This window comes from Streptomyces bauhiniae (genome assembly GCF_004784475.1).
In the GTDB taxonomy this organism is placed as follows: Bacteria; Actinomycetota; Actinomycetes; order Streptomycetales; family Streptomycetaceae; genus Streptomyces; species Streptomyces seoulensis.
Genome location: NZ_SRRT01000009.1, coordinates 1 through 54,972, shown reverse-complemented (window position 1 = coordinate 54,972; position 54,972 = coordinate 1). Strand labels below are relative to the sequence as shown.

58 protein-coding genes, 1 rRNA gene, 1 pseudogene and 1 riboswitch (1 of these 61 only partly in view) are annotated in these 54,972 nt (G+C 72.0%); of the genes and pseudogenes, 28 read left to right on the top strand and 32 right to left on the bottom strand.

Annotation, left to right across the window (positions count from 1 at the left end; all coding sequences use genetic code 11):
- The 3 genes from E5083_RS27425 to E5083_RS27415 form a co-directional block, all read left to right on the top strand.
- Nucleotides 1–603: the 3' portion of a TVP38/TMEM64 family protein gene (locus E5083_RS27425; protein WP_135788365.1), read on the top strand. It extends 168 nt beyond the left edge of the window; only the last 603 of its 771 coding nucleotides appear in the window; the start codon falls outside the window, past its left edge; it ends in the stop codon at nt 601–603.
- A gap of 160 nt (nt 604–763) precedes the next feature.
- A complete protein-coding gene (locus E5083_RS27420; RefSeq protein WP_135788364.1) occupies nt 764–1,642 on the top strand; it encodes an undecaprenyl-diphosphate phosphatase in 879 nt (292 codons plus the stop codon).
- Nucleotides 1,643–1,645: 3 nt separating this feature from the next.
- Entirely contained in the window at nt 1,646–1,933 is a 288-nt protein-coding gene (locus tag E5083_RS27415) for a hypothetical protein (protein ID WP_135788363.1), read from the top strand.
- Nucleotides 1,934–1,942: 9 nt separating this feature from the next.
- Here E5083_RS27415 and E5083_RS27410 read toward each other — a convergent pair whose 3' ends face one another.
- Both E5083_RS27410 and E5083_RS27405 read right to left on the bottom strand, forming a co-directional pair.
- Entirely contained in the window at nt 1,943–2,605 is a 663-nt protein-coding gene (locus E5083_RS27410; protein ID WP_135788362.1) for an HAD family hydrolase, read from the bottom strand.
- Nucleotides 2,606–2,642: 37 nt separating this feature from the next.
- Nucleotides 2,643–3,254 carry a DUF4291 domain-containing protein gene (locus tag E5083_RS27405; RefSeq protein WP_135788361.1) on the bottom strand — a complete coding sequence of 204 codons (612 nt, stop codon included), beginning with the start codon at nt 3,252–3,254 and terminating at the stop codon, nt 2,643–2,645.
- Between the two features lie 110 nt (nt 3,255–3,364).
- Here E5083_RS27405 and lnt point away from each other — a divergent pair, with 110 nt between their 5' ends.
- The gene (lnt, locus tag E5083_RS27400) at nt 3,365–4,936 is read left to right on the top strand and encodes an apolipoprotein N-acyltransferase (protein ID WP_135788360.1); all 1,572 of its coding nucleotides are present in this window, start codon (nt 3,365–3,367) and stop codon (nt 4,934–4,936) included.
- Here the strand turns inward: lnt and E5083_RS27395 are convergent.
- Nucleotides 4,854–5,765 (bottom strand): Gfo/Idh/MocA family protein, encoded by a 912-nt coding sequence (locus tag E5083_RS27395; protein WP_135788359.1) that lies wholly within the window; start codon nt 5,763–5,765, stop codon nt 4,854–4,856. The genes lnt and E5083_RS27395 overlap by 83 nt on opposite strands.
- Before the next feature lie 11 nt (nt 5,766–5,776).
- Entirely contained in the window at nt 5,777–6,952 is a 1,176-nt protein-coding gene (locus tag E5083_RS27390; RefSeq protein ID WP_135788358.1) for an FAD-dependent oxidoreductase, read from the bottom strand.
- Nucleotides 6,953–7,069: 117 nt separating this feature from the next.
- Here E5083_RS27390 and E5083_RS27385 point away from each other — a divergent pair, with 117 nt between their 5' ends.
- Together E5083_RS27385 and E5083_RS27380 are read left to right on the top strand one after the other, a co-directional pair.
- Complete coding sequence (locus E5083_RS27385; RefSeq protein ID WP_135788357.1) at nt 7,070–7,654, top strand: TetR/AcrR family transcriptional regulator; 585 nt, start codon at nt 7,070–7,072, stop codon at nt 7,652–7,654.
- Between the two features lie 178 nt (nt 7,655–7,832).
- A complete protein-coding gene (locus E5083_RS27380) occupies nt 7,833–8,210 on the top strand; it encodes a hypothetical protein (RefSeq protein WP_244317669.1) in 378 nt (125 codons plus the stop codon).
- Here the strand turns inward: E5083_RS27380 and E5083_RS27375 are convergent.
- The 7 genes from E5083_RS27375 to E5083_RS27345 all read right to left on the bottom strand — a co-directional run bounded on the left by E5083_RS27375 (nt 8,207) and on the right by E5083_RS27345 (nt 14,317).
- The gene (locus E5083_RS27375; RefSeq protein ID WP_135788356.1) at nt 8,207–8,728 is read right to left on the bottom strand and encodes a hypothetical protein; all 522 of its coding nucleotides are present in this window, start codon (nt 8,726–8,728) and stop codon (nt 8,207–8,209) included. The two genes, E5083_RS27380 and E5083_RS27375, sit on opposite strands and share 4 nt — an antisense overlap.
- A gap of 125 nt (nt 8,729–8,853) precedes the next feature.
- Entirely contained in the window at nt 8,854–9,537 is a 684-nt protein-coding gene (gene ung, locus E5083_RS27370) for a uracil-DNA glycosylase (protein ID WP_135788355.1), read from the bottom strand.
- An 82-nt stretch (nt 9,538–9,619) separates the two neighbouring features.
- Nucleotides 9,620–11,209 (bottom strand): ABC transporter substrate-binding protein, encoded by a 1,590-nt coding sequence (locus E5083_RS27365; RefSeq protein WP_135788354.1) that lies wholly within the window; start codon nt 11,207–11,209, stop codon nt 9,620–9,622.
- Between the two features lie 190 nt (nt 11,210–11,399).
- On the bottom strand, nt 11,400–12,161 hold the full coding sequence (locus tag E5083_RS27360) for an SDR family oxidoreductase (RefSeq protein ID WP_135788353.1): 762 nt from the start codon (nt 12,159–12,161) through the stop codon (nt 11,400–11,402).
- A gap of 39 nt (nt 12,162–12,200) precedes the next feature.
- On the bottom strand, nt 12,201–12,962 hold the full coding sequence (gene fabG, locus E5083_RS27355) for a 3-oxoacyl-ACP reductase FabG (protein WP_135788352.1): 762 nt from the start codon (nt 12,960–12,962) through the stop codon (nt 12,201–12,203).
- A 144-nt stretch (nt 12,963–13,106) separates the two neighbouring features.
- Nucleotides 13,107–13,556 (bottom strand): DUF3037 domain-containing protein, encoded by a 450-nt coding sequence (locus E5083_RS27350; protein ID WP_135788351.1) that lies wholly within the window; start codon nt 13,554–13,556, stop codon nt 13,107–13,109.
- Nucleotides 13,553–14,317, bottom strand: a complete 765-nt coding sequence (locus E5083_RS27345) for a HipA family kinase (RefSeq protein WP_135788350.1) — start codon at nt 14,315–14,317, stop codon at nt 13,553–13,555. Before E5083_RS27345 ends, E5083_RS27350 begins: the two co-directional genes overlap by 4 nt.
- Before the next feature lie 71 nt (nt 14,318–14,388).
- Here E5083_RS27345 and E5083_RS27340 point away from each other — a divergent pair, with 71 nt between their 5' ends.
- Both E5083_RS27340 and E5083_RS27335 read left to right on the top strand, forming a co-directional pair.
- Complete coding sequence (locus E5083_RS27340; RefSeq protein ID WP_135788349.1) at nt 14,389–14,778, top strand: VOC family protein; 390 nt, start codon at nt 14,389–14,391, stop codon at nt 14,776–14,778.
- A gap of 51 nt (nt 14,779–14,829) precedes the next feature.
- Nucleotides 14,830–16,092 (top strand): cytochrome P450 family protein, encoded by a 1,263-nt coding sequence (locus E5083_RS27335; protein WP_135788348.1) that lies wholly within the window; start codon nt 14,830–14,832, stop codon nt 16,090–16,092.
- Here the strand turns inward: E5083_RS27335 and E5083_RS27330 are convergent.
- Complete coding sequence (locus tag E5083_RS27330) at nt 16,055–16,657, bottom strand: ScbR family autoregulator-binding transcription factor (protein ID WP_208754168.1); 603 nt, start codon at nt 16,655–16,657, stop codon at nt 16,055–16,057. The genes E5083_RS27335 and E5083_RS27330 overlap by 38 nt on opposite strands.
- Before the next feature lie 413 nt (nt 16,658–17,070).
- On the opposite strand from E5083_RS27330, the gene E5083_RS27325 reads away from it, so the two are divergent.
- The 3 genes from E5083_RS27325 (at nt 17,071) to E5083_RS27315 (ending at nt 18,839) form a co-directional block, all read left to right on the top strand.
- Nucleotides 17,071–17,787, top strand: coding sequence for an HAD family hydrolase (locus E5083_RS27325; RefSeq protein WP_135788347.1), 717 nt, complete (start codon nt 17,071–17,073; stop codon nt 17,785–17,787).
- Nucleotides 17,788–17,919: 132 nt separating this feature from the next.
- Nucleotides 17,920–18,351, top strand: a complete 432-nt coding sequence (locus E5083_RS27320) for a Rieske (2Fe-2S) protein (RefSeq protein WP_135788346.1) — start codon at nt 17,920–17,922, stop codon at nt 18,349–18,351.
- A gap of 17 nt (nt 18,352–18,368) precedes the next feature.
- On the top strand, nt 18,369–18,839 hold the full coding sequence (locus tag E5083_RS27315; protein WP_031181965.1) for a pyridoxamine 5'-phosphate oxidase family protein: 471 nt from the start codon (nt 18,369–18,371) through the stop codon (nt 18,837–18,839).
- Here the strand turns inward: E5083_RS27315 and E5083_RS27310 are convergent.
- Nucleotides 18,826–19,746, bottom strand: a complete 921-nt coding sequence (locus E5083_RS27310; RefSeq protein WP_135788345.1) for a LysR family transcriptional regulator — start codon at nt 19,744–19,746, stop codon at nt 18,826–18,828. The genes E5083_RS27315 and E5083_RS27310 overlap by 14 nt on opposite strands.
- A gap of 74 nt (nt 19,747–19,820) precedes the next feature.
- On the opposite strand from E5083_RS27310, the gene E5083_RS27305 reads away from it, so the two are divergent.
- Nucleotides 19,821–20,777 carry a DMT family transporter gene (locus E5083_RS27305; RefSeq protein ID WP_208754167.1) on the top strand — a complete coding sequence of 319 codons (957 nt, stop codon included), beginning with the start codon at nt 19,821–19,823 and terminating at the stop codon, nt 20,775–20,777.
- Between the two features lie 331 nt (nt 20,778–21,108).
- Here the strand turns inward: E5083_RS27305 and E5083_RS27300 are convergent, their stop codons facing one another.
- Complete coding sequence (locus E5083_RS27300; RefSeq protein ID WP_135788343.1) at nt 21,109–22,437, bottom strand: aminotransferase class I/II-fold pyridoxal phosphate-dependent enzyme; 1,329 nt, start codon at nt 22,435–22,437, stop codon at nt 21,109–21,111.
- A gap of 48 nt (nt 22,438–22,485) precedes the next feature.
- Here E5083_RS27300 and E5083_RS27295 point away from each other — a divergent pair, with 48 nt between their 5' ends.
- Nucleotides 22,486–23,172, top strand: coding sequence for a pyridoxamine 5'-phosphate oxidase family protein (locus tag E5083_RS27295; RefSeq protein ID WP_135788342.1), 687 nt, complete (start codon nt 22,486–22,488; stop codon nt 23,170–23,172).
- A gap of 4 nt (nt 23,173–23,176) precedes the next feature.
- On the opposite strand, the gene E5083_RS27290 is transcribed toward E5083_RS27295, so the two are convergent.
- Nucleotides 23,177–24,175 (bottom strand): EamA family transporter, encoded by a 999-nt coding sequence (locus E5083_RS27290; protein ID WP_425276757.1) that lies wholly within the window; start codon nt 24,173–24,175, stop codon nt 23,177–23,179.
- Nucleotides 24,176–24,241: 66 nt separating this feature from the next.
- A complete protein-coding gene (locus E5083_RS27285; RefSeq protein ID WP_135788340.1) occupies nt 24,242–24,790 on the bottom strand; it encodes a Clp protease N-terminal domain-containing protein in 549 nt (182 codons plus the stop codon).
- 221 nt (nt 24,791–25,011) lie between these two features.
- On the opposite strand from E5083_RS27285, the gene E5083_RS27280 reads away from it, so the two are divergent.
- Nucleotides 25,012–25,185 carry a hypothetical protein gene (locus tag E5083_RS27280; RefSeq protein WP_107030798.1) on the top strand — a complete coding sequence of 58 codons (174 nt, stop codon included), beginning with the start codon at nt 25,012–25,014 and terminating at the stop codon, nt 25,183–25,185.
- Nucleotides 25,186–25,236: 51 nt separating this feature from the next.
- On the opposite strand, the gene E5083_RS27275 is transcribed toward E5083_RS27280, so the two are convergent.
- Nucleotides 25,237–25,863 (bottom strand): PadR family transcriptional regulator, encoded by a 627-nt coding sequence (locus tag E5083_RS27275; RefSeq protein WP_135788526.1) that lies wholly within the window; start codon nt 25,861–25,863, stop codon nt 25,237–25,239.
- Nucleotides 25,864–26,015: 152 nt separating this feature from the next.
- Between E5083_RS27275 and E5083_RS27270 the strand changes: the two genes are divergently transcribed.
- From E5083_RS27270 to E5083_RS27255, 4 genes are all read left to right on the top strand, one after another.
- Nucleotides 26,016–26,753, top strand: coding sequence for a VOC family protein (locus E5083_RS27270; RefSeq protein WP_135788339.1), 738 nt, complete (start codon nt 26,016–26,018; stop codon nt 26,751–26,753).
- 10 nt (nt 26,754–26,763) lie between these two features.
- Entirely contained in the window at nt 26,764–27,345 is a 582-nt protein-coding gene (locus E5083_RS27265) for a DinB family protein (RefSeq protein ID WP_135788338.1), read from the top strand.
- A gap of 88 nt (nt 27,346–27,433) precedes the next feature.
- Nucleotides 27,434–28,264: an ammonia-dependent NAD(+) synthetase gene (gene nadE, locus E5083_RS27260; RefSeq protein WP_135788337.1), complete on the top strand. Its 831-nt coding sequence runs from the start codon at nt 27,434–27,436 to the stop codon at nt 28,262–28,264.
- A gap of 75 nt (nt 28,265–28,339) precedes the next feature.
- Nucleotides 28,340–29,152, top strand: a complete 813-nt coding sequence (locus tag E5083_RS27255; protein WP_135788336.1) for a PhzF family phenazine biosynthesis protein — start codon at nt 28,340–28,342, stop codon at nt 29,150–29,152.
- 1 nt (nt 29,153) lies between these two features.
- Here E5083_RS27255 and E5083_RS27250 read toward each other — a convergent pair whose 3' ends face one another.
- The gene (locus E5083_RS27250) at nt 29,154–29,921 is read right to left on the bottom strand and encodes a CPBP family intramembrane glutamic endopeptidase (RefSeq protein WP_135788525.1); all 768 of its coding nucleotides are present in this window, start codon (nt 29,919–29,921) and stop codon (nt 29,154–29,156) included.
- A 182-nt stretch (nt 29,922–30,103) separates the two neighbouring features.
- The gene (locus E5083_RS27245; RefSeq protein ID WP_135788335.1) at nt 30,104–31,621 is read right to left on the bottom strand and encodes a glutamate-cysteine ligase family protein; all 1,518 of its coding nucleotides are present in this window, start codon (nt 31,619–31,621) and stop codon (nt 30,104–30,106) included.
- Between the two features lie 579 nt (nt 31,622–32,200).
- Between E5083_RS27245 and E5083_RS27240 the strand changes: the two genes are divergently transcribed.
- The 5 genes from E5083_RS27240 (at nt 32,201) to E5083_RS27220 (ending at nt 36,838) form a co-directional block, all read left to right on the top strand.
- The gene (locus E5083_RS27240; RefSeq protein ID WP_135788334.1) at nt 32,201–32,785 is read left to right on the top strand and encodes a hypothetical protein; all 585 of its coding nucleotides are present in this window, start codon (nt 32,201–32,203) and stop codon (nt 32,783–32,785) included.
- Between the two features lie 373 nt (nt 32,786–33,158).
- Nucleotides 33,159–33,359, top strand: coding sequence for a DUF5999 family protein (locus E5083_RS27235; RefSeq protein WP_030808771.1), 201 nt, complete (start codon nt 33,159–33,161; stop codon nt 33,357–33,359).
- 176 nt (nt 33,360–33,535) lie between these two features.
- A complete protein-coding gene (locus E5083_RS27230; protein WP_135788524.1) occupies nt 33,536–34,066 on the top strand; it encodes a universal stress protein in 531 nt (176 codons plus the stop codon).
- A 341-nt stretch (nt 34,067–34,407) separates the two neighbouring features.
- Complete coding sequence (locus E5083_RS27225) at nt 34,408–36,360, top strand: APC family permease (RefSeq protein WP_135788333.1); 1,953 nt, start codon at nt 34,408–34,410, stop codon at nt 36,358–36,360.
- Between the two features lie 79 nt (nt 36,361–36,439).
- Nucleotides 36,440–36,838, top strand: coding sequence for a TOBE domain-containing protein (locus tag E5083_RS27220; protein WP_135788332.1), 399 nt, complete (start codon nt 36,440–36,442; stop codon nt 36,836–36,838).
- 23 nt (nt 36,839–36,861) lie between these two features.
- Here E5083_RS27220 and E5083_RS27215 read toward each other — a convergent pair whose 3' ends face one another.
- A complete protein-coding gene (locus tag E5083_RS27215) occupies nt 36,862–37,329 on the bottom strand; it encodes a molybdopterin-dependent oxidoreductase (protein WP_244317681.1) in 468 nt (155 codons plus the stop codon).
- A gap of 228 nt (nt 37,330–37,557) precedes the next feature.
- On the opposite strand from E5083_RS27215, the gene modA reads away from it, so the two are divergent.
- From modA to E5083_RS27195, 4 genes are read left to right on the top strand one after another with little or no spacing between them, the layout of a single operon-like run.
- Entirely contained in the window at nt 37,558–38,379 is an 822-nt protein-coding gene (gene modA / locus E5083_RS27210; protein WP_135788330.1) for a molybdate ABC transporter substrate-binding protein, read from the top strand.
- Nucleotides 38,376–39,230, top strand: coding sequence for a molybdate ABC transporter permease subunit (gene modB, locus E5083_RS27205; RefSeq protein WP_135788329.1), 855 nt, complete (start codon nt 38,376–38,378; stop codon nt 39,228–39,230). Before modA ends, modB begins: the two co-directional genes overlap by 4 nt.
- 59 nt (nt 39,231–39,289) lie before the next feature.
- The gene (locus E5083_RS27200; RefSeq protein WP_135788328.1) at nt 39,290–40,375 is read left to right on the top strand and encodes an ABC transporter ATP-binding protein; all 1,086 of its coding nucleotides are present in this window, start codon (nt 39,290–39,292) and stop codon (nt 40,373–40,375) included.
- A gap of 28 nt (nt 40,376–40,403) precedes the next feature.
- Entirely contained in the window at nt 40,404–40,823 is a 420-nt protein-coding gene (locus E5083_RS27195; RefSeq protein ID WP_135788327.1) for a TOBE domain-containing protein, read from the top strand.
- A gap of 76 nt (nt 40,824–40,899) precedes the next feature.
- On the opposite strand, the gene gcvP is transcribed toward E5083_RS27195, so the two are convergent.
- A complete protein-coding gene (gene gcvP, locus E5083_RS27190; protein ID WP_135788326.1) occupies nt 40,900–43,785 on the bottom strand; it encodes an aminomethyl-transferring glycine dehydrogenase in 2,886 nt (961 codons plus the stop codon).
- A gap of 174 nt (nt 43,786–43,959) precedes the next feature.
- Nucleotides 43,960–44,054, bottom strand: a riboswitch (glycine riboswitch).
- 119 nt (nt 44,055–44,173) lie between these two features.
- Between gcvP and E5083_RS27185 the strand changes: the two genes are divergently transcribed.
- Entirely contained in the window at nt 44,174–44,548 is a 375-nt protein-coding gene (locus E5083_RS27185; protein WP_135788325.1) for a PRC-barrel domain-containing protein, read from the top strand.
- Here the strand turns inward: E5083_RS27185 and E5083_RS27180 are convergent.
- The 11 genes and pseudogenes from E5083_RS27180 to rrf all read right to left on the bottom strand — a co-directional run bounded on the left by E5083_RS27180 (nt 44,467) and on the right by rrf (nt 54,963).
- Nucleotides 44,467–45,946: pseudogene (locus tag E5083_RS27180) on the bottom strand (DNA polymerase IV). The gene E5083_RS27185 and the pseudogene E5083_RS27180 overlap by 82 nt on opposite strands.
- A gap of 76 nt (nt 45,947–46,022) precedes the next feature.
- Entirely contained in the window at nt 46,023–46,706 is a 684-nt protein-coding gene (locus E5083_RS27175) for a MerR family transcriptional regulator (RefSeq protein WP_086695648.1), read from the bottom strand.
- 264 nt (nt 46,707–46,970) lie between these two features.
- Complete coding sequence (locus E5083_RS27170; protein WP_004002801.1) at nt 46,971–47,444, bottom strand: bifunctional nuclease family protein; 474 nt, start codon at nt 47,442–47,444, stop codon at nt 46,971–46,973.
- A gap of 97 nt (nt 47,445–47,541) precedes the next feature.
- On the bottom strand, nt 47,542–48,285 hold the full coding sequence (ftsR, locus tag E5083_RS27165; protein ID WP_135788323.1) for a transcriptional regulator FtsR: 744 nt from the start codon (nt 48,283–48,285) through the stop codon (nt 47,542–47,544).
- 43 nt (nt 48,286–48,328) lie between these two features.
- A complete protein-coding gene (locus E5083_RS27160) occupies nt 48,329–49,201 on the bottom strand; it encodes an FHA domain-containing protein (protein WP_078858438.1) in 873 nt (290 codons plus the stop codon).
- An 82-nt stretch (nt 49,202–49,283) separates the two neighbouring features.
- Entirely contained in the window at nt 49,284–50,159 is an 876-nt protein-coding gene (locus tag E5083_RS27155) for a DUF881 domain-containing protein (RefSeq protein ID WP_135788322.1), read from the bottom strand.
- Between the two features lie 5 nt (nt 50,160–50,164).
- Nucleotides 50,165–50,497 carry a small basic family protein gene (locus E5083_RS27150; RefSeq protein ID WP_030808725.1) on the bottom strand — a complete coding sequence of 111 codons (333 nt, stop codon included), beginning with the start codon at nt 50,495–50,497 and terminating at the stop codon, nt 50,165–50,167.
- A complete protein-coding gene (locus tag E5083_RS27145) occupies nt 50,494–51,417 on the bottom strand; it encodes a DUF881 domain-containing protein (RefSeq protein WP_135788321.1) in 924 nt (307 codons plus the stop codon). The genes E5083_RS27150 and E5083_RS27145 overlap by 4 nt, the downstream gene beginning before the upstream one ends.
- Nucleotides 51,418–51,518: 101 nt before the next feature.
- Complete coding sequence (locus tag E5083_RS27140; RefSeq protein WP_135788320.1) at nt 51,519–54,014, bottom strand: mannose-1-phosphate guanyltransferase; 2,496 nt, start codon at nt 54,012–54,014, stop codon at nt 51,519–51,521.
- 91 nt (nt 54,015–54,105) lie between these two features.
- Nucleotides 54,106–54,738 carry a cardiolipin synthase ClsA gene (clsA, locus tag E5083_RS27135; RefSeq protein WP_031181999.1) on the bottom strand — a complete coding sequence of 211 codons (633 nt, stop codon included), beginning with the start codon at nt 54,736–54,738 and terminating at the stop codon, nt 54,106–54,108.
- A gap of 108 nt (nt 54,739–54,846) precedes the next feature.
- Nucleotides 54,847–54,963, bottom strand: a 5S ribosomal RNA gene (gene rrf, locus E5083_RS27130).
- Between the last annotated feature and the right edge of the window lie 9 nt (nt 54,964–54,972).

The following is a 54,972-nucleotide window of genomic DNA, read 5'->3' as shown; positions in this document are numbered from 1 at the left end:
GCGGCCGCCGCCACCGCCGTCCTGGTCTTCGACCCGCAGCGCCTTCTCACCGAGGGCTGGCCGCCGCAGCTCGGCGGGTTCGCGGCGGCCGGGGTCTTCGCGCTGGCGTACGGGCTGTGCACGGTGGCGTTCGTCCCGCGCCCCCTGCTCAACCTGGCGGCGGGCGCGCTGTTCGGCTCCACCCTGGGGCTGACCTCGGCGCTGGCGGGCACGGTGCTGGGCGCCGGACTGGCGTTCGGGCTCGGGCGGGCGCTCGGGCAGGACGCGCTCCGTCCGCTGCTGCGCGGGCGCTGGCTGAAGGCGGCCGACGGGCAGCTCAGCCGGCACGGGTTCCGCTCGATGCTGGCGGCCCGGCTGTTCCCCGGGGTCCCGTTCTGGGCGGCCAACTACTGCGCGGCCGTCTCCCGGATGCGTACGCTGCCGTTCCTGCTCGCCACCGCGCTGGGCTCGATCCCGAACACGGCCGCGTACGCCGTCGCCGGTGCCCGCGCCTCCGCGCCCACCTCCCCCGCCTTCCTGATCGCGCTGGCCGTGATCGGGCTGCCCGCGCTGGCCGGTACGGTGCTGGCCTGGCGCAAGCGGCACCACCTGCGCGCACGTTGACGCCACCGTCCGGTCCGCCCTGGTACCCGCCCCGGCCTCCCGGCGTTCATGACCATCGCATGACCAACCCCCTGTGAAGGCTTTGCCTTCGGCGCCCGCTACGCTGCCCTGCGTCGCATGATCACCCCTACGCTCCCCAGCGCTTGGACGCCACACCTCCATGTCTTGGTTCGAATCCCTCGTCCTCGGACTCGTCCAGGGACTCACCGAGTTCCTGCCCGTCTCCTCCAGCGCGCATCTGCGGCTGACCGCAGCCTTCTCCGGCTGGCAGGACCCCGGCGCGGCCTTCACCGCGATCACGCAGATCGGTACGGAGGCGGCGGTCCTCATCTACTTCCGCAAGGACATCGGGCGGATCATCTCGTCCTGGTTCCGCTCGCTGTTCGACAAGTCGATGCGGGGTGACCACGACGCGCAGATGGGCTGGCTGGTGATCGTCGGCTCGATCCCGATCGGCGTGCTCGGCGTGACGCTGAAGGACCAGATCGAGGGGCCGTTCCGCGACCTCCGGATCACCGCGACCATGCTGATCGTGGTCGGCGTGATCATAGGAATCGCCGACCGGATGGCGGCCCGCGACGAGTCCGGCGGCCGGCACCGCAGCCCTCAGCAGCGCAAGACCCTGAAAGACCTCGGCATCCGCGACGGCCTGATCTTCGGCCTCTGCCAGGCGTGCGCCCTCATCCCGGGCGTCTCCCGCTCCGGCGCCACCATCAGCGGCGGCCTCTTCATGGGCTACAAGCGCGAAGCCGCCGCCCGCTACTCCTTCCTCCTCGCCATCCCGGCCGTCCTCGCCTCCGGCGTCTTCGAGGTGAAGCACTCCCTGGGCGAGAACAGCGAGGTGGCGTGGGGCCCGACCCTCTTCGCCACGGTGATTGCTTTTGCGTCCGGATATGCGGTAATCGCGTGGTTCATGAAGTGGATCTCCAACAAGAGCTTCATGCCTTTTGTCTACTACCGAGTCGCCCTGGGCATCATCATCATCGCCCTGGTCACCGCGGGCGTCCTGAGCCCGCACGCGGCGGAGTCGGCGGGCTGAGCCATGCCTCCGCTGCCCGGGTTCGCCATCGTGCAGAAGACCGTCTCGGAAGGCCGCTTCCCCGCCCTCGTCGTGATCCATGACGACGAGGGCGACTGGCTCATCGGTGACGACCCCCATGACCCGAACGAAACGGGCGCTTCGCATCTCGTCCACCTGGCGCACGTCCTGGCCCATGACCCGTCCCTGGCGGCCCTGGCCGATCTCCCGCTGGGCCATGTCGCCACGCGGCGCTCCGCCGACGATCCCTGGATCATCGGGGCGTGGTCCTACGAGGAGGAGCACGCATGACGACGGGGTTCAGCGACTGCCGCTGTTGAACTCCCTGATCAAGCCCGACAGTTCCAGCAGGCTTTCGATGCGGAACAAGGGGAGGCGGTGGGCTTCCTTTGTGGGCCAGGTGAGTCGGGACCAGGGGCCGCGGTGGAGGAGGGCTGTGTGGAGGCCGGCCGCTGCCGCGGGGCGGATGTCGTTGTCGAGGCGGTCGCCGACGTAGAGGATCTCGTCCGGTTCCGCGGGGACCAGGGAGGTCAGGCGGGAGAAGAAGGCGGGGTCGGGCTTGGCGGTGCCCCAGTCGGCCGAGGTGCCGATCAGGTCGACGTCCGTGGCGAAGAGTTCGCGCAGGAGGCGGGCGGCGTGGGCGTCCTGGTTGCCGGCGATGCCGAGCCAGAGGCCGTCCGCGCGGAGGGTGGCCAGGGTGTCGCGGACGTCGTCGTACACGTCGGACTCGCCGAACACCTCCGGCATCCCGGCGTCGGCCCGCAGCTCCCGCTCCGCCGCCAGGTCGAAGCCGGGCCGGAACGCCTCGAAGACCTCGCGGTGATCCCGCCCCTGGGCCACCACCGCCCCGAACACCGCCGAGAACGTGTGCCGGGGTACGCCCAGCCAGTCGGCCCAGGTCCCGTACTCCGTCGTCTCGTCCACCAGACACTCACCGACATCGAAGACCGCAGCGCGAATCATGGTCGCCAGCGTAGTGCGGGCACCGCGCCCCGCTGATCTACGCGCCGAGGTGAGTCAGCAGCCCCTCCGGGACGGGGTACGGCGACTCCGCCGGCAGCAGCGTGCCCGCCTCTTGCAGCCGCCCGGCCCGTACCGCGCCGTGGATCTCCCGCGCCAGCGGGGTCACGTCCCGGATGCCCACGATCCACTCGTCCGCATAGCGCGCGGCCGCCTCTCCGGTGAGGCCGAGCTGGAGGGAGCGGTGGGGCAGGGGGTTGAGGTGCAGGTCCCGCTCCGGGTCCCACTGCACGCGCGCCGGCGCCTCGCGGAGGGTCCGCCTGAAGTCGGCCGGGGTGCCGTGCAGGGCGGGGACGTGGTGGGAGAGGCAGGCGTTCCGCAGCGCCCACTCGAAGCCGGTGCGCGTGATCTCCACGGCGAGGACGGTCTCCTGACCCTCCTTGGCCCCCCAGCCGCAGCGGTACATCATCCAGAGGAACGACGGCTTGATCCACGTCATCCGGGACCGGCTCCACGCGGCCGGGAAGCGTCCGGCGCGGGCGGCGGGCACGCCGATCTCGGGCCGGTACGCCTGGTACATCGTGATCGTGGTGGGCGTATGGGCCGCGCGGATGCGGAACTTCGGTTCGGGGGCGGTGGGTTGGTCGATCATGGGACCAGATTCGGCCACCCGGAGCCCCTTCTGCCACCCAATATCCCCTGTCGTAGATCGCAGGAGGCGCGCACACTGGGAGGTGAGGGCCCTGGGGAGGGAGACTCCGGATGAGGAGCACGAGGTCGTTCGGCCGGCTGCTGGACTCCCCCTGGCCTCGTTCCGGCGCCGCTGCCCTCGCGGGCGCGCTGCCCGTGCTCGCGTTCCCGGCGCCCGCGCTGTGGTGGTTCGCGTACGTGGCCCTCGTCCCGTGGATCGCGCTGGCCCGTACCGCGCCGACCGCACGCCGGGCCGCGCTCGACGGCTGGTGCGGCGGGCTCGGGTTCATGCTGGCCGTGCACCATTGGCTGCTGCCGAGCCTGCATGTGTTCATCTTCCTGATAGCCGCCCTGCTGGGCGCGCTGTGGGCCCCGTGGGGCTGGCTGGTGCGCCGCTTCCTGGGCGGCACCCCCTCCCCCGCCCGCGCCTTCGCCGCCCTGCTCGTCCTCCCCTCGGCCTGGCTGGCGGTGGAACTGGTCCGCTCCTGGCAGGGTCTCGGCGGCCCCTGGGGCATGCTCGGCTCCACCCAGTGGCAGGTCGGCCCGGCGCTGCGCCTCGCCTCGGTGGGCGGGGTCTGGCTGCTCAGCTTCCTGGTGGTAGCCGTCAACGTCGCGCTGGCGGTGCTGATTTCGGTCCCCGCCTCTCGCGTCCCCGCCGTGGCCTCTCTGATCGCCACGGCCGCCGCGACGAGCGCCGCGTACGCCTGGGCCCCGCGCGCGGACGTGGACGGACGGGCACGGATCGCGGTCGTCCAGCCGGGCGTGTACGACGGCCCGGACCAGCGGTTCGCCCGGGAGGAGGCGCTGACCCGGCAGTTGGCAGGGCGGGACGTCGACCTGATCGTCTGGGGCGAGAGCAGCGTCGGCCACGACCTCGGCGACCGACCCGACCTGGCCCGCAGGATCGCCGCCCTCTCCCGGCAGACCGGCGCCGAGATCCTGGTGAACGTCGACGCCCGCCGCTCCGACCGCCCCGGCATCTACAAGAGTTCGGTCCTGATCGGCCCCGACGGCCCCACCGGCGACCGGTACGACAAGATGCGCCTGGTCCCCTTCGGTGAGTACATACCGGCCCGCGCCCTGCTCGGCTGGGCCACCTCGGTCGGCAAGGCGGCGGGCGAGGACCGGCACCGGGGCACGGAGCAGGTCGTGATGGACGCCGGGCGCCTGCGTATCGGCCCGCTGGTCTGCTTCGAGACCGCGTTCCCCGACATGGGCCGCCACCTCACCGAGGACGGCGCCGACCTGCTCCTCGGCCAGTCCGCCACCTCCTCCTTCCAGCAAAGCTGGGCCCCCGACCAGCACGCCTCGCTGGCCGCGCTGCGGGCCGCCGAGACCGGCCGCCCGATGGTCCACGCCACCCTGACCGGCGTCTCGGCGGTCTACGGCCCGGACGGCGAACGCGTCGGCCCCCGCCTCGGCACCGGCGCGAGCGCCGCCCGCGTGTACGACGTACCGCTGGCCCACGGCGTCACCCCGTACGTCCGGCACGGCGACTGGCCGGTGGACGGCGCGCTGCTGGTGCTGGCGGTGCTCGGCGTGACGGAGGGCGTACGGACGCTCAGGCCGCGCCGGACCGGCCCTGAGCCGCTCGTACCACGCGCTCGCACAGCTCGTGAGTCGCCAGCGCGTCCCGTGCGCTGAGCGGTTCGCCCGCGCGGACCGCGTCGAGGAAGGTGAGGACGGCGCCCTCGATGCCACGCTGCCGGGACACCGGGACCCAGTCGCCCCGGCGGCGCACGGTGGGCTGGCCCTTGTGGTCGATCACCTCGGCGAGGTTGATCACCTGGCGCTTGGTGTCCTGCCCGGAGACCTCCAGGATCTCCTCGGCCGAGCCGCTGAGCCGGTTCATCACGCCGAGCGCGGTGAAGCCGTCGCCGGAGAGCTGGAGCACGACGTGATGGAGCAGCCCGTCCTCGGTACGCACCCGCACCGTGACATCGTCCACCGGGCCGGGGACCAGGAAGCGCAGGGTGTCCACGACGTGGATGAAGTCGTCCAGGACCATCAAGCGCGGTTCCTCGGGGAGGCCGACCCGGTTCTTCTGGAGCAGGATCAGGTCGCGCGGGTGCTCCAGGACCTGCGCGTAGGCGGGGGCGTACCGCCGGTTGAAGCCGACGAAGAGCGGCACGCTCTGGCGCTCGGCCAGCTCCACCAGCTTCTGGGAATCGGTGAGTTCATAGGCGAGCGGCTTGTCGACGTACGTGGGGACACCCGCCTCCAGGAGCCTGGTGACGATCTCCGGGTGGACGGCGGTGGGCGCGTGCACGAAGGCCGCGTCGAGACCGGCGTCCAGCAGCGAGTCCAGCGTCTCGTGCCGCTGCCCGGCGGGCAGGTGCAGCGAGTCGCCCACGGCGGCGAGGGTGGCGGGGGTGCGGGTCTGGAGGTGGAGGTCGAGTCCGGGCTGTGTGCCGAGGACCGGCAGATACGCCTTCCGCGCGATGTCGCCGAGTCCGATGCAGCCGACCTTCACCTGTGTTCTCCCTACCGCTGTCCCGCGTTGACGTCCCCGGAAGCATACGGCGGGCGCCAGTCGGCGATGCCGTCGAAGGAGCGCAGCAGCAGCGTGGGCGCGGCCTTGGCGAGGGCGGCCACGGCGGTGTCACGGACGGCGACGGCCGCGCGGCCGCCCGCCATGTTGAGGCGGGCCGCCCGGACGGCCTGGCGGGCGATGCCGGTGGTGCGCGGGAGCCGCGCCTCGGTGTACGCCGCGAGGCCGGCGCCGTGGTGGGCGAGCACGACGGCGTCCTCGACGGCCTGGTTGCCGCCCTGGCCGAGGGTCGGCGGCATGGCGTGCGCGGCGTCCCCGAGGAGGGCGACGCGGCCGGAGTGGAAGGCGGGCAGCGGGTCGGCGATGTGGTGGACGTCGTGGCGGAGCACGTCCTCGGGGCGGGCGGCGGCGAGCACGGCGGGGACCGGGTCGTGCCAGTCGCCGTACCGGCGCAGCAGCTCGGCCTTCTCGTCGTCCGGGGCACGGTGTCCGGCGGGGGCGGTGGCGGCCGCGTAGGCGTAGACCCGGCCGTCCTTGAGCGGGTGGGTGCCCCAGATGTGGCCCCGGCCCCAGGTCTCGTGCGAGGCGAACCGCGCGCCGGGAACCGGGATCAGGAGGCGCCAGGTGGTGAAGCCGGCGTACACCGCGCCGGGGTGGGCGGGGAACAGGGCTGCGCGGACACGGGAGTTGACGCCGTCGGCGCCGATCACCAGGTCGGCCTCCAACACCTCGTTGTCTACGGCCACTTGGGCGGGCCGGTGCGTGCCGCCGGGGTCGGCGAGGGTGGCGGGGGACGCCGTGCGGACGGTGCCGGGCGGGAGGAGGGCGGCGAGGCGGCCGACCAGCGTGGTGCGGGGCAGCAGCACGAGGGGACCGCCGAAGCGCGCGGCCAGTGCCTCGGGGTCGGACCTGGCCAGCCAGCGGCCGCCGGGGGTACGGAGTCCGCCCTCGCCCTGCCAGGCGGCCAGGTCGCGGATCTCGTCGCCGATGCCGAGGGTGTCCAGCGCGCGCAGGGCGTTGGGCGCGAGCGAGATGGCGGCGCCGACCGGCTCCAGCGAGGGCGCCCGCTCCAGCACGGTGACCTCCCAGCCGCGCCGGTGCAGGGCCGCCGCCGCGGTGAGACCCCCGATGCCGCCGCCGATGACCAGCGCCCGCGCCGCCTTCGTCATGACTCCTCCGTGGGTCTCCTGGGGGACTACTCCTGTAGTGGACTTTCACCGTACTACGCCCGTAGTGCTCACCACCAGCCCCGCTCGGGCCCCACCGCTCCCGGATAGGGTCGCCCCATGTCCGCACCCAGCCCGTCCCGCGCCGACCTCGTCGCCGACGCCGCCCTCGCCCTGCTCGCCGAGCGGGGTATGCGCGGCCTGACGCACCGGGCCGTGGACGAGGCGGCCGGGCTGCCCCCGGGCTCCACCTCCAACGTGGCCCGCACCCGCCAGGCCCTCCTCGAACTGGCCGTCCGCCGGCACGCCGAGCGCGAGGCCCACCTGCTGGTCCCGGCCGGGATGCCCGACCCGGCGGGCGGGCCGGACGCCCTGGCCGACGGCCTCGCCACGGCGGTCCACCGCTCCCTCACCGAGGGCCGCCCCCTCCTGATCGCCCGCTACGAACTCGCCCTGGAGGCCACCCGCCGCCCCGAGCTGCGCGCCTACTACGACGCCACCGGCGCCGTCTTCCGGGACCACCTGACCACCCTGCTCCGCGCGGCGGGCTCCCCCGCCCCCGAGCGCCATGTCCTCTCCCTCATCGCCTGGGCGGACGGCCTGATGTTCAGCTGCGCGGTCGGCACCTTCAGCAGCCGGCCGCCGGGCCTTACGGAAGTGCGGACCGGGCTGCGGGAGTTGCTGCGGGGCATGCTCGGGCACTGAGCGCGCGTCACCCTGCGTCCGCGCCACGCCCTCCCCGTGGGGCGAGAGATCACCCGTGTGGGGCATCGCGGGCACGTCGGTGGTGGATGGCGGGCGCGGGGCTGCGCAGAGTGGGCGGGTGGATCGAACTTCGTCTGCCGCGGCACTGCTGGTGGCCGTCACGACTCTGACCGGGTGTATGACCGTGCACGGGCCGGCGGTGCCCGCTTCGGGGCCGGGCGGCCCGCCCTCGCGGGCGGCGGCGGCCCGGCCGGACGGGAGCGCGCTGCCCCGCATGGACCAGGAGCCCGGCCAGGAGTCGCTGGAGCGGACCGGCCCCTCCCCCAGCGCCGGCAAGCCGCACCGCTCGGCGCCCGCCGCCGTGCCCGAGCCCCGGCGCACCCCCGTCGTCCCCGCTCCGCGCCGGGCGTACCCGGACCGCCCGCGCGCCGACACCCCGCACGCGCCCCGCGCGGTGCCGCAGATCCCGAACGTGTGCGCGCTGGGCAAGAAGTACGGCGGCTGGCCCAAGAACAGCCCGCAGTCGACGATCTGCGAGCGGGCGTACGGGCGTTAGCGGGTCGGGCGCTGTCTCGGCGGGCCCCATCCGTCGCCCTCGGCGGGGCCGGTGTCGGGGAGGCGGAGTTCCATGCGGGTGATCGCGGCCCGGACGCCGGTGCCGTAGCCGTCGTCGGGGAGGGTGTCGGCCGCGCGGCGGGCGCGGCGCAGGTGGCTGCGGGCGGCGTCGGCGCGGTCCAGCTTGAGGTAGTCGGCCGCGAGGCTGAGGTGCAGCGAGGGGTAGAAGCCGCGCACGCTCGCGGGGTCGGCGCCGGGACGGCCGTCGGTCAGCTCGTCGGCCGCCGACAACGCCCTGAGGTCCCAGGCGAGTTCGTCCGCCGGGTCGTCCTGGGTGTCGGCCAGGTAGTGGGCGAGGGTGCAGCGGTGCAGCGCCTCGCCGGACTCCGCCGTCTCGGCCCACAGCTCCAGCAGCCGGCGCCGGGCCTCCTCGCGGTCACCGCCCCGGTGCAGCATGACGATCTGCCCGATCCGGGTGAGCAGGGCATCGGGCGCCGTCTGCTCCTGTCGCTCCGCCATCGCGCCCTCCGGACCCGTCATCCGGCCGCTCGTCGGCCGTCCGCCCATGACGCTAACCGCAGCCGGCGGCGATACCGGGCAGGCGGCCCCGAACGGAACGGTGAGACCGCCTGGCCGGTCCCCGGTCAGCCCAGGTCGGGGATGCGCCAGTCGATCGGCTCGTGGCCCTGCGCGGCGACGGCCTCGTCGATCTGGGTGAAGGGCCGCGAGCCGAAGAACTTCTTCGCGGACAGCGGCGAGGGATGCGCGCCTTTGACCACCACGTGCCGCGTCTCGTCGATCAGCGGCAGCTTCTTCTGGGCGTAGTTGCCCCACAGCACGAACACCGCCGGGTCGGGACGGGAGGCCACCGCGCGGATCACCGCGTCCGTGAACTTCTCCCAGCCCTTGCCCTTGTGCGAGTTGGCCTCGCCGGCGCGCACGGTGAGCACCGCGTTGAGCAGCAGGACGCCCTGTTCGGCCCACGGCATCAGATAGCCGTTGTCCGGGACGGGCAGGTCCAGCTCCTCGCGCATCTCCTTGTAGATGTTCCGCAGCGACGGCGGGGTCTTCACACCGGGCCGCACCGAGAAGCACAGCCCGTGCCCCTGGCCCTCGCCGTGGTACGGGTCCTGGCCGAGCACGAGCACCTTGACCTTGTCGTACGGCGTCGCGTCGAGCGCCGCGAAGACCTCCTCGCGCGGCGGGTAGACGGGACCCTTCGCCCGCTCCTCCTCGACGAACTCCGTCAGCTCCTTGAAGTAGGGCTGCTGGAGTTCGTCGCCCAGAACGCCCTGCCAGGACTCGGGCAGCATGGCGATGTCGGTCACGTCGGTGTCCCTAACGATCGGCGGTCACTTCCAAGGCTTCAGAACCTACAGGCGACCACTGACAACGCCGACGGCAGGCCGCTCACCAGCTCGTCTTCCGGTTCAGCTCCCACATCATCATGATCGTCGACGGGTCGAGGGCACGCTCGCCCCCGGAGATGTCCTGGCTCGCGGCGATGTACTGGCGCCCCTGCCAGAGCGGGATCAGCCGGGCGTCGTCCACCATGATCCGCTGGGCGGCGGTCAGGTCCTTCACCACCTCGGCCCGGTTCCCCTGCGCCCGCGACCGGGGCAGCAGCTCACCGGTGATCTTCTTGCTCGCGTACGGGGTGCCGAGCGCGTTGTGCTCGCCGACGAAGGGCGCGATGAAGTTGTCCGCGTCGGGGAAGTCCGGGAACCAGCCCCGCCCGAACACCGGGTACTCCCCCTTCTGGTAGCCGGTGACATAGGTCTTCCAGGGGCGGGCGCGCAGGGTGATGGTGAACAGCCCGGAGTCCTCCAGCTGCCGCTTCAGCTCCCGGAACATCACGCCGGTCTCGGAGCCGTAGCGGTCGGAGGTGTACCAGAAGGTGAGCGGGACCCGCTGCTTGACGCCCGCCTCGGCGAGGATGGCGCGGGCCTTGCCGGCGCTGGGCTCGCCGAAGCGGTCGAAGTAGGAGGTGGCGTGGCCGGTGAGGCCCTTGGGGACCATCGAGTACAGCGGTTCGACGGTGTCCCGGTACACCTTGTGGGCGATGGCGCCGCGGTCCACGACCTGGGCTATGGCCTTGCGCACGGCGGCGTTCCCGGCCCAGCGGTCCTTGGGGTTGAACACCAGGTAGCTGATGTCGGTACCGGTGCCGTCGACCAGTTGCAGCCCGGCCGGGGACTGCTGCTGGAGGGTGAGGATGTCGTTGGCGGCGAGTCCCCGGTAGGTGACGTCGATGCTCTTGTCGCGCAGCGCCCCGACCATCGCGGCGGAGTCCTGGAAATACCGGATGGTCACCGCCTTGTTCTCCCGCTCGGCGAACCCTTCGTACCGGTCGTTGCGCACCAGCACGGCCTGCTTGCCCTCGTCGTAGGACTCCAGGCGGTACGGGCCCGAGCCGTGCACATTGCCGTCCTTGCGCAGCGAGTTGGCGGGGTACTCGCGCGGGTCGACGAGGGACATGGCGGGGGTGGCGAGCACGAACGGGAAGGTGGCGTCGGGCTTCTTGAGATGGAAGACGATCTCCCGCGTGCCGGTGGTCTCCACCCGGTCCAGCCCCTCCAGCAGTCCGGCGGGGCCGCTCGGGGCGTTGATGGTGCGGATGCGGTCGATGGAGTGTCGGACGGCCTCGGCGTCGAGCGGGTGGCCGTCGGCGAACTCCAGCCCGGCGCGCAGCCGGCAGCGGTAGGTGCGGCTGGTGGAGTCGGTGAAGGAGCAGCTCTCGGCGGCGTCCGGCTGCGGGGTGGTCGCGCCGTTCGGGTAGGCCAGGAGGGTCTGGTAGACGTTGCGGAACAGTTCCCAGGAGCCGTCCCAGGCGCCCGCCGGGTCCAGGGTGCTGGGCGCGCTGGTCGTCCCCACCACGATCGGGCTGCTGTCGTCCGGGCCGCCGTCGGAGAGCAGTCCGCAGCCGGGCAGCAGGGTGATGAGGGAGGTCAGGGACACGGCCGCCGCGACCCTGCGCCGGACTCTGTTCCGCTTGAACACGCGCTCGCTCCTCGATCCGCCGTACCAAGGTCGGCAGACCATACCGCAGCCCTGGACCTCCTGAACCTCCCCTGAAACATGGGTTGTTGATCGATTTCGGATGACTACGTTGTCATGGGGCGGACCCGCCTGAAACGCGTACGGGCGCCGCTCCCCTCTGGAGGAGAACGGCGCCCGTGGTCGCGCGGGGTCAGCCCACCCCGGCGTTGAGGAAGATGCCGCCGTCCACGACGAGCGTCTGACCGGTGACCCAGTCGGACTGCGCGGAGGTGAGGAAGGCCGCGGCCCCGCCGATGTCGGAGGGGACGCCGAGCCGGCCGAGCGGGTAGGCGGCGGCCGCCTCCGCCTCCCGGCCCTCGTACAGCGCCTCGGCGAACTTGGTCTTCACGACCGCCGGGGCGATCGCGTTGACCCGCACCTTGGGCGCGAACTCGTGCGCGAGCTGCTGGGTCAGGTTGATCATCGCGGCCTTGCTCACGCCGTACGCGCCGATGAACGGCGAGGGCGCGAGGCCGGCGACGGAGGCGATGTTGACGATCGCGCCGCCGTTCTCCCGCTGCCAGGCGTGCCAGGTCTTCTGGGCGAAGCCGAGCGCCGAGATCACGTTGGTCTCGAAGACCTTGCGGGCCACGTCCAGGTCGACGTCGGCGATGGGGCCGAAGACCGGGTTGGTGCCCGCGTTGTTGACCAGGTAGTCGACGCGGCCGAACGCCTCCATGGCGCGTTCGACGGCCTCGGTCTGGTGGGCGAGGTCGTGGGCCTTGCCGGCGACGCCGATGACGCGGTCGGCGCCGAGCCGCTCGACGGCCTCCTTCAGCGCCTCCTCGTTGCGGCCGGTGATGACCACGCGGTCACCGCGTGCCACCAGGGCCTCCGCGACGCCGTAGCCGATGCCCCGGCTGGCGCCCGTGACGAGCGCGGCCTTGCCGGAGAGTGCGGGGAGTTCAGTCATGTCCGTGTGCTCCAGGGTTCGTTCGTCGGATCGGACCGGCTAGTCGAGCGGTCCGCCCGCGACGTACAGCACCTGGCCGGAGACGAAGCCGGCCGCCTCGCCGGTGAAGAAGGCGATGGCGTTGGCGATGTCCTCGGGCTCGCCGACGCGCTGGACCGGGATCTGGGTGGCGGCGGCCTTCTTGAAGTCGTCGAAGCCCATGCCCACACGGTCGGCGGTGGCCTTGGTCATCTCGGTGGCGATGAAGCCCGGGGCGACGGCGTTGGCGGTGATGCCGAACTTGCCCAGCTCGATGGCGAGGGTCTTGGTGAAGCCCTGGAGACCCGCCTTGGCGGCCGAGTAGTTGGCCTGGCCGCGGTTGCCGAGCGCGGAGGACGAGGACAGGTTGACGACCCGGCCGAAGCCCGCGTCCACCATGTGCTTCTGCACGGCCTTGGTCATCAGGAACGAGCCGCGCAGGTGCACGCCGAGCACGGTGTCCCAGTCGGACACGCTCATCTTGAACAGCAGGTTGTCGCGGAGCACACCGGCGTTGTTGACCAGGATGACCGGCGCGCCCAGCTCCTCCGCGATCCGCGCGACGGCGGCCTCGACCTGCGCCTCGTCGGAGACGTCGGCGCCGACCGCGAGGGCCTTGCCGCCCGCCGCGGTGATCTTCTCGACGGTGTCCTTGCAGGCGGCCTCGTCCAGGTCGACGACGGCGACGGCGTGACCCTCGGCGGCCAGCCGGACGGCGGTGGCGGCGCCGATGCCGCGCGCCGCGCCGGTGACTACCGCGACCCGCTGTTCAGTGGTGGACATTGCTGCTTCTCCTCGCCCTTGAGAGAACCCGGCCGGTCCGGACCGGACCCGCCGTGCGGTGAGCGACCGCTTAGTACCTTCAGCACCCGTGACGCTAGAAGCCCTGGCACGCGGTGTCAACGGGACACCGGGCGGTGTGATCCATTACCTCACCAGGAGGTCCAGCAGCCGCTCCGTCTCGGCCACCGGGTCGGCGGTCAGCCCGGTGTGCACCGGTCCGGGCCGCACGATGGTGGAGCGGGGCGCGATCAGCCAGCGGAAACGCCGCCCGGCGTCGTCACCGGCCGCCTGCCCGGCCTCGTCCCCGCCCGCGCAGATCCGCTCCACCGCGCCGAGCGCGGCCCGCACCCCGGCGACATCCGCGTCCGGATCGAGCGCGAGCAGCCGGGTCTCGTCCAGGTGGGTGCGGGCGCCGACGTAGCCACGGGCACGGCAGTAGACGATCACACCCGCGTTGATCCGCTCGCCGCGCTCGACGCGGGGGACGACCCGCAGCAGGGCGTACTCGTAGACCTCGCGGTCGCCGCCCTGGCCGCCGCGGATGATGTGGCGCTCGACCACACTTCCGGCCATGTGAATGTGGTGCTCGCTCACTTGCTCTCCTTGAGACCCTCGATGCGTTCGTGGACGGTGCCCGCGCGGGCGAGCAGCGGACGCGCGTAGGCACGGCGCAGGTCGTCGGGGGTGTCGAAGCCGGGTTCGCCGGCCAGCCAGGCGTCGGGGATCTGGGCGGTGACCTCGGCGAGCAGTTCCTCGGTGACCAGGGGGGCCAGGTCGGCCGCGGCGGCGGTGACGTCGGGGGCGAAGCGGGCGAGGGCGTGGTCGGCCGCGTCGTAGGGCCGGGCGGCGGAGGCGTCCACAGAGGGCCAGTTGTGGTGCCAGATCATGGTGGCGCCGTGATCGATGAGCCACAGCCCGCCTCCCTGCACCAGGAGGTTGGGGTTGCGCCAGGAGCGGTCGACATTGTTGACCAGCGCGTCGAACCACACGATCCGGCCCGCCTCCCCGGGGTCGACGGGGAAGGCGAGCGGGTCGTAGCCGAGGGCACCGGAGAGGAAGTCCATGCCGAGGTTGGCGCCCCCGCTCGCCCGGAGCAGGTCCTGCACCTGCCGCTCGGGTTCGCCGAGGCCGAGCACGGGGTCCAGCCCGACGGTCACGAGTCCGGGCACCCGGAAGCCGAGGCGCCGGGCGAGTTCGCCGCAGACGACTTCGGCGACCAGGGTCTTGCGGCCCTGCCCGGCGCCGGTGAACTTCAGGACGTACAACCCGAGATCGTCGGCCTCGACGAGCCCCGGCAGCGAGCCGCCCTCACGCAGGGGCGTGACGAACCGGGTGGCGGTGACTTCGGTCAGCATTTGCCCAGGCTATCTCGCGTACGACGGCCCGCCCCGGCCCCTGTTCCGGCGCCTGCTGGCAGGATCGGCGCATGACGAACACTCCGCTGCGGATCAACGCCCTCATCGTCGACGCCGCCGATCCCGAGTCGCTCGCCGCGTTCTGGTCCGAGCTGCTCGGCAGACCGGTCGTGGGCCGCACGGGCCCCTACGTCTGGCTCCGGCGCGAGGACGGCCTGGGGATCGGGTTCCAGCGGGCGGACGGTCCCAAGTCGGGCAAGAACCGCGTCCACTTCGACGTCACCGCCGCCGACCCGGCCGCCGAGCAGCGGCGTATCGAGGCACTCGGCGGGCGCCGGCTGACGGAGTACGACGAGGGCGGGTTCCTGGTGATGGCGGACCCGGAGGGCAACGAGTTCTGCGTCATCCCCGACGGCCCCGTCGAGCTGGACGACGACGGCCGCGCCCACTACCTCGGCTGACCCGCCGCCCCTACGATCGGCGGCGCCCCCCTCCCGGTCGTAAGGAGCACCATGGAGACGTCGCCCTCCGCAGCCCCGCACCGGCTCGACCCCGCCGGGGGCTGCCCGCACGCCGACAACGCCCGGCTGCTGGCCCTCGGCGCGGTGGCACCCGTCGAACTGCCGGGCGGGATCGAGGGGGTGGCCGTGCTGGGCCACGACGCGCTGCGGGAGTTCCTCCCGCATCCCGAAGTCGCCAAGGACGTACGGCACTTCAAGGCGCTGCACGAGGGCCGGATCGCACCGGGCTGGCCACTGCTGACGTTCGCCACCGTGCGCGGCATGACCACGGCCGACGGCACGGACCACCGGCGGTTGCGCTCCCTGGTCAGCCGGGCCTTCACCCCGCGCCGGGTGGACGGACTCCGGCCGCGCGTCGAGGAGTTGACCGACGCACTGCTGGACGACCTCGCGGCGGCGGACGGTGTCGTCGACCTCCGGCAGCGCTTCGCGCTCCCGCTGCCGATGGGCGTCATCTGTGAACTCCTCGGCGTGCAGGAGCGGTTCCGCGACCGTCTGCACCGGCTCAGCAATCAGGTGGTGGCGACCGACATCGGGCCGGAGGCCGCGCTCGCCGCCAACCGCGAACTCGTCGCCGTACTGGGCGAGATGGCCGCGAGCAAGGCCGCGCACCCCGGCGACGACCTGACCAGTGCCCTCATCGCCGCGCGCGACGGGGGCGGCGACCGGCTCGGGCAGGAGGAGCTGATCGGCACGCTGGTGCTGCTGATCGTGGCCGGGCACGAGACCACCCTGAACCTGATCACCAACGCCGTGCGGGCCCTGTGCACCCACCGCGACCAGCTCGGCCTGGTCCGTTCCGGGGCCGCGAGCTGGGCCGACGTCGTGGAGGAGACCCTGCGCTGGGACTCCCCGGTGAGCTACTTCCCGTTCCGCTACCCGGTACGGGACCTCGGCATCGGCGGTACGACGATCCCGGCGGGCACCCCGGTCCTGGCCGGCTACTCCGCCGCCGGACGCGACAAGGCGGCGCACGGCCCGGATGCCGACCACTTCGACGTCACCCGCCCGGCCCGCGCCGACGCGGTGCGCCATCTGTCGCTGGGGCACGGCGCCCACTACTGCCTGGGCGCTCCGCTGGCCCGGCTGGAGGCGACGGTCGCGCTGGAGCGGCTGTTCGCCCGCTTCCCGGACCTCGAACTCGCCGCGCCGGAAGAGGACTTGCCGCGTCACGCGAGTTTCGTCGGGAACAGCGTGCGGGAACTGCCGGTCCGCCTCAGCGCTTCGGCGCCGCCTGGAGGGACGGCAGGGTGAGGTGCCACCACTCGGCCAGCCGGGCGGTGATGGTGGCGGTGCCCTCCAGTGCCTCGGTCAGCGAGCAGAGGCCGAAGAAGGCGCGCACCAGGGCGCGGGCGGTGGGGGCCGGGCGGATGTGCGGGGCCAGTTGGCCGGTGGCCCGCGCCTGGGCCAGCAGGCGGGTGGTGGCGGCGGTCCAGAGGGCGAAGGGGTCGGGCAGCGTGGCGTTGATGACCTCGCGCTCGGCCCAGAGCCTGGCGCCCCCGCGCGTCACGGGGTCCTCGGCGAGGGCCTTGGCGATGTCGTAGCTCAGCGCGACGAGCCGGTCCATCGGCGGGACCGCGTCGTTCGTATACCGGTCGGCGAGTTCGGGCCAGGTGGCGAAGCGGTCCCGGACGACCGCGAGGGCGATGCCCTCCTTGCTCGCGTAGTGGAAGTACACGGCCCCGCTCGTCCGCCCCGACCTGCTGCTTATGTCGTTGACGCTGGTGCCGGCGTACCCGCGCTCGGCGAAGAGGGAGGCAGCCGCCTCCAGGAGTGATCGGCGCGTTGCCCTGGCCCGTTCCTGCAACGTCCCGTCCACCCTCGCTCAACGTTCCCGACGCCGAAGAATGTAGTGCGCCCGCGTGCGCCGGGAGCAAGCGGCAACCACACTCGCGCGGTAATTGCGCATTTCTTTCGAGGATGAACGCCTGCGAGTGGTAAAGGGTGCGCAACCCCACCGTTTCGGTGCTTCGCCGGTGGAACGGCGGCCTTCGTGCATCGGGGCCGACCCTGTGGTGAACATGCCTCAACTGTGCTTTCGCACAATGCCGTTGGCGACCCCGGTGACCACTTCCGCATCTCGTCGCTCCGGGTGCGCATACACCCCGAAACCCCTCACCGTCGATAACTCTTTGTAGCCATTTCCTCACTCTGTGCGTGTAAATAACGTAGCGGCCACGATGTTTCCGTTTCCCGAGCTATGCCGGGAATGCCCGTTCCAGGGAGGTCATTGTGTCCACCACGGGCCATCATCTGCTGGGTTGGTCCCCCAAGGCCGTCGTCTTCGACTGCGACGGCACGCTGATGGACAGCGAACGCCACTGGCAGGAGGCCCGCGGCCGGGCCTTCCGGGGCTTCGGCCTCCAGGCGCCGCCGGGCTTCGCCGACCAGGCCAAGGGGGTGCACTACGCCGACTGCGGGCGGCTGATGGCCGAGGCGGTGCACAAGCCGGAGCTGACCACCGACCTGACGGCGGCCCTCCTCCACCACTTCCTCGACCTCGTCGCGGACGACCCGGTGACGATGCCGGGCGCCGTCGACCTCGTCCGGCTGCTCTCCGGCAGGCTCCCCCTCGCCGTGGCGAGCAACTGCCCCGCGGAGGTGGTGGAGGCGAGCCTCGAACGGGCCGGGCTGCGCGCCCACTTCGCGCACCTCGTCGTCCCCTCCGCGACCCCGGCCGGCGACACCGGCACGGTCCGCCCCAAGCCGTGGCCGGACGTGTACGAGACGGCGGCGAAGCTCTGCGGGGTGGGCCCGGAGGAGGCGCTGGCCGTCGAGGACTCGCTGACCGGCGTGGAGTCGGCCCGCCGCGCCCGGCTGCGCGTGCTGGGCGTCGGTCCCCGGCCGGACGGCGACGACGCGCACCGGGCCGACCTGTGGGTACCGGCGCTGCACACACCGGAGTTGCTGGCCTGGGTGCACACCTGGGCGCCGCTCGCGGAGAGTTGAGCCGGGCCCGGCGTTTACGCCCTCCTCATGCCCGGGCGGCGAGGATCGGGGCCGTCGGTGAACGTCAGGTGCCACGGGGCCGTACCCCTGGACGGATCAGGAACGCTCATCCCCGGCGGAAGGAAACGCCCCATGACCAGCGCAACGCCCCGACCCACTGCCGGACCGGACCGGCGTACCGTGATCGCGGCGGCGGGAGCGGCCGGCCTCACCGTGGCGCTGGCGGCGTGCGGTTCGGACGAGGGCGGTTCGGACGCGGCCGGCTCCGGTTCCGCCGGGGACGCTCTTGCCAAGAAGGCCGACATCCCCGAGGGCGGCGGCAAGATCTTCAAGGACCAGGGTGTGGTGGTCACCCAGCCCAGCGCGGGCACGTACAAGGCGTTCTCCGCCAAGTGCACGCACCAGGGCTGCGCGGTGGGCAGCGTCGCGGACGGGGTGATCGTCTGCCCGTGTCACAACAGCCACTTCTCGGTGGCGGACGGCAGCGTGAAACAGGGGCCGGCGACGGCTCCGCTGCCCGAGCAGAAGATCAGCGTGTCCGGCGACGAGATCAAGCTGGCCTGACCGGGAAGGGGGGCCGCATGACCGTCACGCAGCAGCGCCGGGGCCGGAAGATCATGATGACCCCGGGCGAGCTGGACGAGTTCCTTACCAGTCAGCGCACCTGCCGGGTGGCGACCGTCTCGGCGGACGGCACCCCGCACGTGAGCGCGCTGTGGTTCGTCTGGGACGGCACCTCGCTGTGGCTCTACTCCGTGGTGCGCAGCAGACGCTGGACCCAGCTCCGGCACGACGCGCGGGTGGCCGTCGTCGTCGACTCCGGTGAGGAGTACGACCAGTTGCGCGGGGCGGAGCTGTCCGGGCGGGTGGAGTTCGTGGGCGAGGTGCCCCGCACCGGGGAGCTGTGCGCCGAACTCGACACGGCGGAGACGCTGTTCGCGCGGAAGAACTTCGGCATGGACGAGATGCCGCACGACGGCCGGCACGCCTGGGCCCGGCTGACCCCGGAGAAGGTCGTGTCCTGGGACTTCCGCAAGCTCAGCGGGCGTTGAGGGGTCGGCCGAGCCGCGCGGCCGCCGCGCGCAGGGCGTCCACGGCGGCCCGGATCGAGGGCCGCCGGTCGGCGTCCGCGCGCCACAGCACGTAGACGTGCCGCCGTACCTGCTGTTTGAGCGGGACCAGGACGACGCCGGGCGGTACGGGGTCGCGGCCCAGCAGGGGTGCGATGCACACGCCGAGCCCGGCGGCGACCATGGCCAGTTGGGTGTGGGTCTCGCCCGCGCGGTGGCCGACGAGGGGTTCGACGCCCTTGGAGCGCAGGGTGAACAGCAGCCACTCGTGGCAGAACTCGCCCTCGCCCCAGGTGATCCACTCGTCCCCGGCGAACTCCGCGAGGTCGACCTCGTCCCGGCCGGCCAGCGGATGTCCGGCGGGCAGGGCGACCTCGGCGGGGTCGTCGAGCAGGGGTTCCTTGACCAGGCCGTCCGGCACCGGCATCGGCTTGTTGTACCAGTCGAGGACGACCGCGAGGTCCAGGTCGCCGCGCGCGACCCCGGCGACGCCGAGTTCCGGCTCCAGTTCACAGGAGCGGAGCCGCAGGGCGGGGTGCCGGCCGCGCAGGTCGGCGAGCGCGGCGGGGAAGAGGCCACGGGCGGCCGTGGGGAACGCCGACATCCTCAGCTCCCCTGCGACCTGGCCCCGGTGTGCCTCCAGGTCGGACTGGGCCAGCTCGACCTGGGAGAGGATGCGGGCCGCGTGCTCGGACAGCAGGCGTCCGGCGTCGGTGAGGCGTACTCCGCGCCCGTTCTTGGCGAGCAGTTGCTGTCCGGCCTCCCGCTCCAGCTTGCCGAGCTGCTGGGACACCGCAGACGTGGTCACGTGCAGCGCCTCGGCGGCGGCGCTGACCGAGCCGTGCCGGGCGAAGGCGTGCAGGGTGCGCAGGCGCTCCAGGTTCAACATGTAAGCAATCCTAAACGGTATCGCGCTCGCATTCTCGATTGTGCTACGAAGTTGGGTCCAGCATCTTTGACGGCATGAGCACGGTCATCCCTTCCCGGACCCAGTCCCCCGCCGCCCCGCCGTCCGTCCGCGCGCGCCCGCCCCGCCTGCTCGACTGGCGGCTGCGCTTCGGTCTGCTGTCCCTGATCTGGGGCTTCAGCTTCCTGCTGATCAAGGTGGGCACGGGAGCGTTCGCGCCCTTCCAAGTCACCCTGGGCCGCCTGCTGTTCGGCACGCTGGTGCTCGTGGCGGCCATGGCCGTGAAGCGGGAGCGGCTGCCGCGCGGGGGCCGTACCTGGGCGCACCTGACGGTGGCCGCGTTCTTCCTGAACGCCCTGCCCTTCTCCCTCTTCGCGTTCGCCGAGCTGACGGTCCCCTCCACGCTGGCCGGCATCTGCAACGCCACCTCGCCGCTGTGGGGCATGGCCTTCTCCCTGGTCGCCCTCTCCGAGGACCGCCCCACCCGCGTCCGCGTCGCCGGACTCGGCCTCGGCTTCCTCGGCGTCCTGACGGTCCTCGGCGCCTGGCAGGGCTTCCACGGCCTGGACGCCCGGGGCACCGCCCTGGCCCTCCTTGCCTCCCTGAGCTACCCGGTCGGCTGGATCTACGTCCGCCGCACCCTGGCCGGCACCGCCAACTCCCACCTTTCGATGACCGGCGCGCAGCTCCTCCTCGCCACGGCCCAACTCGCGCTGGTCACGCCGCTGTTCACCGCTGTCCCGGCGAGCTTCCCGGTGGTGCCCTTGCTGGCGATCGCCGCCCTGGGCGCCCTCGGCACGGGCCTCGCCATGCTCATCCAGTACGGCCTCGTCGCCGAGGTCGGCCCCACCACCGCCCAGATGGTCACCTACTTCGTCCCGGTCATCGCCACGGTCGCCGGAGTGACCATCCTCGGCGAGTCCCTCCACTGGACGACCCCGGTGGGCGCGGCGATCGTGATCGCGGGGGCGGCGCTGACGCAGGTCAGGCGGCGGTCGGTGTCGGCGAAGTAGCGCCGTGGGCCGGGATGGGAGGGCTCACCGTCGCCCCAGCCGGGCGCGCGGGGCAGCGTGAATCAGCGCGCCCCGCTCGCAGAAGCCGTGTCGACGCCGACCCGGGCCAGGCCCGACCCGCGCCGCGCCTTAGGCACGCGACCGGCGCGGCATGCTGGCCGTCGCCGCTCGAAGAACTCGGGCCACGGCCCACCGCCGACCCAGGTCAGGCGCGAGGCCCGTCTCAGCCTGACGCCTTGCTCGAAGAACTCCGTCGGGGTCCTGCGCCCGGGCGCCTCCTGCTCGAAGGCACGGCACGGACCCGCATGCCATGCCACCGCACCGCCCACCCTCACCCGTACGACCGCGCCGGAGACGGCCGTACCGCCGCGGCCACCGCCTTCGCCAGCGGCACGATGTCCGCCTCCGTCAGCGGCGAGACCGTGATCCGGATCGCGGGTGGGGAGTTCAGGCGGAAGCGGGCGCCGGGGGCCACTGCCCAGCCGGACTGGAGGAGGCGGGCGACGGCGCCGGTTTCGTCGGGGACCGGGACCCAGACGTTCATGCCGCTGCGGCCGTGGGCCGTGACGCCGCGCTCGGCGAGGGCGTCGAGCAGACGCCCGCGGCGCGTGCTGTAGGACGCGGCCACCGATGGGCCCACCGTGCCGTCGGCCCAGAGGTGGGCGACGGCCCGTTGGAGGAGGTGGCTCACCCAGCCGGGGCCGAGTCGCTGGCGTCCGCGTACCAGGTCGACGGTGCGGGTGTCCCCGGCGAGGACGGCGAGCCGGAGGTCGGGGCCGTAGGTCTTGGAGACGGAGCGGATGAAGGCCCAGTGCGGGGTGGCGCCCGCCAGGGGGTGGGCCGGGAGGTCGACGAAGCCGTGGCCGTGGTCGTCCTCGATCAGCACGGTGCCGGGGTGTTCGCGCAGCACGGCACGGAGTTCGCGGGCGCGGCCGGAACTCACCGAGGCGCCGGTGGGGTTCTGGGCGCGGGTGGTGACGAGCAGGGCACGGGCGCCGGAGCGCAGGGCGGCGTCCAGCTCGGCGGCCAGCGGACCCTCGTCGTCCACGCCGACGGGCACGGGCCGTAGCCCGAGCGCCGGGATCAGGTCCAGCACGCTCCCCCAGCCGGGGTCCTCCACAGCAACCGCGTCGCCGGGCCGCAGATGCGCGGCGAGGACGCGCTCGATGGCGTCGAGCGAGCCGGAGGTGAGGGTGAGCGGCCCGGCCGGAACCCCGTCCGCGTCCAGCGCCAAACGGGCGGCGCGGACGAGATCCGGGTCGGCCGGGTCGTCGCCGTACAGCGCCGGGGCGCGGTCCGCGCGGGCGGCCGCCTCCGCGAGCGCCGGACCGAGGGCGGGCAGCAGCGCCGGGTCGGGGTTGCCGGTGGACAGGTCCCGCGCGCCCTCGGGTACGTCGAGGCGCAGCTCGTCGCGGCCGGTGGTGGCGGGCTTGGGCCGGACCCTGCTGCCCCGGCGGCCGGCGGTCTCGATCACCCCGCGCTCGCGCAGGGTGCGATAGGCGGCCGCGACCGTATTGGGATTGACGTCGAGCCTGGCCGCCAACTCCCGCATGGGCGGCAGCGGTTGGCCCGGCAGCAGTTCCCCGGAGCCGACCGCGTGTTCGACGCTGGCCGCGATCTCCGCTGCGCCGCGCCCCTGAATCGGATACTCTCCTAGCACAAACCTAATTATGCACTAGTGCAATTCAGCAGTCCAGGGAGGGCCGCCATGCAGGGCACCGGACAGGCAGCACCGCAGGCCGACTACGCACCGACCGACCGCACCGTGCCCACCAGGGCTCCGCAGCGGGCGTCGTACGACCGGGAGTCGGTGCACGCGATACTCGACGAGGGCTACCTCTGCCACCTCGGCTTCGTCCGCGACGGCGCCCCGGTGGTGCTGCCCACGCTGTACGGCCGGGTCGGCGAGCGCCTGTACGTGCACGGGTCCACGGGTTCGCGCCCGCTGCGGATGACCGGCGCCGCCGATCCGGGACTCCCGGTGTGCCTGACGGTCACCCATGTCGACGGCCTGGTGCTGGCCCGCTCCGCCTTCCACCACTCGATCAACTACCGCTCGGTGGTGGTGCACGGCGTGGCGTACGAGGTCACCGACCCCGAGGAGCGCCGGATCGCGCTGGACGCCGTGGTGGACCAGGTGGTGCCGGGCCGCTCGGCCGACTCCCGCCCCGCCAACCGCAAGGAGCTGGCGGCGACGGCCGTGATCCGGCTGGACCTGCGGGAGGTCTCGGCCAAGGTCCGCACCGGCGGCGTCAACGACGAGCCGGAAGACCTCACCCTCCCGCACTGGGCCGGAGTCGTCCCCGTACAGAAGACCTACGCGACCCCGCTCGCCGACGCGGACCTGGCACCCGGCACCGAACTGCCGCACTACCTGACCGAGTTGACGAAGTAGCCCGCTAGGCCGCGGTCCCCCGCGCCGACAGCTCCCGTTCCGCGCCGCCCTCCGCGACCGGGTCGGGAGCCCCCTCGGCCGGTGCCGAGGACTGGGCGATGAACGCCCCGAGGAGGACGACCGCGCCCCCGGCCACCTGCGGCAGCGACAGGTGCTCGCCGAGCAGTACCCAGGCCAGCACGGTGGCGATGACCGCCTCCAGGCACGCGACGACCCCGGCCACCTGCGGCGACAGCCGCCGTACCGACAGCACGCCGGTGACGTAGGCGGCGACCGTGGCGACGAGCACGATCCAGGCGAGCAGCGCGAGCGCGGGCACCGGGGTGCCGTCGAGGTGCGCGGTGCCGGTGAGCACCGAGCGGTCCATCGTCCAGGGCCGCGCGACGAGGGTGAGCACGGCGGCGCCGACCAGCAGGCCGTACGCGATCACGCCGAGCGGGTCGGGCGCCCGCTCCCCCGCGTCGCCACCCTGGTCGGACAGCACGAAGTAGCCGACCTGGCAGCAGGCGGCGCCCAGCGCGAGCAGCAGCCCGAGCGCGTCGAAACACAGCCCGGACCACACCTCGACCACACAGGCGAGCCCGCCGGCCGCGAGGACCACGCCGAGCGCGGCCGCTCTGGTCACCGGCCGCCGCTGCACGAACCGCACCCAGCCGAGCACCAGCGCCGGGGCAAGATACTCGATGAGCAGCGCGACCCCGACCGGGATACGGGACAGCGCGGCGAAGTAGCACGCCTGCACTCCGGCGACCGCCAGCAGCCCGAACCCGGCGAGCAGCGCCGGGCGTTGGCGGAGCAGCGCGCGGTGCCGTACGGCGAGCGGCAGCATCACCAGGGCGGCGCCGGTGACCCGGAGCCAGACGACGTGCAGCGGGTCCAGGCCCGCCTCGATCAACGGCTTGGCCGCGACTCCCGACCCGCCGAAGGCCAGGGCCGAGACCAGCGCGAGGCTCAGCCCGGCGCCTCGGCCGCTCCCACTGTTCACGGACGTACGCACGCGCACATGATGGCAGGCGATGACATGAGCGTCACCCCTGTTGACACCTGTCTCAGCAGGTGGACGCGGGGCTCAGCCGCCCGTGGCGCGGGGTGCCTTCCTGGCCAGGGTGCCCGCCGGGATTCCGGCGTGCTCCAGCACCTCGACGGCGCGGCAGCGCGGGTCGGCGACCAGGGCGGCGAGCAGATCGAGGCCGGTGGCGTGGAGTCCGTCCCGGCGGGCGGCGCGGCGCCGGGCCTCCCGCATGGCCTCGGCCGCGAGGGGCGACCAGCGCTCGGGCCCCTCGAAGGTGCCGTCGCCCCGCACGGGTCTCGGTACCGCGCCCGGTGTGCCGCCGCCCTCCGCCACGCGCTGCCAGCCGAGCCCGTAACCGATGCTGCGCTGCACCAAGTAGCCGAGCAGCCGGACCAGTTGGGGGCCCATTGCGGCGCGGGCCTCGGGGTCCGCGTCGAGGAGGGAGTGCAGCAGATGGGCGGTGTCGATCTGCCGGTCGCCGTCCCGCACGGCGCGGCGGCGGGCACCGGCGACGACCGCGGCGAGCGTCGCGTCGAGTCCGGACTCGTCCGGTGCGCCGGCGCCGCCCTCGTCGGGCACGGTCCGACCGGCTGTACGGGGTTCCACGGTCCCACCCCATCAGTCACGGCGGTCCCTTCACATCCGCGAGGGGAACCATTCGCGCGTCCCACGCAGAGTGGAGACCGGCGTACGCCGCCTCCTCCTCACGGATGAGACCGCGGTCTTCTCTCTCGGGGGCGCGCCCGGCCCGTCGCGCACGCCGGGGCAACCACACGGCTCCCCCACACGTCTCACATGAAGTGGAGGAAGGATGTCCGTGCTGGCTGGTGGGCCTGCCGGCGGTCGACGGCAAGCAGTACGTCTACCGGGTGTACGCCCCGGGGGACGCACTGCCCGCCGACCTGTTCTGGGACGCCTGGCACTGCCACGACGAGGGCCCCTTCCCACGGGCCTGGGACCTGTTCGACGCGGCGGTGATACGCCGGGTGCCGGCGGCCTGAGCCCCGGCGCGCGCCGGCAAGGACGGCAAGGACGGCAAGGACGGCAAGGGCTCAGTCCTCGTCGGCGAGGATGAGGTACAGCTTCTTGCGGGCGTCGTTGAGGACGGCCAGCGCCTTGTCCCGCTGTTCCTTGGTGCCGGTCTTCCAGACCTGCCCGAAGGCTTCCATCAGACCGGACCCGGCCTGGCGGATCTCGCTCAGCGCCTCCCAGTCGACACCCCGCGAAGCCTCCTCCCAGGGCGCGTCCGGGCCTTCCTCGGCGGCGGTACGGCCGGCCTCGGTGAGCGCGAACAGCTTCTTCCCGCCCTCGCTCTCGCTGGCGATCAGGCCCTCGTCCTCCAGCAGTTGCAGCGTCGGGTACACCGAGCCGGGGCTCGGCTTCCACGCGCCGCCGCTGCGCTCGGCGATCTCCTGGATCATCTCGTAGCCGTGCATCGGGCGGTCCTTGAGCAGCGCCAGGATCGAGGCCCGCACATCACCGCGCCGCGCCCTCCCCCTCGGCCCGCCGCGCCCGGGACCACCCCTGAATCCGGGCCCGCCGAACATCGGCCCACCGAACCCGGGGCCGCCCGGCCCGAAGGGCCCGAACGCCCCGCGCTCCCCCTCGAACCCGGGCCGGCCGCCGTGGTGACCGGGCCCGGCGCTCCAGGGCCCTCGGTGAAATCCATGACCGTGCATGACGATCACTCCGTTCTGTCTTCGATCCATCACATCCGATCGCGTTCCTTACGCGACACGTCGACGATATATCGGTAGTGCGCTCGCCGACAAGCCCCTGCGCAAAGAAACCCGCTGGCCGCCCCTCACCGCACCGGCATACGATCCGCCGCATGACGACGCGCCTGGTGCAGATCTCGATGAAGGCCACGGACAAGTCCGCGCTCGGGCGGTTCTGGGCGGGGGCGCTCGGCTGGCAGGTCACCGGGGACACGCCCGACGAGACGAATGTCGAGCCGGAGGGCATCACGTACCCCTCCCCCGAGGCCGTCTGCATCGACATCCTCGACGTCCCGGTCCCCAAGACGGTGAAGAACCGCGTCCACCTCGACCTCGCCACCACCTCCGAGGCCCACCGGACGGAACTGCTGGCCCGGCTGGCGGAGTTGGGCGCCACCCCCGTCGACATCGGCCAGGGCGACGTCCCCTGGACCGTGCTCGCCGACCCCGAGGGCAACGAGTTCTGCGTACTGGAGCCCCGTGAGCTGTACCGGGACACCGGCCCCGTCGCCGCGGTGGTCGTGGACTGCGTGGACCCGCATGCCATGGCCCGCTTCTGGGGCGAGGCCATGGACTGGAACGTGCACGAGGTCACCGACGACCTCGCCCGCCTCCGCTCCGCCAAGTCCGTCGGCCCCTACCTGGAGTTCGTCCGCACCCCCGACGCCAAGTCCGGCCTGAACCGCGTCCATTTCGACCTCCGCCCCTACCCCGGCGACGACCAGTCCGCCGAGGCCGACCGCCTCCGCGCCCTGGGCGCCACCGACCTCGACTTCGGCCAGGGCGACGTCTCCTGGACCGTCCTCACCGACCCGGAGGGCAACGAGTTCTGCCTCCTGGTCCCGCTGTAGAGCGCACCCCATGACCACCCCCGACCCCAAGGCCGACCTCCTCCGCTATCTGAGGTCCGCCCGCGAGGCCCTGCTCTGGAAGCTCGACGGGCTCTCGGAGTACGACGCCCGCCGTCCCCTCACCCCGACCGGCACCAACCTGCTGGGCCTGGTCAAGCACGCGGCCGGGATCGAGCTGGGGTATCTCGGGGACACCTTCGGGCGGCCCTCGGGCGAGCCGCTGCCGTGGCTCACGGAGGGCGCCGAGGTCAACGCGGACATGTGGGCCACCGCCGAGGAGTCGCGCGCGGACCTCGTGGAGCTGTACCGCCGCGCCTGGGCGCACGCGGACGCGACGATCGAGGCGCTCCCGCTGGACACCGTCGGCCGGGTGCCCTGGTGGCCGAGCGGCCGGGACGAGGTGACCCTGCACCACGCCGTCGTACGCGTCCTCGCCGACACCCAGCGGCATGCCGGGCACGCGGACATCGTCCGGGAGCTGGTGGACGGCGCGACCGGGATGGACCGGGGCGATGCCGGCCTGCCGTCGGACGACCCCGTGTGGTGGGTGGTGCACCGGGCTCGGGTGGAGCGCGCGGCGCGGGAGGCGTGACCCGTCGCGCACCGGGCCGTCCGGCGTTTGCCAGAATGGCAGCGGCCCGCAGGTGAGGGCCGTCGCCGAAGTGTGAGGAACGAGCAGCATGACCGACCTGGCCCCCACGCCGCAGCAGAAGGAGATCGCCCGCGACCTCCAGGTGCCCGAGTCCTTCGACGCGGAGCGGGAGATCGAGCGCCGGACCGCCTTCCTCGCCGAGCGCCTGACCTCCACGGGCCTGCGCTCACTGGTGCTCGGTATCAGCGGCGGGGTGGACTCGACCACGACGGGCCGCCTGTGCCAGCTAGCCGTCGAACGGGCCCGCGCGGCCGGCCACGAGGCGACCTTCTACGCGATGCGGCTGCCGTACGGCGTCCAGGCCGACGAGGCCGACGCCCAGCGCGCGCTCGACTTCATCCGCCCCGACCGCACCCTCACCGTCGACATCCGCCCCGCGAGCGACGCCGCGCTGGACGCGGTCGTGGCCGGCGGCGTGGTCTTCCGGGACGCGTACCACCAGGACTTCGTGCAGGGCAACATCAAGGCCCGCCAGCGCATGATCGCCCAGTACGCGGTGGCCGGCGCCCAGGACGGCCTGGTCGTCGGCACCGACCACGCGGCGGAGGCGGTCTCCGGCTTCTTCACCAAGTACGGCGACGGCGCGGCCGACGTCGTCCCCCTGACCGGCCTCACCAAGCGCCGCGTCCGCGCGCTGGCCGACGCCCTCGGCGCCCCCGCCGAGCTGGTCTGGAAGACCCCCACCGCCGACCTCGAGACCCTCGACCCCGGCAAGTCCGACGAGACCGCCCTCGGCGTCACCTACGACGACATCGACGACCTCCTGGAAGGCAAGCCGGTCCCGGACCCCGCCTACACCACGATCATCGACCGCTACCACCGCACGGAACACAAGCGCCAGCTCCCTCTGGCTCCCTGAGACCCCTCACGACCAGGGCCACTTCTGCTGAACTGGCCTTGGCCGTGCGGTCGTGCGAGCCCCTAGGGTCTGCGCATGCGTATCCGAATTGCCGACGCCTTCGCCGACCGCCCCTTCACCGGGAACCCTGCCGGGGTCCTGATCCTGGACGACGTGTTCCCCGACGACGACTGGCTCCAGCAGGTGGCCGCCGAGGTCAACCTCTCCGAGACGGCCTTCGCGCACCGGCTGCCCGAGGGTGGCGAGGCGGACTGGGCGCTCAGGTGGTTCACGCCGGTCACGGAGGTGGCGATGTGCGGGCACGCCACGCTGGCCACCGCGCACGTGCTGTACGCCACCGGCGCCCACGAGGGCCTCGTACGGTTCGCCACCCGCAGCGGGGTGGTCGTCGCCACGCCGCACGAGGACGGGGAGATCACGCTGGACTTCCCGACCGCGCCGCTCACCGAGGTCGAGGCCCCCGAGGGGCTCGCCGACGCGCTGGGCGCGGAGCCGGTGGCCGTGTTCGACACCGGGCCGGACGTCGGGGACCTGCTGGTGGAACTGGCCGACGAGAAGACCGTGTTGGAGCTGACCCCGGACCACCGGGAACTCGGCGGCTGCTCCAGCCGGGGCGTGATCGTCACCGCCCGCGCCGAGGACCCCACGCTGGGCGCCGACTACGTCTCCCGCTGCTTCTTCCCGAACGTCGGCATCGACGAGGACCCGGTGACCGGCAGCGCCCACACGGCCCTCGCCCCCTACTGGTCCGCCCGCCTGGGCCGCGACGACCTCACCGGCCTCCAGGCGTCCCGCCGCACCGGCCTGATCCACACCGGCCTGCGCGGCGACCGCACCCTCCTCCGGGGCCGCGCGGTCACCGTGATCGACGGGGAACTGCTCGCCTAGTTCAGGGAGTCGGCAGCCAGCCCACCTTGCCCGCCAGCAGGGCGTAGCCGACGAAGGCGCCGATGTCGAGCAGGGAGTGGGCGACGACCAGCGGGCCGACCCGGCCCCAGCGGCGGTAGAGCCAGACGAACACCACGCCCATCACCAGGTTGCCGATGAAGCCGCCGATGCCCTGGTAGAGGTGGTACGAGCCCCGCAGGACCGCGCTGGCCACCAGCGCGGTCCCCGGACTCCAGCCCAACTGGCCCAGTCTGCGCAGCAGATAGCCGACGACGATGACCTCTTCGAGCACCGCGTTCTGCACCGCGGACAGCACCAGCACCGGGTACTTCCACCACACGTCGGGCAGCGCCTCGGGCACCACGGTCAGGTTGAAGCCGAGTCCGCGCGCCGCCAGATAGAAGGCGATCCCGGTACTGCCGATCACGGCGGCGACGGCGGCACCCCGCGCCAGGTCCGTCCAGGGCCGCCCCCGGTCGAAGCCGATCACGCGCAGGCTCTCGCCCTCCCGGCACAGCAGATACGCGACCAGCACCACCGGTACCAGCGCGGACGCGATCCCGAAGAGCTGCCAGGCCAGGTCGAGCCAGGGCCGGCCGGGCGCGGCGGAGGCGTTGAGGGTGGCGGCCTGGTCCTTGAGCCCGCCGGGCTTGGTGACCGAGCCGATGAAGCTGATGAGCGCGGACACCCCGCTCGCGCCGAGCGAGAGCGCCAGCACGATCAGCGTCTCGTCCCGCAGCATCCGCCGGGAGGGCTGCTGCCATGCCATGGACTCGGCCACCGGTTCCGCCTCCACCCGCGTTCCGGGCGCCGGGCGGCTCGACCTGCCCCCGCGCGCCTGCGTTCGGGCAAAGGATCGCAGAAGGACCCGGCCGGGCCGCACACCGGGTGGCCCCCGGCACGGCCGCACGCGGACGGAACACCCGCGTACGGCCGTGACTGCGAAAAACCTCAGCCCAGCGGCACCGGCTCCGGCAGCCCCACCGGCCAGGTGTGCACCGGTTCCCCGGCGTGCATCAGCTCGGCGTACCGGCGCGTCGTCGCGGCCAGCGCCTCCTCCCGGCCGTGACCCTTCTCCAGCGCGCGGTGGAAGGTGGCCGCCTGCCAGGAAGCGCCGTTGACCCGCTTGCGGCACCGCTCCTCGATGACCCCGAGATAGAAGTCCCGGTCGGCCGCCTCGATCCCCCACGCGTCCAGCCCCGCGGCGGCCATCGGCAGCAGCTCGTCGCGGACCAGGGTGACCGCGTCGACCTCGGCCGTACCGCCGTAGCGGCCGCGCCGGGGCCAGGTGAAGCGGGCGTCGATGCCGTACCGGCAGGCCGCGTCGAAGTTGGCCTCGGCGGCCTCGAAGGGCAGCCGGGACCACACCGGGCGGGACTCCTCGGCGAGCGCGCGCACCAGCCCGTAGTAGAAGGCCGCGTTGGCGATCACGTCGGTGATGGTGGGCCCGGCGGGCAGCACCCGGTTCTCCACCCGGAGGTGGGGAACGCCGTCGGCGATGTCGTAGACCGGGCGGTTCCAGCGGTACACCGTGCCGTTGTGCAGGACGAGTTCGGCCAGTTTGGGCACGCCGCCGGCGTCGAGGACCTCCAGCGGCTCCTCGTCGTCGCAGATCGGCAGCAGGGGCGGGAAGTAGCGCAGGTTCTCCTCGAACAGGTCGTGGGCGCCACTGATCCAGCGCTCGCCGAACCAGGTGCGCGGCCGTACGCCCTGGGCCTGGAGTTCGGGCGGGCGGGTGTCGGTGGCCTGGAGGAAGAGCGGCGGCCGGGACTCGCGCCACAGCTCGTGCCCGAACAGGAACGGCGAGTTGGCGCCGACCGCGATCTGCGCGGCCGAGGCCGCCTGCGCCGCGTTCCACACGTCGGCGAACCGGTCGGGCGTCACCTGGAGATGGAGCTGCACGGAGGTGCAGGCCGCCTCGGGGACGATGGAGCGTGAGGTGCAGCGCAGATGCTCCACGCCCTCGATGTCGAGCCGGAAGTCCTCACCGCGCGCGGCGACGATCTGGTCGTTGAGGAGGGCGTACCGGTCCACTTCGGAGAGGTTGGACGAGACCAGGTCGTCCCGGCCGAGCGTGGGCAGGATGCCGGTCATCACGATTCCGGCGTCCACCTCGCCCGCCTTGCGGTCGGCGTAGGCGAGGGAGGTGCGCAGCTCCTCCGCGAGCCGGTCGAATACCCGGTCGCCCAGCCGGTGCGGGGCTATGTTGACCTCCAGATTGAACATGGCGAGTTCGGTCTGGAAATCGCGGCTGGCGATCCGCTCCAGTACCTCGCCGTTCAGCATTTTCGGCATACCGTCGGGGCCGGCGAGATTCAATTCGATCTCCAGCCCCATCAGGTTCTTGGGACGGTCGAACCGTTTCTCGGCCAGCAGTCGCTCCAGTCCCGCCAGGCACTTCTGGAGCTTTTCGCGGTAGCGCTGGCGATCGGACAGGTCGAACGGGCCTGCCACGACCTTCTCCCCCATGGAAGTGTCCCTCCTCGGATGGGCGGCCCGAGGGTCCGGCCGCCGGGGCTCCCGGATCGGTTGGGATGATGCCCAGCGGAAGCGATCGATAACGCCGCATCCGGCCTCGCCGCCCATTATTCTGACGGAAGTGTCCTGCGGCACATTCACGAGGCATGCCGCATCACGCATCTTCGGGTGCCCTGATCGCCTCGTGAAAAACGCCGACGACAATCGGCCGACCGCGCGGACGGGGTCCGGCGAGGTCAGCGGGGCCCGGCGGCCAGGAAATCGGGATGTTCAGCGCGTATCCGCGACCGGATATCGCCTTGCCCGGACTATCGGAATCGGATAGCCGAAACAACGGGTGAACACCCGTCGTATAAACTTCGCGGACAGGGCCGAAGGATGGTGCCTCGGTACCGGTTTCTGACGCGTTTCCGCCGCATTCCGGCCGTCGGTCGACGACCGGCAGATCTCCGTCGCACTCGCGTCCGCTCCGGGCCCCCGCCGCCCCCGGCCCTCCACCTGTGAGCAGACAGTGCCGTCCGCCCCACCCTTCTCGCGCCGCCGCGCCTGTCGAACGAGAGGCGACCCACCATGCCGCTGCACGTGCCCCCCGCGCCCGCGCCCGCACTGCACTCCGTCCTCACGGCCCTCGGTTCCCCCACCGCGGTCCGTGAGGCGCGCACTCCTGCCCTGCGTGCCGCGCAGGGTCCGGTCACGCCCGAACTCCCGCTCGCCCTGCACGTGTTGGACCACATCACCCCCGAGGGCCTGTCCGCGACGCGGCTGACGGGCTGGCGGTTCGTCATCCGGGCCGGCGACCGCCCGGTGGCGGCGGCCGACACCGTGCTCACCCCGGACGGCTGGGCCTTCTCGCACTTCTTCGAGGGTCCCTACATCCCGTCCACCGAGCGGGCGCTCCAGCAGGCCGAGGCGCTGCTCCAGCCCTACCAGCCGCGCCTGCTGTCGGTGCCGGGCCTGTACATGCTCACCCTGTGGCTGCACGGTGATCCCAGCGCCGACCCGGCCGAGAGTCATCCCGCCGCCACCGACCTCCTGGTGCCACTCGCCCCGGCGCCGCCCGGCATCCGGGCCCACCGGCCGCACCGGGTCTCGGAGTTGCTGCCGGTGCTGACCCATCGTGCGACTCCCGTGCCCCTTCTCGGCTCACCCGCCTGACCGACCCCCCGCGTACCCCGCTTCCCGGCGCGGAAGCGGGGTACGGCCTTTTCTCCGGGTACGCCGGATTCCTGCCCGGGGTGCGCGCATTCCCGTGGGCCCCACACATTTCGCTCGTGCGAGTAATTGTCCGCTCCTGTGAGCGAATAGCCGCCACTCCCCCAAGTGGACTAGCCCTTTCCGGTCACACCGAACCACCCAAAGGGACAGTGCGGTTGGATTGAACCGTCCGCGAGAGTGATGCGTCATGAACGAGTAAGGAGCGGTGCTGCGAAATCCCTGCGGAACGACGCCCAGCGGGCAACACTGGATTCCGACCGATGTTTCACCACGGGGGACGGACATGACCACGACAAAGCGAGAGATCCCGCCCATGTGCCAGCATCAACCCACCTGCCCGCCGGCCGAGTCCGCCGACCGCGAGTCGGCCCGTCTCGTGGCGCACCACCCGGAACAGGGGTGGAGTCTGCTGTGCAACGGCGTTCTGCTCTTCGAGGACACCGGCGAGCTGCTGCCCGACGGCCGGGTCATCGCCCCCCACCGCCCGCTCGGCGCGCTCATGACCGCCGCCTGAGCAGCACCTGAGGCGGCCCGCCGAGGCCGCCCGACGATCCGAGGGGCCGGACGCACACACGGTGCGCACCGGCCCCGACTCGCGTCCGGGGACCGGCCGGCTGGTCGAATCGCCCGGACGGGAGTGGGATGGAAACAAGGATGCGCGAGCGGTCCCTCCCCGAGGAGCGTGAAGTGATGTCCGGTTTCAACGCCCCCTGGGCCACGCGGGTGGTCGTCGGTGTGAGCGGTTCCCTGGGCAGCGTCACGGTCCTGCGCCGGGCCACCGCGCTCGCCCACCGGCTGGCCGCCGAGCTGTGGCCGGTGCTGGCCTGGACGCCGCCCGGCGGTGATCCGACCGGCCGGCGCTCCGTCGTCGCCGACCCGCTGACCGAGGAGTGGCAGCGGATGGCGGAACACCGGCTGACGTCCCTGCTCGACGACCTCTTCGGCGAGGAGGGCCCCGGCCTCCCGCTGCACGCGGTGATCGTGCGCGGCACGCCGGGCCGGGCGCTGCTGGCGGTCGCGGACCGCGAGGACGACCTGCTGGTGGTCGGCGCGGGCCGCCGGGGGCTGCGCCGGGCCTTCTCCGGCCGGGTCTCCCGGCAGTGCCTCGCCCACGCCCGCTGCCCGGTGCTCGCGGTGCCGCCCTCCCCGCTGGAGTCCGACCTGACGGCCGTCCACCGCCGCAACGCCTGGCACTGGCGCATGGACATCCGCGGCCTCTGACCCCGCGCGCGCTGTGCTGCGGACCGCCCCCGCCCGAGGCAGCATGGACAGGGTGCGGACGACCGCCCGACGATCTTGTACGAGATGACGCTCGGTGTCCGCTCCCGGAGACCGGAACCGGCGCCGCCCGCACACCGCGCTCCCTGTCCACACAGGCTCCGGGCCTTCACTTATCGGTGCGTCAGCAGCCCTTGTCGGCCCATTCTTAACGCAGGATTGACGCCTCCCCGCCCCGGAATCCATGGGGCGAGCGTCACTCTCCGCATACGCTGGTCCGGCTGTCCGCGCGACCGCGGGCAGTGATCGTCAGGCAGCCGAGCCGCACCACCTGGAGCACGCCGATGGCCACGACCGAGCACCCTCCCAGCCGTCTGCGCGGCTGGATGCTGCAGGGGCTCTCCGACATGGGCAAGCGGGGCGGTCTGACCGGCCCGCACGCCGAGCCGGAGCCCCCGCACCGGGGCCAGCGCTGGTGGCGGGTGATGTGCCTGACCGGCGTCGACTACTTCTCCACCCTCGGCTACCAGCCCGGCATCGCCGCCCTGGCGGCCGGCCTGCTCTCCCCGCTGGCGACCATCGTGCTGGTCGTCGTCACCCTGGCGGGCGCCCTCCCCGTGTACCGGCGGGTGGCGCAGGAGAGCCCGCACGGGCAGGGCTCCATCGCCATGCTGGAGCGGCTGCTGTCCTTCTGGAAGGGCAAGCTGTTCGTGCTGACCCTGCTGGGGTTCGCGGCCACCGACTTCCTGATCACCATCACCCTCTCCGCCGCCGACGCCTCCACCCACCTGGTGGAGAACCCGCATCTGACCGGCACGCTGGGCGGCCACCAGATGCTCATCACGCTGATCCTGGTGGCGCTGCTCGGCGCGGTCTTCCTCAAGGGCTTCCTGGAGGCCATGGGCGTCGCGGTCGCCCTGGTCGGCATCTACCTCGCGCTCAACCTCGTCGTGGTGATCACCGGCCTGTGGCACGTGCTGACCGCCGAGCACGTGATCACCGACTGGACCAACGCGCTCACCGTCCAGCACGGCAACGTCTTCGTGATGATCGGCGTGGCCCTGATCGTCTTCCCCAAGCTCGCCCTCGGTCTGTCCGGCTTCGAGACCGGCGTCGCCGTGATGCCGCACGTCCAGGGCGACGACGGCGACACCGAGGAACGCCCGGCGGGCCGCATCCGGGACACCAAGAAGCTGCTCACCACCGCCGCCGTGATCATGAGCTGCTTCCTGATCACCACCAGCTTCATCACCACGCTGCTCATCCCGGCCGCCGAGTTCAAGCCCGGCGGCCAGGCCAACGGCCGCGCCCTCGCCTTCCTCGCCCACGAGTACCTGGGCAACGCCTTCGGCACGGTCTACGACGTCTCGACCATCGCCATCCTGTGGTTCGCCGGCGCCTCCGCCATGGCCGGCCTGCTCAACCTGATGCCCCGCTACCTCCCCCGGTACGGCATGGCCCCGCACTGGGCCCGCGCGGTGCGCCCGATGGTCATCGTCTTCATCCTGATCGCCTTCCTGGTCACCTGGCTCTTCGACGCCAACGTGGACAAGCAGGGCGGCGCCTACGCCACCGGTGTGCTCGTACTGATCAGCTCGGCCGCCATCGCGGTGACCATCGCCGCCCGCAAGGCAGGACAGCGCGGCTGGACCATCGGCTTCGGCGTCATCTCCGCCGTCTTCCTGTACACCACGGTCGCCAACGTCATCGAGCGCCCGGACGGCGTGAAGATCGGCGCCTGCTTCATCGCCGGCATCATGCTGGTCTCCCTGCTGTCCCGGCTGGCCCGTTCCTTCGAGCTGCGGGTGACCAGCGTGGCGATGGACCCCATGGCGGAACGGTTCGTCCGGGACATGGCCAGCCGGAAGATCCGGTTCATCGCCAACGAGCCCGACAACCGCGACCGGGCCGAGTACCGCGACAAGATCGAGCAGATCCGTACCGACAACGACATGCCCGAGCAGGAGGACTTCGTCTTCGTCGAGGTCACGGTGGCCGACCCCTCGGAGTTCGAGACGTGCCTGACCGTGCGCGGCGAGGTCCTGCACAACCGCTACCGGGTGCTGACCGTGGAGTCCTCCTCCATCCCCAACGCCCTCGCCGCCCTGCTGCTGCATGTACGGGACCTGACCGGGCGTACGCCGCACATCTTCTTCGAGTGGACGGAGGGCAACCCGTTCGCCAACTTCCTGCGCTTCTTCCTCTTCGGCCAGGGCGAGGTCGCCCCGGTCACCCGTGAGGTGCTGCGCGAGGCGGAGCCGGACCGGGCCCGCCGCCCCCGCGTGCACACCGGTTGACCCGTCCGGGCGCGCCCGCGTCCCATCCGGAGCCTGCCCCGGTGCCCGGCCGCCGACCTCTGGATTTATGGTGACCAGCATGCAGTCCTACACGATCGGCCAGGCAGCCCGGCTCCTCGGCGTGAGCCCCGACACCGCCCGCCGCTGGGCCGACGCCGGCCGGATGGCCACCCACCGCGACGAGTCCGGGCGGCGTCTGATCGCCGGCCAGGACCTCGCCGCGTTCTCCGTCGAGCTGGCCCAGACGGGCGGGACGGCCGAGGAGGAGACGTCGGTCACCTCGGTGCGCAACGCGTTCCCCGGCATCGTCACCGCCATCAAGCTCGGCGACGTGGCCGCCCAGGTGGAGATCCAGGCGGGCCCGCACCGGCTGGTCTCCCTGCTCACCCGCGAGGCGGTCGACGAACTCGGGCTGGAGGTCGGCATGGAGGCCACGGCGCGGGTGAAGTCGACCAACGTGCACGTCGACCGCTTCTGAGCAGGTGCGGCGCTGTCGGCCCCTCAGCCCGCCGCGAGCGTCGCCCGGTCGGCCAGGAGGGGCGCGACGGCACCGAAGTGATAGCCCCCGTCGACCCGGATGCCGGTGATCCCGCTGATGTGCCGGGCACCGCACCGGTCCTGCGGCAGCACCAACTGCGGCCCGGCCGCGTCCAGGGGCGTCCCGTCGATCGTGACCGCGAGCAGGACGGGGGCGTCCGCGAAGTCCGGGTCGATCTCGGCCCAGCTCAGCACCGCCCGATGGCCGTCGGTGCCGGTCACCGAAATAAGGAATCTCAGCCGGTCCTTGCGGCGCACCGGGTCGAATCCCGGACCCGCGTCCGTCAGCACGTGATACAGGCGCGGCCCGGAGAACCGGTGCCGCTGCACGCCGCTGGTGGCGCACTCGAAGCTGACGTCCGCTTGAAACTGCGGCCATTCGTGCAGGTCAGACACGGTAAGCCGGGCAGGCCGGGCCAGATCGCCGGTCATGGCCAACTGAGCGAGCGTCACCGCGACCACCTCCCTCGGATAGCTACCCCCCGCACACCTCCGGACAAACGCATATGCCAGCCCCGGATAACAACTTCGCAGCTCATGCGACATGACACCTGACTAACGTCTGGCAAATGCGGCAGTATCATCGGCCTCGTGGCCGATCTCCGGCCCCCATGAAGGGCGCGAGCGTTGTTCCGCCGAGACGAGGAGTAGAAAACCGTGATGACCCGTTCCGCACGCCGGACCCGCCGGATGCTGCCGCTGGCCGGTGTGGGAGTCGCCGCCCTGCTTGCCCTCAGCGCCTGCTCCAACTCCGACGGGTCGACGCCCGCCAAGGCCGACAGCTCCGACTCCGCCTCCCCCAAGCTGTCCGGCACGGTCACCGTGTTCGCGGCCGCCTCCCTCAAGGAGAGCTTCACGACGCTGGGCAAGCAGTTCGAGCAGCAGCACCCCGGCACCAAGGTCGCCTTCAACTTCGGTGGCAGCGACACCCTCGCCGCCAGCATCACCAGCGGCGCCCCGGCGGACGTGTTCGCCGCCGCGAGCCCCAAGACCATGGCGATCGTCACCGACAAGAAGGACACGACGAGCGCCCCGTCGACCTTCGCCCGCAACCAGCTCGCGATCGCCACCCTGCCGGGCAACCCCGACAAGGTCGCCTCGCTGAAGGACCTGACCGACCCGAAGCTCAAGGTCGTCCTCTGCGACAAGACCGTGCCGTGCGGCGCGGCCGCGCAGAAGGTGCTCGACGCCGGCGGGATCAAGGTCACCCCGGTCTCCTACGAGCAGGACGTCAAGGCCGCCCTGAACAAGGTGGAGCTGAAGGAGGCCGACGCGTCCCTGGTCTACAAGACCGACGTGAAGTCCGCCGCCGGCAAGGTCCAGGGCGTGGAGTTCCCCGAGTCCAAGGACGCGATCAACGACTACCCGATCGCCCCGCTGAAGAACGCGCAGAACGCCGACGCGGCCGCCGCCTTCATCGCGCTGGTCAAGTCCTCCGACGGCCAGAAGGTGCTGACCCAGGCCGGCTTCCTCAAGCCGTGACCGAGCTGAAGCAGCCCGCCGCGGCCCGTCCCGACCGGGGCGGGCCGCGGCGCCCGCGTGTCCGCGCCGCCCGCCGTGGCGTGCCGCTCCCGCTGCTGGTGCCGGGCCTGCTCGCCATGGCGTTCCTGCTGGTGCCGCTGCTCGCCCTGCTGGTCCGCGCCCCCTGGCGCAGTCTGCCGTCCCAGCTCGCCAGCACCGAGGTGTGGCAGGCGCTCCAGCTCTCCCTGATCAGCGCGACCGCGGCCACGGCCGTCGCCCTGGTGCTCGGCGTGCCGCTGGCCTGGCTGCTGGCCCGCACCGAGTTCCCGGGCCGGGGTCTGGTGCGGGCGCTGGTGACCCTGCCGCTGGTGCTGCCCCCGGTCGTGGGCGGTGTCGCGCTGCTGCTCGCGCTGGGCCGCAACGGCATCATCGGCAAGTCGCTGGACGCCTGGTTCGGCATCACCCTGCCGTTCACCACCGCCGGTGTGGTCGTCGCGGAGGCGTTCGTCGCCATGCCGTTCCTCGTCATCAGCGTGGAGGGCACCCTGCGGGCGGCCGACCCGCGCTACGAGGAGGCGGCGACCACGCTCGGCGCGTCCCGCTTCACCGCGTTCCGCCGGGTCACCCTGCCGCTGATCGCGCCCGGCATCGCGGCCGGCGCCGTGCTGGCGTGGGCCCGCGCGCTCGGTGAGTTCGGGGCCACGATCACCTTCGCGGGCAACTTCCCGGGCCGTACCCAGACCATGCCGCTCGCGGTCTACCTCGCCCTCCAGAACGACCCGGAGGCCGCCATCGCCCTCAGCCTGATCCTGCTGGCCGTGTCCATCGCGGTGCTGGCGGGCCTCAGGGACCGGTGGATGACGGGGGCGTGACGGTGCCGCGAGGATGGAAGACACCGACCACGCCGGCGCCGACGGAGGACGACCGCCCCATGACCGACATCGACGCGCCCCCCGCCCTGCTGAAGGCGGCGGACGCACAGGGTCTCGACGCCCGTCTCGTGGTCGACCGGGGCACCTTCCGGCTGGACGTGTCCCTGCACGCGGCTCCCGGCGACGTGGTCGCGCTGCTCGGCCCGAACGGCGCGGGCAAGACCACCGCGCTGCGCGCCCTCGCGGGCCTCGTCCCGCTCTCCGAGGGCCATCTGCGGCTGGACGGCACCGCACTGGAGCGCATCCCGCCGGAGAAGCGCCCGGTCGGCGTGGTCTTCCAGGACTACCTGCTCTTCCCCCACCTGACCGCGCTGGACAACGTGGCCTTCGGGCCGCGCTGCCACGGCACCGGCAAGACCGAGGCCCGCGCGCAGGCCGCCACCTGGCTGGAGCGTATGGGCCTGGCCGACCACGCGAACGCCAAGCCCCGCCGCCTGTCCGGCGGCCAGGCCCAGCGGGTCGCGCTGGCCAGGGCGCTCGCCACCCGGCCCCGGCTGCTGCTCCTGGACGAGCCGCTCGCCGCGCTGGACGCCCGTACCCGCCTGGAGGTCCGCTCGCAGTTGCGGCGGCACCTCGCGGAGTTCGAAGCGGTCGCCGTACTCGTGACGCACGACCCGCTGGACGCCATGGTGCTCGCGGACCGGCTGGTGGTGGTCGAGCACGGCCAGGTGGTGCAGGAGGGCACGCCCACCGAGATCGCCCGGCACCCCCGTACCGACTACATCGCGCAGTTGGTCGGCCTCAACCTCTACCGGGGCGAGGCCGACGGGCACGCGGTACGGCTGGACGGCGGGCCGTCGATCACCACCACCGAGGACCTCACCGGGCCGGTGTTCGTGGCGTTCCCGCCGGTGGCCGTCACCCTGTTCCGGGACCGGCCGACCGGGGCGAGCGCCCGCAACCTGTGGCGCTGCGAGGTGGCCGGTCTGGAGACGCACGGCGACCAGATCCGCGCGGACCTGACCGGGGAGATCCGGCTCGCCGCCGACCTCACCACGGCGGCCGCCGCCGAGCTGGACCTGCACACCGGTGCGCCGGTCTGGGCGACCGTCAAGGCGACGCAGACCCACGCATACCCGGCATGAGCCCGCTCAGCCACTACGGTGTGGCTCCATGAGCATGAGCATCCGCAACCAGCTTCCCGGCACCGTCACGGCGGTCCACCCCGGCGAGGTCATGGCGACCGTCAAGATCCGACTGGACGGCGGTCAGCAGTTGACCGCGGCGATCACCGAGGAGGCCACCAAGGAACTCCGGCTGGCCGAGGGCACCCCGGTGCACGCCCTGGTGAAGGCGACCGAGGTGTCCCTGGCCACCGCGCCGGTCGACCACATCTCGATCCGCAACCAGCTCGCGGGCACGATCAGCGAGATCACCATGGGCACCGCGATGGCCTCGGTGAAGGTCGCGGTGCCGGGCGCCGAGGTGACGTCGGCCATCACCCACGAGTCGGCGGCCGAACTGAAGCTGGCGGAGGGTGACTCCGTGGTGGCGCTGATCAAGTCGACCGAGGTCTCGCTCGCCACGGCCTGAGCGGACATGAGCCTGAGCGGACACGAAGAAGGCCCCCTGCCCAGGTCCGGGCAGGGGGCCTTCTTCATGCGCGCGCTCAGTCCTCGTACGCGTCCAGCGGCGGGCAGGAGCAGACCAGGTTGCGGTCGCCGAACGCCTGGTCGATACGGCGCACCGGCGGCCAGTACTTGTCGGCGGCCGAGACCCCGGCCGGGAAGACGGCCTCCTCACGGCTGTACGCGTGATTCCACTCGCCGCCCAGCGCGGCCGCGGTGTGCGGGGCGCCGCGCAGCGGGTTGTCCTCGGCGGGCCAGACGCCGGAGGCGACCTTCTCGATCTCCGCGCGGATGGCGATCATCGCGTCGCAGAACCGGTCCAGCTCGCCCAGGTCCTCGGACTCGGTCGGCTCGATCATCAGCGTGCCGGCCACCGGGAAGGACATGGTCGGCGCGTGGAAGCCGTAGTCGATCAGGCGCTTGGCCACGTCGTCCACGCTGACGCCGGTCGCCTTGGTCAGCGGGCGCAGGTCGATGATGCACTCGTGCGCGACCAGGCCGCCGGGGCCGGTGTAGAGCACCGGGAAGTGCGGCTCCAGGCGCTTGGCGATGTAGTTGGCGGAGAGCACGGCCACCTGGGTGGCGCGCTTGAGGCCCTCGCCGCCCATCAGGCGGACGTACGCCCAGGAGATGGGCAGGATGCCCGCGCTGCCCCAGGGCGCCGCCGAGATCGGGCCGACGCCCGTCTCCGGACCGGCCGCGGGCTGCATCGGGTGGTTGGGCAGGTACGGCCCCAGGTGGGCGCGGACCGCGACCGGGCCGACGCCGGGGCCGCCGCCGCCGTGCGGGATGCAGAACGTCTTGTGCAGGTTCAGGTGGGAGACGTCGCCGCCGAAGTGGCCGGGCTTGGCGAGGCCGACCAGGGCGTTGAGGTTGGCGCCGTCCACGTACACCTGGCCGCCCGCGTCGTGCACCTGGGCGCAGATGTCGGCGACGTGCTCCTCGAAGACGCCGTGCGTCGACGGGTAGGTGATCATCAGCACGGACAGCTCGTCGCGGTGCTGCTCGATCTTGGCGCGCAGGTCCTCGACGTCGATCTCGCCGTCCCCGGCGGTCTTCACGACGACCACCTTCATGCCGGCCATCACCGCGCTCGCCGCGTTGGTGCCGTGCGCGGAGGACGGGATGAGGCAGATGGTGCGCTGCGCGTCGCCGTTGGCCCGGTGGTAGGCGCGTACGGCGAGCAGTCCGGCCAGCTCGCCCTGGGACCCGGCGTTGGGCTGGAGGGAGACCTTGTCGTACCCGGTGACCTCGGCGAGCCGGTCCTCCAGCTCGCGGATGAGGGTCAGGTAGCCCTCGGCCTGCTCGGCGGGGGCGAAGGGGTGCAGCGCGCCGAACTCGGGCCAGGTGACCGGCTCCATCTCGGTGGTCGCGTTCAGCTTCATGGTGCAGGAGCCGAGCGGGATCATGCCCCGGTCGAGCGCGTAGTCCCGGTCGGACAGCTTGCGCAGGTAGCGCAGCATGGCCGTCTCGGAGCGGTGCTCGTGGAAGACCGGGTGGGTGAGGTAGTCGTCGGTGCGCAGCAGCGCCTCGGGCAGGGTGTCCCCGGCCGACCCGTCGAGCGCCTCGATGTCGCCCTCGACGCCGAAGGCGGCGAAGACGGCCTCGAGCTGGGCCCGGTTGGTGGTCTCGTCGCAGGCGAGGGAGACGTGGTCGGCGTCGACGAGGCGCAGGTTGACCCCGCCCTCGCGGGCGGCGGCGACGACCTCGGCGGCCCTGCCGGGCACGCGCGCGGTGAGGGTGTCGAAGTAGGCGCCGTGCACGATCTCCACACCGCCGGCGCGCAGGCCCTCGGCGAGGATCGTGGCGTAGCGGTGGGTGCGGCGGGCGATGGTCCGCAGGCCGTCGGGGCCGTGGTAGACGGCGTACATGCCGGCCATGACGGCGAGCAGCACCTGGGCGGTGCAGATGTTGCTGGTGGCCTTCTCGCGCCGGATGTGCTGCTCGCGGGTCTGCAGCGCGAGGCGGTACGCGCGGTGCCCGTCGGCGTCGACGGACACGCCGACCAGGCGGCCGGGCAGGCTGCGGGCGAACTTCTCGTGCACGGCCATGTAGCCGGCGTGCGGCCCGCCGAAGCCCATCGGGACGCCGAAGCGCTGGGTGGTGCCGATCGCGATGTCCGCGCCCAGCTCGCCCGGCGAGGTGAGCAGGGTGAGCGCCAGCAGGTCGGCGGCGACGGTGACCAGGGCGCCCAGCTCGTGCGCCTGCTCCACGACCGGCTTCAGGTCGCGTACGGCACCGGAGGCGCCCGGGTACTGGAGCAGCACGCCGGTGATGTCGCGCTCCGCGATGTCGGCCGGGATGCCCTCGCTCAGGTCCGCGACGACGACCTCGACACCGGCCGGCTCGGCACGGGTCTCGATGACGGCGATGGTCTGCGGCAGGGTGTCCGCGTCGACCAGGAAGAGGCCCTTCTTGTTCTTGCCCATGCGCCGGGACAGCGCCATCGCCTCGGCGGCGGCGGTGCCCTCGTCCAGCAGGGAGGCGCCGGAGGTGGGCAGCCCGGTGAGGTCCGCGACCATCGTCTGGAAGTTCAGCAGGGCCTCCAGCCGGCCCTGGGAGATCTCCGGCTGGTACGGCGTGTAGGCCGTGTACCAGGCGGGGTTCTCCATGACGTTGCGCAGGATGACCGGCGGGGTGAAGGTGCCGTAGTAGCCCAGGCCGATCATGGAGCCGAGGACCTGGTTGTGGTCGGCGAGACCGCGCAGCTCGGCGATCACCTCGGCCTCGGTGCGGGCACCGGGCAGGTCGAGCGCGTCGGCGTTCTTGATCACGTCCGGCACCGCGGCGGCGGTCAGCTCGTCCAGGGAGCCGTAGCCGACCTGCGCGAGCATCTTGGCCCGCGCCTCGTGGTCGGGCCCGATGTGGCGGTGCTCGAAGGGGATGCCCGCTTCGAGCTCGGCGAGCGGAATGCGAGGGGCGGTCATGTGCGGAGGCCTCCTGGTCTGACGCGACCTGCGAGGGGCACCACGGCTCGGGTGCCCACCGGCCTCCCCCTCTGTCATCTCGTACCTGAGAGCTTCACCGGGGGCCAGCGGACCCCGGCTTGCACCGTCGGTGAGAGCGGGAGCCATGGCGCCCGCCCTGCTTTCCAGAGTGACCTCGTCCGTGCGGTACGGGGGCCTGAGAGATTCCGGGGAGGAGTTGCTCCTTCGGCGCCTCCGAATGGCTCGGAGGACTCTCCCGCACGGGGTCAGCAGCCGACTTCAGCGTACCAGCGGGGTCCTGAGCGCGGCGTTCGAGTGGCCGCCCGGCTGATTCTGCTCTTTTGTAGTGCTTACGGATGAGTTGCGACCATGTGGAGGGAGAGGGATCGTGCAGACCGACATCGATCCGCGCAGCCTGATCGGCCGCAAGGCGTTCGACCGCGCCGGCACCAAGATCGGCACCATAGACGAGGTGTACCTCGACGACGCGACCGGCGTCCCGGAGTGGGCGGCGGTGCGCACCGGTCTCTTCTCCCGCGACGCGTTCGTCCCGCTGGAGCCCAGCGAACTGGTCGACGGCGCGCTCCGCGTCCCCTTCGAGCGCGCCCTCATCAAGGACGCCCCCGACTTCGGCGTGGGCCGCCACCTCTCCCCCGAGCAGGAACTCCAGCTCTACCACCACTACGGCCTCGACGTGGGCCCCTCCGCCAGGCCCACCCCGGACCGCGACTTCGGCAAGGTCGCGGGCACCGAGGAACCCTGAGGCACACTGTCTCCTCCCCGCATCCCCTCAGCCCCCGTCCGTCTCCCCCTCCGCGGCGGCCGCCTCCACCTGGGCCACCAGCGGGAGCGGGTCGGCCGGTTCCAGCCCGGCCTCGTCGGACCGGAACGTCCGTACCCGGCCCGGCGCGGAGAGCGGGGTCTCGAAGCGCACGGTGACCCGCCCGAGGCCGCTGCCCTGCACCCACCCGTGCCCGTACTCCGGGTGCCGTACGTCCTGGCCCGCCCGCCACTCCGGCGCGGCGGGCTCGGGTCTCTCCGGGCCGAAGTCGGAAACGCTCTCCTCCGGCGTCTCCTCGGCCAGTTCCCCCGCCGCCTGGGCGAACAGGTCCTCCTGGGTGTAGTCGGCCAGCCCCGACACGCCGACGCCCAGCAGCCGCACCCCGCCCGTGGTGTCCACGGAGTCCAGCAGCCGCGCGGCCGCCTCCCGGATGACCGAGGGGTCGTCCGTGGGCCCCCGCAGCGTCTCGGAGCGGGTCAGGGTGGAGAAGTCGTACCGCCGCACCTTGAGCACGATGGTGCGCCCGGAGAGTCCCGCCCCGCGCAGCCGCCGTACGCAGCGGTCGGCGAGCTTGCGGACCTCCAGGCCGATGCGGAGCCGGTCGTGGATGTCGACGGCGTAGGTGTCCTCCACCGACACCGACTTGGCCTCCCGCTCGGCCACCACCGGCCGGTCGTCGCGGGCCAGCGCCATCGCGTACAGCGCGTGTCCGTGGGCCTTGCCGAGCAGCCGGACCAGTTCGTCCTCGCCCGCCTCGGACAGCTCCAGCACGGTGGTGATCCCGGCGCGCCGCAGGTGGTCGCCGGTGGCGGGGCCGACGCCGGGCAGGGTGCGCACCGGCATCGGGGACAGCAGGGCGCGCTCGGTGCCCGGTTCGATGAGGACCAGGCCGTCGGGCTTGGCGCGCTCCGAGGCGATCTTGGCCAGCATCTTGGAGGCGGCGAGCCCCACCGACCCGGTCAGCCCCGTCACCGCCCGGATGTCGGCGCGCAGCCGGGCCCCGGCCTCCCGCGCCGACGCCTCGTCCCAGGCGGCGTTCCCCGCCTCCAGGTCCACGAACGCCTCGTCCAGGCTCAGCGGCTCCACCAGCGGGGACAACTCCCGCAGCAGCGCCATCACCTGGTCGCTGATCGACCGGTACAGCGCGAAACGCGGCATGAGGTACGCGGCGTTCGGCGCGAGCCGCCGGGCCTGCGCGGTGGGCATCGCCGAATGCACCCCGAACACCCGCGCCTCGTACGACGCGGTGGCCACCACCCCGCGCGGCCCGATCCCGCCCACCACCACGGCCTTCCCGCGCAGGCTCGGCTTGGATGCCTGCTCCACCGAGGCGAAGAAGGCGTCCATGTCGAGATGGAGGATGGTGGGCGCGTTTCTCACAGGTCCGATGCTGCACCACGCCACTGACAACGGCCCCCGCGCGGGGACGCCCTGTGGAAAACGGTGCCGGCCGGTCTCAGACGGCGCGGTTGCGCCGCCGCGCCAGTTCGTCGGCCGGGTTGTGCCCGATCAAGGTCTCCCCGGTGTCGACGCGCTCGCCGTGCAGCTGCGACAGGGCGCTCTCCACGTCCCGCCAGACCACGCCGACGGCGATCCCGAAGATGCCCTGGCCGCCCTGGAGCAGCGCGTGGACCTCGTCCGGGGAGGTGCACTCGTAGACCATGGCGCCGTCGCTCATCAGGGTCATGCGCTCCAGGTCGCGGAACCCGCGCTCCCTGAGGTGCTGTACGGCCGAGCGGATGTTCTGGAGCGAGACGCCGGTGTCCAGGAACCGCTTGACGATCTTCAGCACGACCACGTCGCGGAAGCTGTACAGCCGTTGCGTACCCGAACCGTGCGCGGGCCGCACACTGGGCTCGACCAGTCCCGTACGGGCCCAGTAGTCGAGCTGCCGGTAGGTGATCCCGGCGGCCGCACAGGCCGTGGGACCGCGGTATCCGATCTCCTCGGACGTCATGGCCGCCGCCCCTTCACCGTCAGGCACCACCGTCGGCCGCTGCGGAGCGTGATCGGCCACGCCGCCGAGCTGTGGGTGTCCCCCGCCCGGCCGAAACCGTGCGCTCGGGGGAAGGTACGGGCCGCTGTCCCCAAAACCGTGTCCGGGGGCACCCCCAGCCGTACCGTCGCCGCTCATCCTCACGCCGACCTCCGTCCTTGACCTGCCTTGTCGACGGTAGGCAGTCACCAGGGGTGCGTCAACGATCGCCACACTCGGCACGCCGAGTGATAATCACCCTGAGAGTGGTTTCTCGTGTCCCACCGCGGGGAAAGGCTAGCCGAATGCGCTCGCGGAGAGGCGTAGGACGCTCTCACGGGACACGGGCATGTGCCCTCGCTCGGGCGTCACAGCGCGCCACGAGCCGGCCGCACGCGGACCCTTCGTCCACCCGGCCGGCCCCCGGCGTCACTGGCTGCTGGTACCGAAGTCCTCGGGCGAGATCTGGTCGAGGAACTCGCGGAACTTCTCCACCTCGTCCTCCTGCTCGTCCGGAATGGCGATGCCCGCGTCGTCCAGCACCCCGTCACTGCCGTAGATCGGCGTGCCGGTGCGCAGAGCGAGCGCTATGGCGTCGGACGGCCGCGCGCTCACCTCGACCCCGCTGGCGAACACCAGCTCCGCGTAGAAGACACCCTCTCGCAGATCGGTGATGCGTACTTCGGTCAGCTCCTGGCCGACCGCCTCCAGCACGTCCTTGAACAGGTCGTGCGTCAGCGGACGCGCGGGAGCCATGCCCTGCTGGGCGAAGGCGATCGCGGTCGCCTCCCCCGGCCCGATCCAGATGGGGAGGTAGCGGTCGCCTCCCACTTCGCGCAGGAGCACGATCGGTTGGTTGGAGGGCATTTCGACCCGGACACCTACGACATCGAGCTCGTTCACACAGCAACCCTAGGCCGTGCCCGGGACGTTTGGGTAGTCGGGCCGGGAACAGGTGGGCGATCCGGCGCAAGCCGACCGGGTCGGGGCACACCGCCCCTCAGGGCAGCCGCACCCCGAGCGCGGCCTTCACCAGCGCCGAGTGCAGCTTCATGGTGAGCGCCGCCAGTTCCCTGGTACGGGCCTCGGCGAGCGTCCTGGTCTGCGGGTTGCGGTGCCGCTTCAGGGGGGCGACGACCTGGTCGACCAGCCCCGCCTCGCGCTCGGCGGCCGCCTTCATCACCCGCAGATGGCGGGGCTCGATGCCGAACCGGCCCAGTTCGGCCACCAGCGCGGCCACGGTGACGGCCTCGGCGTCGTACACGCCGTCGGCCAGGGGGGAGAGGAGCCCGTACGACTCCCACTCGCGCAGGTCGGCCTCGTCGATGCCGGCCGCCGCCAGCAGTTCGTCCCGGCCGATCCGGGCGACGGTGGACCGCTCGGCCTCCGCCGGCTCGTGGTCGCCGTCGCCGCTGCGCTGCCGGCCGACCACGGGCAAGGGGGCGGCCTCGCCGCGCTCCATGGCGTCCAGATGCTCCCGGATCACCTTGAGCGGCAGATAGTGGTCCCGCTGCATCCTGAGGACATGGCCGAGGCGCTCCACGTCACGGGGGCTGAACTTGCGGTACCCCGACGGGGTCCGCTGCGGCTCGATGAGCCCCTCCGACTCCAGGAAGCGGATCTTGGAGATGGTGACTTCGGGGAACTCGTCGCGCAGCACGTTCAGCACCGTGCCGATGCTCATCAGCCCACTGTCCCTGGCGGCGGTACCGCTTCCGGCACCGCCGCTCGGTGTTTGAAGCATGGACCTTCCCTGGGGTTCCCCCGGACGGGCGCCCGGGGGTGGGTCAGACTCCTTGCCGGCTCGCGTAGAAGACCAGCCGGTACTTGCCGATCTGCACCTCGTCACCGTTGGCCAGCGCCACCTGGTCGATCCGCTCGCGGTTGACGTAGGTGCCGTTGAGGCTGCCCACGTCGGCCACCGTGAAGGAACCGTCGGGCGAGCGGCGGAACTCCACATGGCTTCGGGAGACCGTCACGTCGTCCAGGAAGATGTCGCTCTGCGGGTGACGCCCCGCGGTGGTCAGGTCACTGTCCAGCAGGAAGCGGCTGCCGGAGTTCGGACCCCGGCGGACCACCAGCAGCGCCGAGCCGATGGGCAGCGCGTCGACCGCCGCCTGCGCCTCGGGAGACAGCATCGGCATCGCCGTCTGACCGGTGACCTCCGAGTCGTACGCCTCGATGCCGGAGATGGAGATCGTGGACGTGGTCTCCGACGGACGCTCCGGCGCCACACCGGGACGCAGGGGCGCGCCGCAGTGGGAGCAGAAACGGGCGTTCTCCGCGTTGCGGTTCCCGCACCTCGTACACACCAGGGCCGACATGGACGGAGCCTCCTGCCGCGACGGTTGCCCGAAACCTATGCCGCCGCCCTGGCCAGGGTCAACGGACGCCGCGCCCTGTCCCCCGGAAGTGCCACCACCCGGACCAGCCACCTGGTCCCGGAACAGCGGACGCTGTCCTTCCTCGTCGGGCTGTGCGCGATGACGGGCCGTCGCGTTCTCGTTGCCCTCTCGCGCGCTCTTGCCGAACAACTTCCCAAACAACTTCACGGGCGATTCCCCTTGACCGAAACAGACCCGCCCGTGGGGCAGGACGAACCCAGAATGCCTACACCGACCGATCCGGACATCTTCACAACGTCCGTATCCACCCGACAGTTTCCACCACGCACCACCCCTTCGGTGCGGCGACCCCCCGCAACCTCATGCCCCCGCCCGACGCCGCCCATGCACCGCCGGTTCACCGGGAGGACGACCGAGCGTAGTCAGGCAGCTTCGCTTGCCGCAAGGCATCCACGGCGATCTTGTCCGAGCGCTCCACACTCACCGTGGCCTGCTCCTTCTCCAAGCTCTGCACCACGCCTCCAGGGATGTTCAACGCCGGTTCGAGGTCCTGCGGCTTGCCGATGACCTTGAAACGATAAGGGGCGTTGATCTTGTTCCCGTCGACCGCGACACCACCGTCGGTGTCCGAGAAGTAGGTGTTCGCCACCACGCGCACCCCGTTGACCTGTATCGCCTCGGCACCAGCCGCGCGCAGCTCCTGGATCGCGTCGAGCAGCATGTCGGACTCGACAGCTCCCTTCGTGTCCTGGACGGTCATCGTGATGCCGGGACCGGTGGCGCCCACGGTGCCCGCGAGTATGCCGAGTTGGCGCTCCTTCTCGGCGGTCTGCCTGCGCGCCTCCGCGGCCTGGTCGGAGCTGCTCTGCAACTCCTGACGCTGCTTCTCCAGTCCCTGCTTCTCGTCCTCAAGACGCTGAGTACGGTCGTCCAGTTCATCGAGGATGCGGACCAGATCCTCCTGGCGGGCCCCGCGCAGCGCGCTGTCGCCGTCGCTGTTGGAGGCCACCTGCACGGCCAGCCCGAAACCGAGCCCGAACAGCAGCAGCGCCACGATGAGTTGGGCGCGCGTCAGCCGGGGCGGCCAGAGGCCGTCGATCAGCCGCTGACGCCCGGTGAGCTGCGGCTCGGGCGCCTGCTCCGACGCGGGTTCGGCGGGGCGTGGTCCGGGCGCGGGCTCCGGGTCCGGCCGGGGCGCGGGGGTCCGGGGCGGCAGCTCCGCGGGGAGTTCCTTGCGCAGCCCGTTCTCCGGCCGCTCCTCCTGGTCGCTCATCCCGCTCACGCCCGGAAGACGTGGCGCCGGATCGCCGCCGCGTTGGAGAAGATCCGGATGCCCAGGACCACCACGACACCGGTGGACAACTGCGCGCCCACGCCCAGCTCGTCGCCCAGGAACACGATCAGCGCGGCCACGACCACGTTGGACAGGAACGACACCACGAAGACCTTGTCGTCGAAGATGCCGTCGAGCATCGCCCGCAGCCCGCCGAACACGGCGTCCAGCGCCGCCACGACGGCGATGGGCAGATACGGCTCGACCACCGCCGGAACCTCGGGCCGGACCAACAGTCCGGCCACCACTCCCACGACGAGGCCCAGTACGGCGATCACGATGTGCCCTTCTCAGTCTGCTCGGCCTGCTCGGCGCTCGGCTGTGCTGTTCGTACGATCACACTCGGTGCGGCGGGCAACCGGACGTCGCCCTCCGTGGAGATGGCGGTGCGGATACCGAAGTTGTCCTGGAGTGCGTGCAGATACAACCCGTCGGCGCTGTTCTGGAACGCGGTACTCAGCTTCTGCCCGTCCCCCACCGCCAGCACCGTGTACGGCGGCACCAGCGGCCTGTTGTCGACCAGTATCGCGTCACCCGCGGCCCTGATCGCGGACAGGGCGGTCAGCCGCTGCCCGTTGATGGACACCGCCTCCGCGCCGGACGCCCACAGCCCGTTGACCACGCGCTGCATGTCCCGGTCACGTACCCGCCCGGTGTCGGAGAAGCCGGCGGACTCGCGGGGATTGGTGCCGTCTCCCCCGCTGCTCGCCTCCTTGGCGTCGTTCACCACGAGCTTCACGCCGGGCCCGTGCACGGCGGTGGCGCCCGACAGCAGACTCACCAGGTCCGCCTGGCTGCCACCGGACTGCCGCAGCGCCGCCCGCTGCCGTGCCCCGACGTCCTCGCGGAGCCGGTCGACGCCGCTCTCCAGCTTGTCCGCGGCGGTGGTCTCCCGGTCGATGCGGTCGATCAGCTCCTGGCGCTCCTTGGCCACCACGGGAGCCGCGACATGCGCCTGCGACGCCCCGACCGTCACCACCAGGGCCGCGAGCACGAGGCCGCCCGCGAGGCCCAGCTTGGCCCGGAGGGTCTTCGGCAGACCGCCCTCACCCAGGGACTTCCGGCGCGCGGCGGCCTCGGCGTACCCGTCGTCGAGGCTGTGGTCCATCACGTTGGTGATCAACGACATGGAGGCGTCCGGGCGCCTCGGCCGCGCGGGGCTGCTCCGAACGGGGGGTTGCTGCGGCATGCCGCACATCGTCGCATGCCGCGAGCGGTGTCCTCGAACGAGCCCCATACAGCTGCCGGACAGCACCCCCGGCGGGGCACTGTCCGGCAGCCGCGGAGCGTTCGGGGGGATCAGCGGCCGGCGCTGTCCACCACGGCCGACCACTCGTCCAGCAGGGCCTGCGCGGAGGCGTCGTCGGGGCCCTCCGCCCACAGGTGCGTGACGGCCTCGGCCGGGTCGGGCAGGACCATCACCCAGCGGCCGTCGCTCTCCACGACCCGCACGCCGTCCGTGGTGTCCACGGACCGGTCGCCGGCCGCCTCGACGACGCTGCGCATGACCAGCCCCTTGACCGCCCACGGCGTCGCCAGGTCCCGCTTGAGCACATGCGCCCGCGGAATCCGGGCGTCGATCTGGCTCAGGGTGAGCTGCGTCCGCGCCACCAGCCCGATCAGCCGCACGAACGCCGCCGTGCCGTCGTAGACGCTGCTGAACTCGGGGACGATGAAGCCGCCCATGCCGTCACCGCCGAAGATGGTCTCCTCCTCGCCGCCGACCCGCGTGAGGTCGTCCGGCGAGGTGGTCGTCCACTCCACCTGGGTGCCGTGGTACGCGGCCACCTGCTCCGCGATCCGGGTCGTGGTCACCGGCAGCGCCACCCGCCCGCTGCGCCGCTCGGCGGCGACCAGGTCGAGCATCACCAGCAGCGCCCGGTCGTCCTCGATGATGCTGCCCTTCTCGTCCACGAGCGACAGCCGCTCGCCGACGGGGTCGAACCGCACACCGAACGCCGCCCCGGAGGAGGCCACGATCTCGCCGAGCCGCTCCAGGCCCTTGCGCCGTATCTCGGCGGTCTCGGTGGGCCGGGACTCGTCCAGACCGGGGTTGATGGTCAGCGAGTCCACGCCGAGCTTGCCGAGCAGGCTGGGCAGCACCAGGCCGGCGCTGCCGTTGGAGGCGTCGACGACGACCTTCAGCCCGGACTCGGCGATCCCGGTCGTGTCCACGTTCCGCAGCAGCGACCCGGTGTACGAGTCGTAGACGCTGGAAGGGAAGTGCAGGTCACCGATCTCGCCGGGGAACGCCCGCCGGTACTCCTGGCGCGCGAACACCCGGTCCAGCTTGCGCTGGCTGCCCTGGGAGAGGTCCGCGCCCTTGGCGTCGAAGAACATGATGTCCACGGAGTCCGGCACACCGGGCGAGGTCCGGATCATGATGCCGCCGGAGCTGCCGCGCGCGGTCTGCTGCCGGGCCACGGGCAGCGGCACGTTCTCCAGGTCGCGCACGTCGATCGCGCTCGCCTGGAGCGCCGAGATCACCGCACGCTTGAGCGCACGGGCGCCTCGGGAGTGGTCACGGGCCGTGGTGACCGTGGTGCCCTTCTTCAGCGTGGTGGCGTACGCGCCGGCCAGCCGTACGGCCAGCTCCGGAGTGATCTCCACGTTCAGGATGCCGGTGACCCCGCGCGCCCCGAAGAGGTGCGCCTGGCCCCTGGACTCCCAGATGACCGACGTGTTGACGAAGGCGCCGGCCTCGACGGTCTTGAACGGGTACACCCGGACGTTGCCCTGGATGATCGACTCCTCGCCGATCAGGCACTCGTCACCGATGACCGCGCCGTCCTCGATCCGCGCGGCCCGCATGATGTCGGTGTTCTTGCCGACCACACAGCCGCGGAGATTGCTCTGCTGTCCGACGTACACGTTGTCGGCGACGACGGCCTTGTGCAGGAAGGCGCCGCTCTTGACGACCACGTTGGAGCCGATGACGGAGTGCTCGCGAATCTCCGCGCCCGCCTCGACCTTGGCGTAGTCACCGATGTACAGCGGACCGCGCAGCACCGCGTCGGGGTGCACCTCGGCACCCTCGGCGACCCAGACGCCGGGCGAGATCTCGAATCCGTCGATGTCGACGTCGACCTTGCCCTCGAGCACGTCGGCCTGGGCCTTCACATAGCTCTCGTGGGTGCCGACGTCCTCCCAGTAGCCCTCGGCGATGTAGCCGTAGACGGGCTTGCCCTCCTTCATCAACTGGGGGAAGACATCTCCGGACCAGTCGACGGGGACATCGGGATCGACATAGTCGAACACCTCGGGCTCCATCACATAGATGCCCGTGTTCACCGTGTCGGAGAAGACCTGGCCCCAGGTCGGCTTCTCGAGGAAGCGCTCGACCTTGCCCTCCTCGTCCACGATGGTGATGCCGAACTCCAGCGGATTGGGGACCCGGGTCAGGCAGACCGTGACCAGGGCTCCCTTCTCCTTGTGGAAGTTGATCAGCTCGGTGAGGTCGAAGTCGGTCAGAGCGTCACCGGAAATGACGAGGAAGGCGTCGTCCTTGAGCGCGTCCTCGGCGTTCTTGACGCTTCCGGCGGTACCGAGTGGCTTCTCCTCATTGGCATACGTGAGCTCCATGCCGAGTTCTTCGCCGTCACCGAAGTAGTTCTTGACGAGCGACGCCAGGAACTGCACGGTGACCACGGTCTCGTTGAGCCCATGCTTTTTGAGCAACCTGAGCACGTGCTCCATGATCGGGCGGTTCGCCACGGGCAGGAGCGGCTTGGGCATGCTAGAGGTCATGGGGCGCAGGCGTGTGCCTTCGCCTCCGGCCATCACGACGGCCTTCATGTCGGAAGCGTCCTCCTCGAAGAGACGACGGTCTAGCCGACTTCACCCGTCCAGATTGTCCCGCACTTTTACGTCGCGGGCCATCGAAGCGTCACGTCGTGGACGATCTCGGAGTTCCGTCGGCCAACGAGTCCGCGCGCACCAGACGGCGGACCTGGACCATATAAAGCACTCCTGCCCACCAATACAGGGTTGTACCCCATCCGGCGAACGCCCATCCGAAAACAGCGGCGAGTGACGCGATCCAACCGCTTCCGTCGCTGAGCAGCAGCAACGGGAAGGCATACATCAGGTTGAAGGTGGCCGCCTTCCCGAGGAAGTTCACCTGGGGCGGCGGATAGCCGTGCCGGCGGAGGATACCGACCATCACCAGCAGAACCAGTTCCCGGGCCAGCAGCAGCGCGGTCAGCCACAGCGGCAGGATCTCCCGCCAGGTGAGGCCGAGGAGCGTGGAAAGGACATAGAGCCGGTCGGCGGCCGGGTCGAGAAGTCGGCCGAGGCTGCTGACCTGGTTCCAGCGCCGGGCGAGCTTGCCGTCCAGATAGTCGCTGACCCCGCTCAGTGCCAGGACCAGGAGAGCCCAGCCATCACTCTTGGGACCTCCGAACTCGGGCCGGAGGATCAGCCACAGGAACAGCGGGACACCGGCGAGCCGGGCCATGCTGAGGATGTTGGGGATGGTGAGGACCCGGTCCGTCTGGACACGGGTCTCCTGGACCTCCACCCGGAAGCCTCCTGTACGAAAGTGACGACAACGCACCCTGACCCTACCGCAACGCAAAAAAGCTCCGGCTCTCGGGCTGTATGCCCAAGAGCCGGAGCTGTAAAAGGAGTTCGGCGGCGTCCTACTCTCCCACAGGGTCCCCCCTGCAGTACCATCGGCGCTGTGAGGCTTAGCTTCCGGGTTCGGAATGTAACCGGGCGTTTCCCTCACGCTATGACCACCGAAACACTATGA

Coding starts and splice junctions, on each gene's coding strand:
- E5083_RS27420 (WP_135788364.1), top strand. CDS start 764: ATGTCTTGGTTCGAATCCCTCGTCCTCGGACTCGTCCAGGGACTCACC.
- E5083_RS27415 (WP_135788363.1), top strand. CDS start 1,646: ATGCCTCCGCTGCCCGGGTTCGCCATCGTGCAGAAGACCGTCTCGGAA.
- E5083_RS27410 (WP_135788362.1), bottom strand. CDS start 2,605: ATGATTCGCGCTGCGGTCTTCGATGTCGGTGAGTGTCTGGTGGACGAG.
- E5083_RS27405 (WP_135788361.1), bottom strand. CDS start 3,254: ATGATCGACCAACCCACCGCCCCCGAACCGAAGTTCCGCATCCGCGCG.
- lnt (WP_135788360.1), top strand. CDS start 3,365: ATGAGGAGCACGAGGTCGTTCGGCCGGCTGCTGGACTCCCCCTGGCCT.
- E5083_RS27390 (WP_135788358.1), bottom strand. CDS start 6,952: ATGACGAAGGCGGCGCGGGCGCTGGTCATCGGCGGCGGCATCGGGGGT.
- E5083_RS27385 (WP_135788357.1), top strand. CDS start 7,070: ATGTCCGCACCCAGCCCGTCCCGCGCCGACCTCGTCGCCGACGCCGCC.
- E5083_RS27380 (WP_244317669.1), top strand. CDS start 7,833: ATGACCGTGCACGGGCCGGCGGTGCCCGCTTCGGGGCCGGGCGGCCCG.
- E5083_RS27375 (WP_135788356.1), bottom strand. CDS start 8,728: ATGGCGGAGCGACAGGAGCAGACGGCGCCCGATGCCCTGCTCACCCGG.
- E5083_RS27360 (WP_135788353.1), bottom strand. CDS start 12,161: ATGACTGAACTCCCCGCACTCTCCGGCAAGGCCGCGCTCGTCACGGGC.
- fabG (WP_135788352.1), bottom strand. CDS start 12,962: ATGTCCACCACTGAACAGCGGGTCGCGGTAGTCACCGGCGCGGCGCGC.
- E5083_RS27345 (WP_135788350.1), bottom strand. CDS start 14,317: ATGCTGACCGAAGTCACCGCCACCCGGTTCGTCACGCCCCTGCGTGAG.
- E5083_RS27340 (WP_135788349.1), top strand. CDS start 14,389: ATGACGAACACTCCGCTGCGGATCAACGCCCTCATCGTCGACGCCGCC.
- E5083_RS27335 (WP_135788348.1), top strand. CDS start 14,830: ATGGAGACGTCGCCCTCCGCAGCCCCGCACCGGCTCGACCCCGCCGGG.
- E5083_RS27320 (WP_135788346.1), top strand. CDS start 17,920: ATGACCAGCGCAACGCCCCGACCCACTGCCGGACCGGACCGGCGTACC.
- E5083_RS27315 (WP_031181965.1), top strand. CDS start 18,369: ATGACCGTCACGCAGCAGCGCCGGGGCCGGAAGATCATGATGACCCCG.
- E5083_RS27310 (WP_135788345.1), bottom strand. CDS start 19,746: ATGTTGAACCTGGAGCGCCTGCGCACCCTGCACGCCTTCGCCCGGCAC.
- E5083_RS27305 (WP_208754167.1), top strand. CDS start 19,821: ATGAGCACGGTCATCCCTTCCCGGACCCAGTCCCCCGCCGCCCCGCCG.
- E5083_RS27295 (WP_135788342.1), top strand. CDS start 22,486: ATGCAGGGCACCGGACAGGCAGCACCGCAGGCCGACTACGCACCGACC.
- E5083_RS27275 (WP_135788526.1), bottom strand. CDS start 25,863: ATGCACGGTCATGGATTTCACCGAGGGCCCTGGAGCGCCGGGCCCGGT.
- E5083_RS27270 (WP_135788339.1), top strand. CDS start 26,016: ATGACGACGCGCCTGGTGCAGATCTCGATGAAGGCCACGGACAAGTCC.
- E5083_RS27265 (WP_135788338.1), top strand. CDS start 26,764: ATGACCACCCCCGACCCCAAGGCCGACCTCCTCCGCTATCTGAGGTCC.
- nadE (WP_135788337.1), top strand. CDS start 27,434: ATGACCGACCTGGCCCCCACGCCGCAGCAGAAGGAGATCGCCCGCGAC.
- E5083_RS27255 (WP_135788336.1), top strand. CDS start 28,340: ATGCGTATCCGAATTGCCGACGCCTTCGCCGACCGCCCCTTCACCGGG.
- E5083_RS27250 (WP_135788525.1), bottom strand. CDS start 29,921: ATGGCATGGCAGCAGCCCTCCCGGCGGATGCTGCGGGACGAGACGCTG.
- E5083_RS27245 (WP_135788335.1), bottom strand. CDS start 31,621: ATGGGGGAGAAGGTCGTGGCAGGCCCGTTCGACCTGTCCGATCGCCAG.
- E5083_RS27240 (WP_135788334.1), top strand. CDS start 32,201: ATGCCGCTGCACGTGCCCCCCGCGCCCGCGCCCGCACTGCACTCCGTC.
- E5083_RS27235 (WP_030808771.1), top strand. CDS start 33,159: ATGTGCCAGCATCAACCCACCTGCCCGCCGGCCGAGTCCGCCGACCGC.
- E5083_RS27230 (WP_135788524.1), top strand. CDS start 33,536: ATGTCCGGTTTCAACGCCCCCTGGGCCACGCGGGTGGTCGTCGGTGTG.
- E5083_RS27225 (WP_135788333.1), top strand. CDS start 34,408: ATGGCCACGACCGAGCACCCTCCCAGCCGTCTGCGCGGCTGGATGCTG.
- E5083_RS27220 (WP_135788332.1), top strand. CDS start 36,440: ATGCAGTCCTACACGATCGGCCAGGCAGCCCGGCTCCTCGGCGTGAGC.
- E5083_RS27215 (WP_244317681.1), bottom strand. CDS start 37,329: ATGACCGGCGATCTGGCCCGGCCTGCCCGGCTTACCGTGTCTGACCTG.
- modA (WP_135788330.1), top strand. CDS start 37,558: ATGACCCGTTCCGCACGCCGGACCCGCCGGATGCTGCCGCTGGCCGGT.
- E5083_RS27200 (WP_135788328.1), top strand. CDS start 39,290: ATGACCGACATCGACGCGCCCCCCGCCCTGCTGAAGGCGGCGGACGCA.
- E5083_RS27195 (WP_135788327.1), top strand. CDS start 40,404: ATGAGCATGAGCATCCGCAACCAGCTTCCCGGCACCGTCACGGCGGTC.
- gcvP (WP_135788326.1), bottom strand. CDS start 43,785: ATGACCGCCCCTCGCATTCCGCTCGCCGAGCTCGAAGCGGGCATCCCC.
- ftsR (WP_135788323.1), bottom strand. CDS start 48,285: ATGCTTCAAACACCGAGCGGCGGTGCCGGAAGCGGTACCGCCGCCAGG.
- E5083_RS27155 (WP_135788322.1), bottom strand. CDS start 50,159: ATGAGCGACCAGGAGGAGCGGCCGGAGAACGGGCTGCGCAAGGAACTC.
- E5083_RS27145 (WP_135788321.1), bottom strand. CDS start 51,417: ATGTGCGGCATGCCGCAGCAACCCCCCGTTCGGAGCAGCCCCGCGCGG.
- E5083_RS27140 (WP_135788320.1), bottom strand. CDS start 54,014: ATGAAGGCCGTCGTGATGGCCGGAGGCGAAGGCACACGCCTGCGCCCC.